The 57671-nt window shown below is 36.8% G+C and carries 54 protein-coding genes (1 of these 54 cut by a window edge); 32 read left to right on the plus strand and 22 right to left on the minus strand.

Annotated features, from left to right (window positions below; genetic code table 11):
• Positions 1 to 172 precede the first annotated feature (172 nt).
• Complete coding sequence (locus ABXH06_RS07525) at positions 173 to 1078, plus strand: TIGR03899 family protein (protein ID WP_311584081.1); 906 nt, start codon at positions 173 to 175, stop codon at positions 1076 to 1078.
• Between the two features lie 77 nt (positions 1079 to 1155).
• On the opposite strand, the gene purD is transcribed toward ABXH06_RS07525, so the two are convergent.
• From purD to prmA, 6 genes are all read right to left on the minus strand, one after another.
• Complete coding sequence (purD, locus tag ABXH06_RS07530; RefSeq protein WP_353517819.1) at positions 1156 to 2442, minus strand: phosphoribosylamine--glycine ligase; 1287 nt, start codon at positions 2440 to 2442, stop codon at positions 1156 to 1158.
• A gap of 116 nt (positions 2443 to 2558) precedes the next feature.
• The gene (locus tag ABXH06_RS07535; RefSeq protein WP_353517820.1) at positions 2559 to 3371 is read right to left on the minus strand and encodes a class I SAM-dependent methyltransferase; all 813 of its coding nucleotides are present in this window, start codon (positions 3369 to 3371) and stop codon (positions 2559 to 2561) included.
• A gap of 287 nt (positions 3372 to 3658) precedes the next feature.
• A complete protein-coding gene (gene purH, locus ABXH06_RS07540) occupies positions 3659 to 5260 on the minus strand; it encodes a bifunctional phosphoribosylaminoimidazolecarboxamide formyltransferase/IMP cyclohydrolase (RefSeq protein ID WP_353517821.1) in 1602 nt (533 codons plus the stop codon).
• A 201-nt stretch (positions 5261 to 5461) separates the two neighbouring features.
• Positions 5462 to 5749 (minus strand): DNA-binding transcriptional regulator Fis, encoded by a 288-nt coding sequence (gene fis / locus ABXH06_RS07545; RefSeq protein WP_303449805.1) that lies wholly within the window; start codon positions 5747 to 5749, stop codon positions 5462 to 5464.
• A gap of 17 nt (positions 5750 to 5766) precedes the next feature.
• Positions 5767 to 6732: a tRNA dihydrouridine synthase DusB gene (dusB, locus tag ABXH06_RS07550; protein WP_311584096.1), complete on the minus strand. Its 966-nt coding sequence runs from the start codon at positions 6730 to 6732 to the stop codon at positions 5767 to 5769.
• Positions 6733 to 6938: 206 nt separating this feature from the next.
• Entirely contained in the window at positions 6939 to 7820 is an 882-nt protein-coding gene (prmA, locus tag ABXH06_RS07555; RefSeq protein ID WP_311584099.1) for a 50S ribosomal protein L11 methyltransferase, read from the minus strand.
• A gap of 125 nt (positions 7821 to 7945) precedes the next feature.
• Between prmA and ABXH06_RS07560 the strand changes: the two genes are divergently transcribed.
• A complete protein-coding gene (locus tag ABXH06_RS07560; RefSeq protein WP_311584101.1) occupies positions 7946 to 8716 on the plus strand; it encodes a substrate-binding periplasmic protein in 771 nt (256 codons plus the stop codon).
• Positions 8717 to 8778: 62 nt separating this feature from the next.
• Positions 8779 to 9744, plus strand: a complete 966-nt coding sequence (locus ABXH06_RS07565; protein WP_311584104.1) for an NAD(P)-dependent oxidoreductase — start codon at positions 8779 to 8781, stop codon at positions 9742 to 9744.
• A gap of 96 nt (positions 9745 to 9840) precedes the next feature.
• Here ABXH06_RS07565 and prsT read toward each other — a convergent pair whose 3' ends face one another.
• Entirely contained in the window at positions 9841 to 12588 is a 2748-nt protein-coding gene (gene prsT, locus ABXH06_RS07570) for an XrtA/PEP-CTERM system TPR-repeat protein PrsT (protein ID WP_353517822.1), read from the minus strand.
• 169 nt (positions 12589 to 12757) lie between these two features.
• Here prsT and ABXH06_RS07575 point away from each other — a divergent pair, with 169 nt between their 5' ends.
• From ABXH06_RS07575 to ABXH06_RS07585, 3 genes are read left to right on the plus strand one after another with little or no spacing between them, the layout of a single operon-like run.
• Positions 12758 to 13429: a response regulator transcription factor gene (locus ABXH06_RS07575; protein ID WP_353517823.1), complete on the plus strand. Its 672-nt coding sequence runs from the start codon at positions 12758 to 12760 to the stop codon at positions 13427 to 13429.
• The gene (locus ABXH06_RS07580; RefSeq protein WP_353517824.1) at positions 13426 to 14664 is read left to right on the plus strand and encodes a sensor histidine kinase; all 1239 of its coding nucleotides are present in this window, start codon (positions 13426 to 13428) and stop codon (positions 14662 to 14664) included. Before ABXH06_RS07575 ends, ABXH06_RS07580 begins: the two co-directional genes overlap by 4 nt.
• Before the next feature lie 58 nt (positions 14665 to 14722).
• The gene (locus ABXH06_RS07585) at positions 14723 to 15811 is read left to right on the plus strand and encodes a type 1 glutamine amidotransferase domain-containing protein (protein ID WP_311584115.1); all 1089 of its coding nucleotides are present in this window, start codon (positions 14723 to 14725) and stop codon (positions 15809 to 15811) included.
• A 1-nt stretch (position 15812) separates the two neighbouring features.
• Here the strand turns inward: ABXH06_RS07585 and ABXH06_RS07590 are convergent, their stop codons facing one another.
• Both ABXH06_RS07590 and ABXH06_RS07595 read right to left on the minus strand, forming a co-directional pair.
• Positions 15813 to 16352, minus strand: a complete 540-nt coding sequence (locus tag ABXH06_RS07590) for a response regulator transcription factor (protein WP_311584117.1) — start codon at positions 16350 to 16352, stop codon at positions 15813 to 15815.
• 23 nt (positions 16353 to 16375) lie between these two features.
• On the minus strand, positions 16376 to 17638 hold the full coding sequence (locus ABXH06_RS07595; protein WP_353517825.1) for a sensor histidine kinase: 1263 nt from the start codon (positions 17636 to 17638) through the stop codon (positions 16376 to 16378).
• Between the two features lie 167 nt (positions 17639 to 17805).
• Between ABXH06_RS07595 and ABXH06_RS07600 the strand changes: the two genes are divergently transcribed.
• From ABXH06_RS07600 to ABXH06_RS07655, 12 genes are all read left to right on the plus strand, one after another.
• Complete coding sequence (locus ABXH06_RS07600; protein ID WP_311584121.1) at positions 17806 to 18216, plus strand: GFA family protein; 411 nt, start codon at positions 17806 to 17808, stop codon at positions 18214 to 18216.
• Positions 18217 to 18539: 323 nt separating this feature from the next.
• Positions 18540 to 19415 (plus strand): kinase, encoded by an 876-nt coding sequence (locus tag ABXH06_RS07605; protein ID WP_311584123.1) that lies wholly within the window; start codon positions 18540 to 18542, stop codon positions 19413 to 19415.
• 2 nt (positions 19416 to 19417) lie between these two features.
• Positions 19418 to 20272 carry an HAD-IIB family hydrolase gene (locus ABXH06_RS07610; protein WP_353517826.1) on the plus strand — a complete coding sequence of 285 codons (855 nt, stop codon included), beginning with the start codon at positions 19418 to 19420 and terminating at the stop codon, positions 20270 to 20272.
• A gap of 3 nt (positions 20273 to 20275) precedes the next feature.
• Positions 20276 to 21508, plus strand: a complete 1233-nt coding sequence (locus tag ABXH06_RS07615; RefSeq protein ID WP_353517827.1) for a glycosyltransferase family protein — start codon at positions 20276 to 20278, stop codon at positions 21506 to 21508.
• A 38-nt stretch (positions 21509 to 21546) separates the two neighbouring features.
• Complete coding sequence (locus ABXH06_RS07620) at positions 21547 to 23292, plus strand: sugar phosphorylase (RefSeq protein WP_353517989.1); 1746 nt, start codon at positions 21547 to 21549, stop codon at positions 23290 to 23292.
• Between the two features lie 272 nt (positions 23293 to 23564).
• The gene (locus ABXH06_RS07625; RefSeq protein ID WP_353517828.1) at positions 23565 to 23879 is read left to right on the plus strand and encodes a hypothetical protein; all 315 of its coding nucleotides are present in this window, start codon (positions 23565 to 23567) and stop codon (positions 23877 to 23879) included.
• Between the two features lie 121 nt (positions 23880 to 24000).
• The gene (locus ABXH06_RS07630; RefSeq protein WP_311584150.1) at positions 24001 to 24342 is read left to right on the plus strand and encodes a hypothetical protein; all 342 of its coding nucleotides are present in this window, start codon (positions 24001 to 24003) and stop codon (positions 24340 to 24342) included.
• Positions 24343 to 24476: 134 nt separating this feature from the next.
• Positions 24477 to 25079, plus strand: a complete 603-nt coding sequence (locus ABXH06_RS07635) for a hypothetical protein (protein WP_311580386.1) — start codon at positions 24477 to 24479, stop codon at positions 25077 to 25079.
• 82 nt (positions 25080 to 25161) lie between these two features.
• On the plus strand, positions 25162 to 25593 hold the full coding sequence (locus ABXH06_RS07640) for a nuclear transport factor 2 family protein (RefSeq protein WP_353517829.1): 432 nt from the start codon (positions 25162 to 25164) through the stop codon (positions 25591 to 25593).
• A gap of 34 nt (positions 25594 to 25627) precedes the next feature.
• The gene (locus tag ABXH06_RS07645) at positions 25628 to 26113 is read left to right on the plus strand and encodes a GNAT family N-acetyltransferase (RefSeq protein WP_311580393.1); all 486 of its coding nucleotides are present in this window, start codon (positions 25628 to 25630) and stop codon (positions 26111 to 26113) included.
• Between the two features lie 206 nt (positions 26114 to 26319).
• On the plus strand, positions 26320 to 27102 hold the full coding sequence (locus ABXH06_RS07650) for a substrate-binding periplasmic protein (RefSeq protein WP_353517830.1): 783 nt from the start codon (positions 26320 to 26322) through the stop codon (positions 27100 to 27102).
• Positions 27103 to 27128: 26 nt separating this feature from the next.
• Positions 27129 to 28763: a methyl-accepting chemotaxis protein gene (locus tag ABXH06_RS07655; RefSeq protein WP_353517831.1), complete on the plus strand. Its 1635-nt coding sequence runs from the start codon at positions 27129 to 27131 to the stop codon at positions 28761 to 28763.
• Between the two features lie 127 nt (positions 28764 to 28890).
• Here ABXH06_RS07655 and ggt read toward each other — a convergent pair whose 3' ends face one another.
• The 4 genes from ggt to ABXH06_RS07675 form a co-directional block, all read right to left on the minus strand.
• Positions 28891 to 30552 carry a gamma-glutamyltransferase gene (gene ggt / locus ABXH06_RS07660; protein WP_311580402.1) on the minus strand — a complete coding sequence of 554 codons (1662 nt, stop codon included), beginning with the start codon at positions 30550 to 30552 and terminating at the stop codon, positions 28891 to 28893.
• 308 nt (positions 30553 to 30860) lie between these two features.
• Complete coding sequence (locus ABXH06_RS07665; RefSeq protein ID WP_349254883.1) at positions 30861 to 30983, minus strand: tyrosine-type recombinase/integrase; 123 nt, start codon at positions 30981 to 30983, stop codon at positions 30861 to 30863.
• Between the two features lie 124 nt (positions 30984 to 31107).
• Positions 31108 to 31401: a type II toxin-antitoxin system RelE/ParE family toxin gene (locus ABXH06_RS07670; protein ID WP_311580404.1), complete on the minus strand. Its 294-nt coding sequence runs from the start codon at positions 31399 to 31401 to the stop codon at positions 31108 to 31110.
• Positions 31401 to 31640 carry a type II toxin-antitoxin system ParD family antitoxin gene (locus tag ABXH06_RS07675; protein WP_311580407.1) on the minus strand — a complete coding sequence of 80 codons (240 nt, stop codon included), beginning with the start codon at positions 31638 to 31640 and terminating at the stop codon, positions 31401 to 31403. The genes ABXH06_RS07670 and ABXH06_RS07675 overlap by 1 nt, the downstream gene beginning before the upstream one ends.
• Before the next feature lie 188 nt (positions 31641 to 31828).
• Here ABXH06_RS07675 and ABXH06_RS07680 point away from each other — a divergent pair, with 188 nt between their 5' ends.
• Both ABXH06_RS07680 and ABXH06_RS07685 read left to right on the plus strand, forming a co-directional pair.
• Positions 31829 to 32986: an acyltransferase family protein gene (locus tag ABXH06_RS07680; RefSeq protein WP_311580410.1), complete on the plus strand. Its 1158-nt coding sequence runs from the start codon at positions 31829 to 31831 to the stop codon at positions 32984 to 32986.
• 67 nt (positions 32987 to 33053) lie between these two features.
• Positions 33054 to 33794 (plus strand): TlpA family protein disulfide reductase, encoded by a 741-nt coding sequence (locus tag ABXH06_RS07685; RefSeq protein ID WP_311580413.1) that lies wholly within the window; start codon positions 33054 to 33056, stop codon positions 33792 to 33794.
• A 178-nt stretch (positions 33795 to 33972) separates the two neighbouring features.
• On the opposite strand, the gene ABXH06_RS07690 is transcribed toward ABXH06_RS07685, so the two are convergent.
• Positions 33973 to 34878, minus strand: coding sequence for a LysR substrate-binding domain-containing protein (locus ABXH06_RS07690; RefSeq protein ID WP_311580416.1), 906 nt, complete (start codon positions 34876 to 34878; stop codon positions 33973 to 33975).
• Between the two features lie 126 nt (positions 34879 to 35004).
• Here ABXH06_RS07690 and ABXH06_RS07695 point away from each other — a divergent pair, with 126 nt between their 5' ends.
• The 4 genes from ABXH06_RS07695 to ABXH06_RS07710 all read left to right on the plus strand — a co-directional run bounded on the left by ABXH06_RS07695 (position 35005) and on the right by ABXH06_RS07710 (position 38474).
• On the plus strand, positions 35005 to 35469 hold the full coding sequence (locus ABXH06_RS07695; protein WP_311580419.1) for a DoxX family protein: 465 nt from the start codon (positions 35005 to 35007) through the stop codon (positions 35467 to 35469).
• Between the two features lie 14 nt (positions 35470 to 35483).
• The gene (locus tag ABXH06_RS07700; protein WP_311580422.1) at positions 35484 to 36188 is read left to right on the plus strand and encodes a pirin family protein; all 705 of its coding nucleotides are present in this window, start codon (positions 35484 to 35486) and stop codon (positions 36186 to 36188) included.
• 285 nt (positions 36189 to 36473) lie between these two features.
• A complete protein-coding gene (gene astB, locus ABXH06_RS07705) occupies positions 36474 to 37811 on the plus strand; it encodes an N-succinylarginine dihydrolase (protein WP_311580425.1) in 1338 nt (445 codons plus the stop codon).
• 150 nt (positions 37812 to 37961) lie between these two features.
• Positions 37962 to 38474: a protein tyrosine phosphatase family protein gene (locus ABXH06_RS07710; protein ID WP_311580427.1), complete on the plus strand. Its 513-nt coding sequence runs from the start codon at positions 37962 to 37964 to the stop codon at positions 38472 to 38474.
• Positions 38475 to 38555: 81 nt separating this feature from the next.
• Here the strand turns inward: ABXH06_RS07710 and ABXH06_RS07715 are convergent, their stop codons facing one another.
• Complete coding sequence (locus ABXH06_RS07715; protein WP_311580430.1) at positions 38556 to 39056, minus strand: lactoylglutathione lyase family protein; 501 nt, start codon at positions 39054 to 39056, stop codon at positions 38556 to 38558.
• Positions 39057 to 39151: 95 nt separating this feature from the next.
• On the opposite strand from ABXH06_RS07715, the gene ABXH06_RS07720 reads away from it, so the two are divergent.
• The 4 genes from ABXH06_RS07720 to ABXH06_RS07735 all read left to right on the plus strand — a co-directional run bounded on the left by ABXH06_RS07720 (position 39152) and on the right by ABXH06_RS07735 (position 42623).
• Positions 39152 to 40024: a LysR family transcriptional regulator gene (locus tag ABXH06_RS07720; RefSeq protein ID WP_353517832.1), complete on the plus strand. Its 873-nt coding sequence runs from the start codon at positions 39152 to 39154 to the stop codon at positions 40022 to 40024.
• A 447-nt stretch (positions 40025 to 40471) separates the two neighbouring features.
• Entirely contained in the window at positions 40472 to 41002 is a 531-nt protein-coding gene (locus ABXH06_RS07725) for a hypothetical protein (protein ID WP_353517833.1), read from the plus strand.
• A 170-nt stretch (positions 41003 to 41172) separates the two neighbouring features.
• Positions 41173 to 42123 carry a YbgA family protein gene (locus ABXH06_RS07730; protein WP_353517834.1) on the plus strand — a complete coding sequence of 317 codons (951 nt, stop codon included), beginning with the start codon at positions 41173 to 41175 and terminating at the stop codon, positions 42121 to 42123.
• 23 nt (positions 42124 to 42146) lie between these two features.
• Complete coding sequence (locus ABXH06_RS07735; RefSeq protein ID WP_353517835.1) at positions 42147 to 42623, plus strand: hypothetical protein; 477 nt, start codon at positions 42147 to 42149, stop codon at positions 42621 to 42623.
• 112 nt (positions 42624 to 42735) lie between these two features.
• Here the strand turns inward: ABXH06_RS07735 and ABXH06_RS07740 are convergent, their stop codons facing one another.
• The gene (locus ABXH06_RS07740; protein ID WP_353517836.1) at positions 42736 to 44772 is read right to left on the minus strand and encodes a S9 family peptidase; all 2037 of its coding nucleotides are present in this window, start codon (positions 44770 to 44772) and stop codon (positions 42736 to 42738) included.
• A 428-nt stretch (positions 44773 to 45200) separates the two neighbouring features.
• Positions 45201 to 47123 carry a winged helix-turn-helix domain-containing protein gene (locus ABXH06_RS07745; protein ID WP_353517837.1) on the minus strand — a complete coding sequence of 641 codons (1923 nt, stop codon included), beginning with the start codon at positions 47121 to 47123 and terminating at the stop codon, positions 45201 to 45203.
• Between the two features lie 127 nt (positions 47124 to 47250).
• Between ABXH06_RS07745 and ABXH06_RS07750 the strand changes: the two genes are divergently transcribed.
• Together ABXH06_RS07750 and ABXH06_RS07755 are read left to right on the plus strand one after the other, a co-directional pair.
• On the plus strand, positions 47251 to 48039 hold the full coding sequence (locus tag ABXH06_RS07750; RefSeq protein WP_353517838.1) for a sterol desaturase family protein: 789 nt from the start codon (positions 47251 to 47253) through the stop codon (positions 48037 to 48039).
• Positions 48040 to 48367: 328 nt separating this feature from the next.
• Positions 48368 to 49129: a hypothetical protein gene (locus ABXH06_RS07755; RefSeq protein WP_353517839.1), complete on the plus strand. Its 762-nt coding sequence runs from the start codon at positions 48368 to 48370 to the stop codon at positions 49127 to 49129.
• A gap of 81 nt (positions 49130 to 49210) precedes the next feature.
• On the opposite strand, the gene ABXH06_RS07760 is transcribed toward ABXH06_RS07755, so the two are convergent.
• The 4 genes from ABXH06_RS07760 to ABXH06_RS07775 form a co-directional block, all read right to left on the minus strand.
• Positions 49211 to 49603, minus strand: coding sequence for an MmcQ/YjbR family DNA-binding protein (locus tag ABXH06_RS07760; RefSeq protein WP_353517840.1), 393 nt, complete (start codon positions 49601 to 49603; stop codon positions 49211 to 49213).
• 140 nt (positions 49604 to 49743) lie between these two features.
• Entirely contained in the window at positions 49744 to 51936 is a 2193-nt protein-coding gene (gene feoB / locus ABXH06_RS07765; protein WP_353517841.1) for a ferrous iron transport protein B, read from the minus strand.
• Positions 51936 to 52160, minus strand: a complete 225-nt coding sequence (locus ABXH06_RS07770) for a FeoA family protein (protein ID WP_353517842.1) — start codon at positions 52158 to 52160, stop codon at positions 51936 to 51938. Before ABXH06_RS07770 ends, feoB begins: the two co-directional genes overlap by 1 nt.
• A 185-nt stretch (positions 52161 to 52345) precedes the next feature.
• On the minus strand, positions 52346 to 54580 hold the full coding sequence (locus tag ABXH06_RS07775; RefSeq protein ID WP_353517843.1) for a TonB-dependent receptor: 2235 nt from the start codon (positions 54578 to 54580) through the stop codon (positions 52346 to 52348).
• 376 nt (positions 54581 to 54956) lie between these two features.
• Between ABXH06_RS07775 and ABXH06_RS07780 the strand changes: the two genes are divergently transcribed.
• Together ABXH06_RS07780 and ABXH06_RS07785 are read left to right on the plus strand one after the other, a co-directional pair.
• Positions 54957 to 56210 carry a S1 family peptidase gene (locus ABXH06_RS07780; protein WP_353517844.1) on the plus strand — a complete coding sequence of 418 codons (1254 nt, stop codon included), beginning with the start codon at positions 54957 to 54959 and terminating at the stop codon, positions 56208 to 56210.
• Entirely contained in the window at positions 56201 to 57163 is a 963-nt protein-coding gene (locus ABXH06_RS07785) for an FHA domain-containing protein (protein WP_311580485.1), read from the plus strand. Before ABXH06_RS07780 ends, ABXH06_RS07785 begins: the two co-directional genes overlap by 10 nt.
• A gap of 152 nt (positions 57164 to 57315) precedes the next feature.
• On the opposite strand, the gene ABXH06_RS07790 is transcribed toward ABXH06_RS07785, so the two are convergent.
• Positions 57316 to 57671: the final stretch of a transporter substrate-binding domain-containing protein gene (locus ABXH06_RS07790; protein WP_311580488.1), read on the minus strand. 574 nt of this gene lie beyond the right edge of the window; 356 of the gene's 930 nt are visible here — the last part of the coding sequence; its start codon lies beyond the right edge, outside the window — the gene reads right to left on this strand; its stop codon occupies positions 57316 to 57318.

Below are 57671 nucleotides of genomic sequence, written 5' to 3' on the forward strand. Positions count from 1 at the left end.
TCAACAAATCATTCATAATTAATGATTAATTTTTCAGTGTTTCACACTAACAAGTAAATATTAGGTGAATTATCGATAATTGCCTATAAAAATTTTTAGTGATAGACAAATTAAATAATCAAAGTGATACTAAAATAATAAATGTACTATTGGCGTACCTTAGGACGTTAGAATGAAAGTCAGCAAAACTTCAACCGCTAGCCCAATCACCCTGTCAGTAGAAAATGAAAAGTCAGTGATAACCGCACCTGAAAAGAACACGAAAAGTCAGACTCAAAGTGCTGCTAACCCTTCTACGCAAATGCAACTGATGGGATTAGCTAAACAATTTGTCATTGATGGCGCTTTACTTCCGCTTGAAAAGCAACCTCCAATAGAAGAAAGATCTAAAAAACGAGAGCGCATCACACATTTAAGAAAACAGCAAAACCTCGAACATATTATTCAACGAGCTATTCAATATTGCTCGGATGAAGAAGTCGCCGACCGAGCCGATCAAGATTGGTTTAATAATTTTATTAATTTGGCCGAAGATGTTAGCAATAAAACTATGCAAGATTTATGGGCAAAAATTTTAGCCGGTGAAATATCATCGCCGGGTAGTTTTTCGCTTAAATCGTTACAAGCATTCAAAACAATGAGTATTAACGAAGCTAAATTGCTCGCTAAAGCGTGTGCGATTGCAATAAAAGATCAATCAAATAAAAGTATGCGTATTATTTCAGGCGCTTCTCAAACGCCTGGATTATTTAATTTTTTTAGTAAAGATAGAGAGCACAGAATAAATTTAAGTCCATTTGGTCTTTCATATGCAGAGCTACTCACTTTGGCAGATAATCACCTTATTTTTATTCAAGAAACAGAAACAGCTCCTATTGCTGCTGGTGAGAATATTTCATTTGTCTTCAACGGCATAAATTTATCGCTAAAAGCAAATAAAAATAATAGCTTACTAACTTTTTATAAGTTTACGCCAATCGGTACTGAATTAGCTCAATTGATTGCTGACAATCCAGAGAAAAAATATCTGCACCTTTTAAAACAAGAAACTTCCAGCTTGTTTCAAGTCAATTATTAAACTGCATAAAAAATCCGATGCATATACATCGGATTTTTAATCAAACTCTTCAACTTAAAGTGATGCTAGTTTAATGGTTAACTTTGCTCACGAGCGATTGCACGGTAAGCAATATCCGTTCTAAATTGCACGTCTTCCCAGCTAATCTCATGCAATAATTCATAAGCAGCTTTTTGTGCTTCAGTGACAGTTTGTCCTAATGCCGTGGCACAAAGTACTCGGCCACCTGCCGTAACTACTTCACCCTTGTCATTTGCGGTACCGGCATGGAAGGTTTTTCTATCTGCTTTTACATTAGTGTCTAAACCACTGATCACTTTACCTTTCGCATAACTACCTGGGTATCCGCCAGCCGCTAATACAACACCAACGGCAGGACGAGGATCAAAATCTATCGTCGCTTTGTCTAATTCGCCTTTACAAGCAGATAAACAAAGTTCAACGATATCGGTTTTCAAACGCATCATAATTGGCTGTGTTTCTGGATCACCAAATCGGCAATTATACTCAATCACTTTTGGTGTGCCGTCAGCATCAATCATCAAACCTGCGTATAAAAAGCCGGTATAAGGAGCCTCTTCTTTTGCCATACCTTCAACGGTCGGATATATCACTTCATTCATAATACGTTGATGAATTTCTGTCGTAACAACAGGCGCTGGAGAATAAGCTCCCATACCGCCAGTATTTGGACCTTCATCATTATTGAAAGCACGTTTATGATCTTGGCTAGTGGCCATCGCAAGGACATTTGTTCCGTCAACCATGACAATAAAGCTTGCTTCTTCACCCGCTAAAAATTCTTCGATAACAACACGATGTCCAGCATCACCAAAAGCGTTGCCCGCTAACATATCTTTAATCGCATCTTCAGCTTCTGTTAAGGTCATGGCGACAATTACACCTTTACCTGCCGCTAAACCATCAGCCTTAATTACAATTGGCGCACCTTTTTCGCGCACATATGCTAACGCAGGTTCTATTTCAGTGAAATTTTGGTACCAACCTGTAGGGATATTATTTCTTGCAAGAAAATCTTTAGTGAATGCCTTAGATCCTTCAAGCTGAGCCGCTTTAGCACTAGGACCAAAAATAGTTAACCCTTGTGCTTGAAACGCATCAACAACACCATCGACTAGCGGTTGTTCTGGACCAACAATTGTTAAGGTAATGTTTTGAGTTTTAGCAAATTCAACTAAGGCAGGTATGTCACCTACTGATATTGCAACATTCTCTAATTTACTCTCAGTTGCAGTACCCGCATTTCCTGGAGCAACAAACACTTTTTCGACTTGAGAAGATTGTGCAGCTTTCCATGCCAATGCATGTTCACGACCACCACTACCAATTACCAAAACATTCATTTAACTATTTTCCTAAAATTGATGTAAAAAACTGGCCCAACATTTTATTCGCTTTAAAATATTGAGCCATTATTTATGAGTGCTAATTATTAGTTGCACTATTATTTTAAAATGAGTTATTTAGCACTTTTAACAAATTTTAATGTCATACGGTCACTTTCACCGATGGCTAAATACTTTTCTTTATCTTTGTCACCTAACGCAAGACTTGGTGGTAAAGTCCACACACCTTTTTCGTAACTGGCTTTATCTTTCGGATTAGCATTAACTTCACTTGAACCTGCAAGATCAAAACCAGCCGCTTTTGCTTGTGCAATAGTAGTTTTTACAGAAACATAACCACGATTCATATCGTTAGCAGCAACGCCTTCTGGTAAACGGTGCTCAACCACACCTAAGATACCACCAGGTTTTAGCGCCTTAAAAGCATCAATAAAAACTTGTTGAACGCCCTCTTCACCCCAGTTATGTAAATTACGGAAAGTTAATACCATATCTGCTGTTCCAGCAGGCGCTAACTCACTGGCTTTTTTCGGAACAAAATTCGACAATTCCACTTCGCTAAACACATCATTACTAGCCAGTTTCTTTTCTAATCGTTTTCGAGAGTTACTGTAATAATTGTCTTCACCTGTATCTGGGTAGTGCGCGCCAATTAATTTGCCAGTACCTTTCAATGCGGGAGCCAAAATTTCAGTATACCAACCACCACCGGGGGTAATTTCAACCACGGTCATAGTTGGCTGAAAGCCTAAGAATTCTAGAGTTTCTTTAGGGTGACGATATTGATCACGTGCTTTGTTTTCTGCAGAGCGATGCTCACCAGCAATAGCGTGGGCTAATTCATCACTGCCCGCTTGAACATAACTAACTGATGCCATTGATAAACTAACAAGTGATGCGGCGATAAAGGTTTTTATTGTTTTCATGTGATCTTCCATAAATGATTAATGTGAATGTAATACTAAACTATTTATAACAGATTATAAGAACTAGCACAGAATGATATTCATTCACTCACCGAGAAAAATAATGTCTTCACCGCAAACAAAGTATGTACTTTTGTTTATTTAGCTTAACCATCTTTGCTGTATTTCTAATTTATTAGCTGTTTAAGTTAATAGAACTAATTTCAAGGCGGAAGCGCGGAGCCTAGTTTACTAGGTGAGCACTTTCAACAATGAAAGTAGTTCTATTTAACGACAACAGCTGAAAATTAGTGACGGAAGTGACGCATTCCGGTGAACACCATTGCTATGTTATGTTCGTCTGCAGCGGCGATTACTTCGTCATCACGCATTGAACCACCTGGTTGAATCACCGCGGTAATACCTGCTTCAGCAGCAGCATCTAGGCCATCACGGAATGGGAAGAAAGCGTCAGACGCCATTACAGAACCAGCCACTTCTAAGTTTTCATCTGCGGCTTTAATGCCCGCAACTTTAGCAGAATAAACACGGCTCATTTGCCCGGCACCTACACCTATTGTCATGCTATTTTTTACATAAACAATCGCGTTCGATTTCACGTATTTAGCAACTTTCCAACAAAATTGTAAGTCGCGCATTTCATCTTCTGTTGGTTGACGTTTAGTCACCACTTTTAAATCGCTTGCGGCTACTTTTCCTTGGTCTCGATCTTGTACTAATAAACCGCCATTTACGCGTTTATAATCTAATCCCGTTGTTTGCGTAGTCCATTGGCCACACTCAAGTAAACGAACATTCGGCTTAGCTGCAACAATTTGAGCCGCCGCTTCAGAAATGCTTGGAGCAATGATCACTTCAACAAATTGACGTGAAACAATAGCTTCGGCAGTATCGGCGTCTAATTCTCGGTTAAAAGCAATAATGCCACCAAATGCTGAAGTAGGATCAGTTTTAAAGGCTTGCTCATAAGCTGCTAAAATATTATCACCAATAGCAACACCACAAGGGTTGGCATGTTTAACAATAACACAGGCCGCTTCATCAAATTCTTTCACACACTCTAATGCTGCATCGGTGTCAGCGATGTTGTTGTAAGAAAGTGCTTTACCTTGTACTTGTTTCGCCGTAGACACAGATGCTTCTTCAGGATTTGCTTCAACATAAAAAGCCGCATCTTGATGCGAGTTTTCACCGTAGCGTAAATCTTGCGTTTTAATAAACTGACTATTGAAGGTACGAGGGAATTTATTTTTTTCTTCGAAATTTACTTCACTCGCTTCTTCGCCATGTGCCGATAACATTTGACCAAAATAGTTAGCAATCATGCCATCGTATGAAGCCGTGTGCTCATAAGCCGCAATCGCTAAATCAAAACGAGTTTTATAGGTTAATGAGTCGTCATTATCGTTCATTTCAGCAATAACACGATCATAATCAGCAGCATTTACTATGATAGTGACATCTTTATGATTTTTTGCTGCTGCTCGAACCATAGTTGGACCACCAATATCAATGTTTTCAACCGCATCTTCTAAAGAACAGTCTGCTTTTGCTACTGTGTTTGCAAATGGGTATAAATTCACTACAACCATATCAATTGCATCAATGTTATTTTCAGCCATCACACCTTCATCTGTGCCACGACGGGCTAAAATGCCACCATGGATTTTTGGATGTAATGTTTTTACACGACCGTCCATAATTTCTGGATGACCTGTGTGCTCTGAAACTTCCGTCACTTTTATGCCGTTATCTGCTAATAGTTTAGCGGTACCACCGGTTGATAAAATATCAACGCCTTTTTGAGCGAGTTGACGTGCGAAATCTACAATACCAGTTTTGTCAGATACACTTAATAGTGCACGTTTGATTGGGCGTGGAGTATCCATTGCTGTTTTCATTAACCTTTATATAAATGTTGGTCTGGCCTTTGACATATGTCCTTGGCATTTATACCTAAAATGGTATTTCGTCCGTGATGATCTTTGTACAGTTTAGTGAAAGTTTTCTTATACGCTAACATCTTCAACTATCAATAAGTAAAAAAGCACCCTAAGGTGCTTTTTCAATGCAGGCTAACCTGCGAGTTTTTAGTTCATACCGTATTTTTTAAGCTTCTTACGTAAAGTACCACGGTTGATACCTAGTAAATTAGCTGCGCGAGTTTGGTTACCGCGAGTATACTTCATCACTTCTTCAAGCATTGGCGCTTCAATTTCTGAAAGTACAAGGTCATACATATCGTCAACATCATTACCATTTAATTGAGATAAGTAGTTGCTAATAGCAATTTTAGCTTGGCTGCGTAAAGGTGATGCCTCTGCTTGAGTTTGCATGTTACCGGTAACGAATGGAGATGAAATATTTTGTTCAAACATAAAGTTCAGACTCTTTCTTAAATTAAATTATCAAAATATCTAGTTAATGCTTCGAGTTGTTCTTGCTCAGACTCTAAGGCATTAAAAATAGAACGAAACTGTTTTTCTGGGTCAAGCGTTTGCATGTACCAAGAAACGTGCTTACGGGCAAATCTTACACCCATAAAGTCACCATAAAACTTGTGTAATCCATTTACATGCTCAATCATGATTGAGCGTATCTCTTCCAATGAGGGTGGATCTAATAGTTGGCCTGTTTCAAAAAAATGATTAATTTCTCTGAAAATCCATGGACGCCCTTGAGCTCCTCGACCAATCATAATGGCATCAGCCCCTGTGTAATCAAGCACTTGTGATGCTTTTATAGCACTGGTGATATCACCATTGGCTACCACAGGAATTGAAACAGCTTTTTTAATTGCTTTAATGGTGTCGTACTCAGCTTCTCCTTTATAAAAGTCGTTGCGAGTACGACCATGAACAGCTAAGGATTGAATACCATTATGTTCAGCAATTTTTGCTATTTCGATACCATTGCGGGTATTGTCACACCATCCGGTGCGAATCTTTAACGTGACTGGCACAGCTACTTCATTCACAACAGCTTTAATAATCTGTTCGACTAAAATAGGCTCTTTCAATAACGCTGAACCCGCTAATTTTTTATTTACCTTTTTTGCTGGACAACCCATATTGATATCAATGATTTGAGCACCATTATCAACATTAACTTGCGCAGCAAAAGCTAACTCTTGTGGATCAGAACCCGCGATTTGCACAGAACAAATGCCAGCTTCATTTCCATGAATTAAACGTCGTTTAGATTTTTCAGTTTTCCAAACTTTAGGGTTAGCAGACACCATTTCTGATACTGCAAGCCCTGCCCCCATTTGACAACATAATTGTCGAAACGGTTGGTCAGTGATTCCTGCCATGGGTGCGAGCATTGTATTACTCGCTAAAGAATATGAACCTATCTTCACGCTGTTGTTTTTTTGAGCTACCTTTCAAAAGGGCGCTAAGTTTACGCGTTTTTTTTCAGATTGCAAAGCATATAAATTGAACAAAAATGACTTTTTTTCATCATTTTAATATTGACATTTTGCAAACCATTGATGTGTGCAGATTTTGTACAAATAGTTAACAAAATCTGCACACGATTTACAAAAAAATTTTGACGGTTTTCGTTTTACTTTCTTCTTCCTGACAGTCTCACCCATTCTTCTTGAACCGCAACAGGATCCATTTCACACCATTGACCATAAATTTGTTGTAATTCTTGAGCCTGTTCTTCTAAAACACCTGAAAGTGCCAACAGTCCTTTATCACCTACAAATTCAATAATTGTTGGGGCTAATTCACGCAACGGCCCCGCTAAAATATTGGCGACAACAACATCTGCTTTAAAATGAGGCTGATCTTCAGGCAAATATAATTCCAGTCTATCTTCAACGTTATTTCGTTTAGCATTTTCTCGACTGGCTTGCAGCGCTTGTGGGTCAATATCAATACCAACCACTTTTTTAGCGCCAAGTTTCAATGCCGCTAAGGATAAAATGCCTGAACCACAACCAAAATCGACGACGGTTTTATCCGTAAGATCAAGGCCATCTAACCATGTTAAACATAAGGCGGTGGTTGGATGCGTACCCGTTCCAAAAGCTAAACCAGGATCTAACATCACATTAATGGCATCAGGCTCAGGCACATCACGCCAACTAGGACAAATCCATAAGCGTTGACCAAATTTCATCGGATGAAAATTATCCATCCATTCACGTTCCCAGTCTTTATCTTCTAACTGCTCAAGTTTATAACGCATGGCTTGTTTGTCAGGATGAATGCTTTGAAGGTAAGCAATGGCTTTATCCATGTCACTACTGGCATCATATAACCCCATTACCACTGTATTTGACCAATAAACGACTTCGTCGCCAGGTAACGGTTCATAAATAGGGGTGTCTTTGGCATCAATAAAAGTGACTGCTTGAGCACCACATGCCATTAACCAATCACTATATTTCTCAGCGGTTTCTTCATCTGCACTTAATCGAAGCTGTATCCAAGGCATTTTTTTACTCTACTCATTAATATTAGCGACAGTTTATCACTTATCGTTATAAAAATTGATTGCTATTTGGCTTATCGCGAGACAATATAAAAGGATTAAATAATGGAGTGAAGGAAAACAATATTGTGTTATTACGTATATTAACAATTATTGTATTGTTAACTATTACTTCCTCTGCTTTCGGCATTTACGCCAATCAAAGAGTTCAGTTTGTTACTGAAGATCTCCCGCCACTTCAAATTGATGGCGGAAAGCAACCGCCAACGGGCGCGCTAATTGAGCTTGTAAAGTTAATCATTGCAGATTCAGGTATCGATGCAAAAATCTCTATTTATCCTTGGGCTAGAAGTTATGAACAGGCGACTAAAAAACCCAATACCTTTATTTTTTCCATGCTTAGAAGTGATGAACGGGAAGAAAAGTTCATCTGGATCGGAAAATTATTTACCATAAAATCGTATTTCGCTGCGTTAAAGGCCAATTCAAATATTCAAGTCAGCAGTATAGAACAAGCCAAACAATATGTTGTTGGAGCAATTAGACACGATTTAGCAGAAAATTACCTTTTAAATAAAGGCTTTACTCATAAAAAAAACCTTTATGTCAGTAATAAATATCCGGCCCTTTGGAGCCAGCTTTATACTGGTAAAACAGATTTAGTATTTACCAACAGTATTATCTGGCGACATGAAATACTGGGAGCCTCTTTTGACCCTGCTAAAGTGGCACTCGTATACGAAATTAATGATTTCGCTTCAGATCTTTATTTAGCCGCTCATTTAGCTACCGACAAAACAGTTATTAATAAAGTAAAAGCCAGTTTTGATGCGATAAAAGCTGATGGTCGTTATCATCAAATAATGACAAAATGGCAGTTAAATTCTCCACAATCATGATGAGGCTTTAATTAAGCTATTTTCGACCCAAACTTAAACTATTTAAAAGTTCACCCCATAGTATGAATTATTTTCCTGTATTTTTAACGTCAGATAAAATCGAAGCAATTATCATTGGTGGAGGAGATGTCGCTGCACGTAAAATAGAATTACTGTTAAAGACTACTTCAAATATCACCATTATGAGTGAACAACTTAGCCCAAGTGTTGACCGTTTAATTAAGACAAATGATCTGCAATGGCTAAACCACAACTATCAACAAGGTTTGCTATCTCGCTTTAATTTAGTGATTGCCGCAACGGATAATACCTCAATTAATCAAGCGATATCTCAAGAAGCCAGTAACCTTAAAATACTTGTCAATGTAGTTGATCAGCCAGAGCTTTGTAGTTATATAACGCCAGCGATAATTGATCGTTCGCCAATCATCATTGCCATGTCGAGCTCAGGAAGTGCGCCAATTTTATTAAGAATGCTACGCGAACAAATAGAAAAAACATTACCGGCTGGCTACGGCAAACTTGCTGATTTTTCCTTGAAATTCAGAGACCACGTAAAAGCGAGAATCAAAGGTATACGAAATCGTCGTTCGTTTTGGGAAGTGACATTACGTGGTGCAATTGGCAATGCCATATTACAAGGTAACGAACAGCAAGCAGAGCAACAGCTTATTCTAAGTTTGAATGAAGAAGTGCCACCGCCACAGGGGGAAATAACCTTTATTCATACCTTAGATGGTGATCCTGATAAACTTACTTTAGCGGCTCATCGAGAAATGCAATTTGCGGATGCCGTTTTTTATGATGAAAAAGTCAATGTCGATTTAATTGAATACATCCGACGAGATGCCGACAAATTTCCACAAAGTGTTCCTTCGACCATGTTGATAAATTATCAACATGCGATAGAGCTTGCGGAGTCAGGCAATAAAGTTATCTATCTTTTAGCAGAACATCATGTCTTACCCCATAATTCTGCCCTAGCGTTAAGTAAAATCAGTACAAAAGAATTAGTCAGTGGCATATAAATAACCCGCTGAAACCAAAAGACCATCGCAAAGATAATTCGATGGTCTTTTTTGCTGGTTTCAAATTAACAACTCATTTCGCAAAGCGAACCTTTGTTAATCAAGCTGATAGTTTTTCTTTAGCTCTGCCACTCGTTTCATTGAGTTTGGCTCTTTAAAGGTTTTTTGGTTTATTTTTCTTTGCGCAAGCACTTTATTATTACTTAACAATAACGCTTCAACATAATTTAAATAAATTTCTTCATTATCCCCATTTTCGGAAACGGCTTTCGTTAAATATTTCACCGCAGGCTCATATTCTTTTTTCGCTAAATGAATACGGCCAACCGTGTCTAACACATCAGCCATATTAGGCTTTAATGCGAGTGCTTTTTCCGCGTGTTGTTGCGCTTTGTCTAACTGATTAGCTTCTAAATAAAAATAAGCTAAATTATTCAAAGCAATAAAATTATCATCGGTGATCGAGAGCACCCGTTCATAACTTTTGATAGCCGCGGCAGTATCTTTAGCAATTTGTAATTGTGCTAAATGCATTAAACTTGCAACATCATTGGTATTGTTTTCAACATGTTGTTGTAAAAAGTTATACCCTTGCTCTTTTTGTCCTGAATTAACTAAACAAAAATAAACTAAATTAACATTGCGAGGAGTTGGTTGAGCTTTATAGGCTGCGTTTAAGTTCTCCAATGCTTGACTATATTGCTTTTGATTTAGTTGTAATTGCCCAAGCAACCCTTTGGTAAATGGTAGTGCTTTCGCTGGTTCCGGAATTAACGCTAATTGGGCATTTGCTGAAGTAAAATCTCCCGAAATTAGCAAGAAATGTATATTGAGTAAGGCTATTTCAGTATCATTTGGAAAATTTTCAACATATTGAGTACTCAAACTTAACGCTTGTTCATATTTACGTTGGTTATCTAACAATAATAAATTACTCAAAATCGCATCACGATCAGAAGGCGCTTTTTCTAGCCAAGCTTGATAGTGATTTTGAACTTTTTTAAAGTCTTTCAACTTAAAGTAGGCTTGACCTAACGTTTGCCAATATATTTTAGGCGCATTTTTTTCATCAAAATCACGTAATAAATCAACGGTCTTTTCAGCCATATTTTCTTGTAAATACACTTTCGCGAGCAACAATTGCACAGCTTTATTCTCAGGAAATTCACGGTTTTGTTGCTCAATAATATTGACCGCTTTACTAGAATCGCCTTGATCAGATTCATACTGATACAGCTTCACTAAAGCAGAAACATTTGACGGCTCTGACGCCAAAACAGTATCTAGTTCACGTTTCGCCGTTGAAAAGTCTTTTTCTCGGGCAGCTAAATCAACCAAAGCGAGCCTGGCACCAGCATGTTTTGGGTTGAATGATAATATTTGCTGATATTCAGCTTTAGCAAGATCAAACTTTTCTTGTTTAAAATAAACACTCGCCGCTAATAAATACGCTTGCTCATCTTGTTTATCGGCAGATTTCCAGCGTTTAGCCAATGTCATTGCTTTATCAAACTGTTGAGTAGTTAAATAGGCGGTTGCTAAAGTATTACGAGTGATTTCTTGGTCTGGTTTTTTATCTAAAGCAGTTTCTAAATTCGTGATCCCTTCCACATCATTTAATGAAAGCTTCAATAACCCTAAACGAGTCAGGTCTTCAGCTGTTTCTGCCCCTAACTCAGTTGATTTGCTCAGAATATTTCTCGCTTGTTTCACTTCACCACTATTTACCAGTGCAAGACCAACACTCGAGACTAACGAGTTATCTTTCTCTGATAACTCTTCTAGAGAGTTAACGGTTTCGCCTGCTTCTTTAGTAAAGCCTAAGTGCAATTGACTGACGGCTAATAACCTTAATGCTTCATGATTAGGGGGTAATTCTTCAGCAATAATTGATAAATGTTGATGAGTGATTTCATAATTTTTTAAACGATAGGCACTATAGGCTGCTAATAACCTTAAAGCGGGGTCCGATGGCATTTTGCTAATTGCTTTTTCTGTATGAAATAATGCTTTTTCATTATCCTTTTCGTTAAATCTTGCGATACCTTTTAATTGATTTAACAAACCGTTATCTTCATTAATTGCTAGCAATTTATCTATTATTGGTTCCGCTTCTTTCGTACGATTCAATTCCACTAACAAGCGAGCATTAATAAACGCTATTTCTAAATCATTAGGGTAATACGTTAAATAAGAGCCATATGTGTCAGCAGCTAATGATTGTTCACCATTTTTCAACGCAATTAATGCCAGTAACTTCAGGGCATCAGCTTGCTTTGGTTCATTCTCGATAATAGTTTCTAATTGCATTTTTGCAGCATCAATTTTCTCATCAATCAATAATGAGTAAACTAAGGCTAACGTTTTAAAAACCGAGTCTGTATCAGTTTTTTGCACTTCATCAATAAGCGCTTGAGCTTTCTCTGATTGGTCTAAGCGAAACATCGCCTGGATTTTATAAAAAGCAATCTCTGCTTGCTCCTCTGGTGTCAGACCATTTTCTTGATGTGAAAGTCCAATTAAAGCGACATCAGAACGTGTTTTTTGGTAAGCTTGCGACAATAAGGGAAGTACTTCGTTTACAGGATAGTTTAATTCCAACGCTTTATTTAATTCTTTTTCCGCGCTTTGATAATCTAGATTTTTTAGATGCATCTTACCCAGTAAAAATCTTGCTTCTGCTAATGTTGGTGAAGCTTTAACGGCATTTTTTAGCTCAATAACCGCTGCTTTATAATCTTCAGATGCGATACTCTTTTTCGCCGCAACCATGTGATCTTCACTTGATTGTTTGCTACAGGAAAATAGCAAGCCAACGATTATTATATAAATTAAATGTTTCATAAGTTCCTTTTTTCATCGCTAAATTTAAATAAGCAAATCGTAATTTAAACATAAGTGCTTTCAACTTTACCATAATTATGGATACATGTAATACTCTGTAAATCTTCACCTTATCTTCACTTTAACTAAGATAAAATTAATTCATTACCTTGATAAGACGCGTAAACATTTGAAAATACTTTTAATCGAAGATAACAATACTATCGCCAAACAGCTCGTTGAGTTTTTAGCACTTCAACACTGGGTAGTTGATCACGCGCATAAAGGTAAATTAGGCGAAAAACTGGCCCTTGAAGATATATATGATGTGATCATATTAGATTTAAATTTACCTGATATTGACGGCTTAACTCTCTGTGAACGCATTAAAAATCAGGCAACTATAACGCCACCGATTTTGATGTTAACGGCGCGAGATACTTTTGAGGATAAATCGTTAGGATTTCATAAAGGCGCCGATGACTACTTAACTAAACCTGTTGATTTACGAGAGTTAGCATTACGTTGCCAAGCGTTATCAAGACGTAATATGTTACACAAACCAAAACAATTACAACTTGGCGAGCTTTTTATTGATTTAACCAGGCAAACAGCGACCCGGAATCATCAAGTGCTAGCACTTACTTCAACCAGTTTTACAATATTATCCGTGCTAGCTCAACAGCACCCAACCCCTGTGTCTCGAAGCGAGTTAATGCATAAAATATGGGGCGATAACCCACCCAATACTGACGCATTAAAATCGCATATTTACAGTTTACGTTCCGTCTTAGATAAGCCCTTTGATAAACCTTTACTGAAAACAATATTAAATATTGGGTTTAAGTTGGACATCACATGATGACAAGTATTAAACATCGGGTATTTTTTTATTTTGGCAGCTTTACGGTTTTGTTAAGTTTAATATTCTTTGGCTTACTTATTTTAATGGCTTACATGGTGGAAGATGAACTGATCGATAAGTTACTGCACACCGAAGCAGAAAATATTCGCCAACATTATCAAGCAAATTCAACCATTATTTCACCGAGTTATCAGTTTATGCGACTTTACTCGAACAACAATCAATTACCCGAAACAGTACAAGCTAGGTTAAAAATATCACCGAAAGCCACTGAAATATTTACGGCCTCTGACAATCATTTCCATTTAACTTACATTTCACTCAATCAAGAAACACCACATATTTTACTTGCCAATGTAACCCCGTTATTAGTAGTCACCAATATGTCAAAAAACTTGAGTGTCGTTTTTACCGGGGTATTTTGTTTATTCTTATTATTAGCCATGTTTTTTGCTTATAAAATCAGTAAACAAACCGTCAAACCTGTGATTGATTTAGCTCATCAACTAAAACTGCAGCAACAAGCAACAGAAACCTATCAATTTCCACACTACCCGTTTGAAATAGGCTATTTATCAAAAACACTTGAAGAGAATTTGAACAAGCTGCAACAAGCACTCAATCGAGAAAAACATTTTACCCGTGATGTCAGTCACGAGTTAAGAACACCTTTAACGGTATTAAAAAATGCCATCGCTTTAGCCGAACAAAGACCATTATCACAACAAGATATTAATCATATAAAAAAAGCAAATCAGGATATTGAAAACACGATTAATGTATTATTTATGTTAGCAAGAACCTCATCAATGAACATGGAACGTTGTGAACTGAACCGAATGATTGAACAGGCTATCTTAGATAATTACCAAACGATTGAAGCGCATAAAATGTCAATCAATGTTGCAATTGATGAGCAGGTATTCATTCAAACAAATCCACATTTATTTAAATTATTAATGAATAATCTGATAAATAATGCGATTGAACATAGCAGTGAAAAACTATTGAATATCGAATTTAAAAACAATGAATTAACCTTCAGTAACGCGTTATTGTCAAATGTAAATGAACCTGAATCTTTATTTAAATCCGGCGTGAAAAATGAAAATAGCGAAGGCATTGGTCAAGGGCTTTTTCTTATTTATCGCATCGTAGAAGTTTTTAACTGGTCGGTGAATATTCAATCACAGCCCCAGTGCTTTTATATTTCTATTAAACTCAAAAATTAACGGTATCTTTACTTCATCTTCACCTGCATTTTATTAATCTGAGAAAAATTCATTTTTAATGGTGTGTAGCAATGTTGAAAAAGCGTTAATATCTTTAGTTGTTTTTATACTTTTCATCGTCGGTAGTAGTATTTGGTTCTTCAATTTATTACCTCAAACTCCTGATGCAGCTCAATTGAAACAAAGTGTCGCCAACGACATTCCTTACTTACAAAAGCGCTTACCGCAAGTACGTGGAAAAATTCTCGCGGTAGTCACCAGTACCGATACCATGGGAAATTCAGGGAAAAAAACAGGATATGAGCTGACCGAACTCTCCCGTGCTTACTGGATGTTTACTGTCAATGGTTTTGAGGTAGACATTGCTAGTGTAAAAGGCGGAGAGCCACCGGTCGTTATTGATAATGATGATATGAAAGCAATAGATTATGCATTTTTAAATGATAGTATCGCCCAACACAAAGTTAAACATTCAAAGAGTGTTGATGAAATTGACCCAGATGATTACCTTGCGGTTTATTTTGTTGGTGGTAAAGGCGCAATGTTTGACTTTCCTGACAACCCAGCGATTCAAAACATTGTTAAACAACTTTATCAAAACAATAAAGTGGTTGCCGCTATTTGTCATGGGCCAGCAGCTTTCGCTAACGTTCAACTTGATTCTGGTGAATATTTAGTCGCCAATAAGACAATTACCAGCTTTACCAATGATGAAGAGTTATTCTTGATCCCTAATGCTGATGAAGTATTCCCGTTTCTTTTAGAAGATAAATTAATTGCTCGAGGTGCAAAGTTTGATGGCGGTTTTACTTATTTAAATCAAACACATCAAGATAATAATTTGATCACAGGCCAGAACCCTTGGTCGATTTGGAGTACCGCAGAAAATATTATTCAAGCATTAGGTTATACGCCTTTGCCTCGACAAAAATCTCCTGAAGAATTTGGTGTAGAATTATTAGAAATATATGCGCAATATGGCTACGATGCCGCCATTGCGGAAATAGAAAAATCTCCAAAAAAACCATTTGGCAGAATGATTGTCGCTATGCACAGTTTAGTAGCCGCAATGAAGTTTAACTTTATTGAAGCACTCGAACTCGTTCGTTTAACGAGCGCCTTAAAAGAACAGGCAACCTCGTCATAGCCTAACTCACTACGGGCTTTCTTTGTAGTTTTCGCTGTAAGGTTCGTCGATGCATGCCCAATTGACGAGCCGTTTCAGAGACATTCCCGTTATTACTGCTTAAGACTTGGTTAATGTGTTCCCACTCCAAGCGCTCAGGCGACATTGGTTTATTTTCAATTTTTGAAGAATCAAGGGTATTTGCTTCACTTGCTCCTTTACCCTTTAATGCTTTTAATAGCATTTTAGTGTCTACAGGTTTTGCTAAATAATCATCAGCGCCCATTTGTATCGCTTCTACAGCCGTGGCGATGCTAGCAAATCCAGTTAATAAAACGATACGAATATTAGGCAATAATGCCCGAATTGGCTTAATCAATAATAATCCGTTTTCTTTAGCAAGCTTCATATCTAAAATTAAATACTCGGGACGAAATAAATGACAAACATGTAACGCTTCATCTGCTTGATGAGTCATTTGACACTCAAAGCCTTGTTTCGTTAATCGCCTTAATAGCGTTGCAGCAAACGCTTCATCATCTTCTATAATTAATAATTTCATTGATTATCTTCATTTTATGACCGTTAATTTTCTGGCAAAACTAACGCTAACTTCACATGAGCAACACAGCCTTTTACTGGGTGGTTGGCTAATTTCAAGCTGCCTTTTAAACGGTTAATTGTCGTATTAGATAATAATACTGCCATGCCTAAACCATGACTACTTTCTACCAACTTTTCACCTAATAAATCTTTTTGATCATTATTGAGATTTGCTTCAATTCCAGCTCCAAAATCTCTGATCTCTATATTCAACGTGTTTTCACTGGTATAAATCGTTACGGTTATTTTGCTTTCATTGTGTTCTTTATTCGCACGAATAGCATTTTGAATTAAATTCAATAAAGCAGCGATCAACATATCATCAGATTGGACAGATGCATTTATCTCTTCAGTTTGAATAATATCAACCATTTGCTCAGGAAAATGTAAGTGTAAACTATCATTTAATTGACGAAGTAATTCAACAACACTAATTATTTCGGTACTCTCTTCGCGAATCGAGGCGGCAAGGCTTCGAAAATACCCTAATTGCTCACGGCACTGCTCCAAAGGATGATGCATCGATTGTACAGCAAGATGTTCTGGGTGATCTTCTAATAACTCATCATACAATAACTGAATATTAGCTAATGGCGTTGCTAATTGGTGAGTGACTTGAGCTGATGCAACACCTAACGAAAGTAATTGCTCACTTTTTAGTTGTTCTTCCCTTTGTTTAGCGATGGCTTTCTCTCTATTAGTAATAATTCGAGCCATAGTTCCCACGACAATAGTCACAACGACAACAGATAATAAAAAGTTAGCCCACATCGCAAAAAAATGATTACTCATGTCCATTTGATGCATGGCGTGCTCAGGCATTCTGAATAATAAAAGACTGTATGAGCTGATGGCAGAAAGTGAAATAATAGACAAATAACGAGAAGGCAAACTGACCGCAGCGATAATAATTGGCAATAATAATAATGAGACAAATGCATTAGTTGCCCCACCGCTCAAGGAAAGCAAAATACTAAGAAAAAAAATATCCGCCAATAATTGACAAACAATTGCCCAATTACCCGCCGGCCGATTTCTAAAAACATAGATACTAATTAAATGAAAAAGGCTTTCAATACCAATAACACCCAATAATGATATCAGTGATATTTGCAATGACATCACATAATAAACAATCAGCACGGTTGTTACTTGAATAATAATCGCTAAGCTGCGCAGTAAAAACAGCCGTTGAATAACCGCCATCGATTTGAAGTTAAATAAGTTCATAAGGGTTAGAATCATAAATATTGCTAAATATCATACCGATATTTGAATATCTTGCTACAGGTTCTTTGTCAGAGTTTACAAGGCACTTTTGAAATTTAAATAGATTGACGTGACAAGTGATATCAACTTATATAGAACTATCATTAAAAACATTTTATTTGTATTAGCCAAAAGGTATCAAAATGAGTAATAAAATTTCAGGTAGCTGTTTATGCGGTAAAGTTAAAAGTACAGTTGAAGGCCCTTTTCAAAAATTCTATCAATGCTATTGTGATCGCTGCCAAAAGAAAACAGGCTCGGCCTTTGCGTCACTAATCTTTACTGCACCTGATAAAATTGAATGGCATCAAGGTCAAGCCTTGATCAAACGATTCGATCTCCCCAATGCCATTCGGTTTAGTAACAGTTTTTGTACCGAATGTGGCTCACAAGTACCTTATTTAAGTCGAGACGGTAGTATGTTGGTGATCCCTGCGGGCTATTTAGAAGGTGATCCTAAAATCACCCCTCAAGCAAATATCTTTTGTGAAGAAAAACCCGTTTGGTTTGAATCGGGCCAAGCGGCGGCACAATTTGATCAATATCCGACCTAAGGCTTTAGCAACGAATCAACCGTTTAACTTTCAACGATTAGCCATAACTTTAAATGACACTTTGCGGTTATGGCAATCTTGCTCATCAGCCTTAAGCTTGATTGAGTTTTGATGAGGCACCCTAGCTAACTGGTACGCACCAAATTAGTGCAACAATAAATAAATCGTGCAAACGTTATTAAAACAACAAGCATCACACTTCCAACCATAAATATATTTTATATCAATGAATACAACAAGATAAAGCTTAAATCTAGCTAATGGTCAAAATGGCACAATAGTTGAAATCATCTAACTAAATCATACTTGTTGATGTGAGAATTATGCTAAAGACTTTTATAAAGCAACACCGTTTACCCGTAGAATTTGAACAAACGGTTGAAGAATATTACCAACCACTCGCGGATCGTGTTTTTAAGCAATTTAAAGCAAATGAAGGGGCTTTTTTTGTTGGTATTAATGGCTGCCAAGGTAGTGGCAAATCAACGTTTACCGATTATATTGCAGAATACTTAACAAGCACCTATCAACTAAATGTTATTGTGATGTCGTTAGATGACTTTTATTTAACTCGTCAAGAGCGCAAAGACCTTGCAGACAAAGTTCATCCTTTATTAGAAACACGCGGCGTACCCGCAACTCATGATATTACGGCATTAAAGCAAGTATTAAGTCACTTAAGTGAGAAAAAAACGGGCTTTAAAATTCCTCGATTTAATAAAGCAACAGACGAACCTTATCCAGAAGAAAATTGGCAACGTGTCGACAAACCCGTTGATATTATTTTGCTAGAAGGTTGGTGTTGGGGCGTAGAACCTCAAACCGATGAACAATTAAAATCGCCAATCAATGAACTTGAATTACAACATGATACTCATGGCATTTGGCGAACTTATGTCAATCAACAACTCAAAACCACCTATGAACCTTTGTATGAAAAAATGGATTTTTGGGTATCTTTACAAGCACCTTCATTTGACTGCGTATACAAATGGCGATTAGAACAAGAAGAAAAACTAAAAGCGAGAAATGAAAATTTAACCGATTCAAAAATCATGTCTCCCGCAGAGATATTAAATTTTACTCAATATTTTCAAAGGCTAAGTGTACAAGCGTGCAATACAATATCTAAATCAGCCGATGCCATTTTTTACCTAGAGAACAACCGACACATTCGTCAATTGAGTCTTAAGGAGTAACAATGCGCACTGAGAAAGTATTGATATTTAGCGATTTAGACGGCACTTTGCTTGACCACTACACGTATCAAGCAAATGATGCCTACGACACTATCTTCAAACTAAAAAAAGCGGATATCCCTATTATTCTAAACACGAGTAAAACGAGAGCTGAATTAGCCAATATACAAGCTGAATTAGCGCTAGATACACCGTTTATTATAGAAAATGGCGCGGCTGTTTTTATCCCTAAAACAACTTTTTCGACACAACCTGCTGACACCTCAAGCGTTGACAATTACTGGGTTAAGTCTTTTGCTTCATCAAGAAAGTATTGGTTAGAGTTACTTGACACCGTTTGTGCCGATTTTAAACACTTATATCAAGGCTTTTCAACGTTAACAATTGAGCAATTAACAAAGTTAACAGGGCTTTCAGCAGACAAAGCCGCGCAAGCAAAACAACGTCAATATGGCGAACCCATTCATTGGTTAGGTGACGAAAAAAGTAAACAACTATTTATTGAACAGTTAGTCGATTATGGCGCCAACGTCGTTCAAGGTGGCCGATTTTTACATTTAAGTGGCTATTGCGATAAGGGACAAGCACTGATTTGGTTAACCGAACAATATCGTGAACATTATAATCAAGAAAATATTTATACCATTGCCTTAGGAGATGGTGAAAATGATATTGCGATGTTAGAGGCAGCAGAAGTCGCGGTTCAAATTCGATCTCCGGTACATGATTTTCCAACCTTGTATCGCCAAAATAGGCATACCATTCAAACAGAGTTGTGTGGGCCATCAGGCTGGGCCGAAGCAATACAAGCACTGTTATTTTCATCTTCAAATTCTCAACTTCCCAAAAAGGGGTAAACCATGGCTGATTTCTATCAAAACGGTACGGTAACCACATTACATAACTTAGCACAACGCGAACCGGCAGACATGGCCGAGGAATTATTAACCTTTTCCAAAACGCGTTCTTTAGGGCTAATTTTACCTTCGTTATTTTCTGAATTAGAAGGTAAAGCCTTACCGGACATTATTAATAAAATAAAAGAAGTCAAATACTTATCTGAAATCGTAATAGGTTTAGACCGAGCAGATCTTGCCCAATACAAACACGCATTATCCTTTTTTGGTCAATTACCACAACATCATAGTGTTTTATGGAATGATGGCCCTAGACTTCAAGCGATTGATAAAAAATTACAAGCCTTGGGCTTAGCACCTAAAGAGTTAGGAAAAGGCAGAAACGTCTGGTACTGCATGGGGTATATTTTAGCTTCAGGCAAAGCAGAATCTATCGCCTTACATGATTGTGATATTTTAACGTATGAACGAGAGTTGCTTGATAGATTGTTATATCCTGTTGCTAACCCTATGTTTAATTATGAGTTTTCAAAAGGGTTTTATGCCCGTGTCGCCGGCGGAAAAATTAATGGCCGTGTTTCACGATTACTAGTGACTCCGTTAATTAAAGCACTTAAGAAAACGGTTGGCCATTGTGACTACCTTGAATACATGGACAGCTTTTTATACCCACTAGCAGGCGAATTTTCATTTAGACGTGATGTATTAAGCGATATTCGTATCCCTAGTGATTGGGGATTAGAGATCGGTGTATTATCTGAGATGTATCGTAATTACTCGCCAAACAGGTTATGCCAAGTAGACATAGCTTCAACGTACGATCATAAACATCAAGATCTATCATTAGATAATACCGCAGGTGGTTTATCAAAAATGTCGATTGATATCAGTAAAGCATTCATTCGTAAACTTGCCACACAAGGCGAAACATTTACCCCGGAAAAATTTAGAACATTAAAAGCGACCTACTTCCGTATTGCCTTAGATTATGTAGAAACCTATCGTAACGATGCCATGATGAATGGGCTGAATCTCGACATTCATACCGAAGAAAAAGCGGTAGAAATGTTTGCTGAAAATATACTTACAGCAGGAAACACTTTCCTAGAACAGCCAATGGAAACACCTTTTATTCCATCATGGAACCGCGTAGTAAGTGCAATACCGGATATCTTATCGCAACTTAAAGAAGCGGTTGAGTTAGACAATCAAGAATTTGGCCAAACAACTCTTTAACCATGAAAAATGTATGAAGTAAAAGGAAAATATTGATGATGCAAGAGCCGGTTAATTCTCTTGAACAAAAATTAAGTCAGCAGCTTAGTTTTATTTATAAAGATATAACACTAGAGCAATCGTTTGATGATATTGCACGTTCATTAATCGCCATAATGCGGTTAAAAAGTGATTTTACGATTGCTGAACCCTTTACTAATCACTGGTCAGAAAAAGACGTCATTTTAATTACTTACGGTGATAGTGTTATTGAAAAAAACACAGCACCGTTAAAAACATTGAAAACGTTTTTAGATGACACTATTAGTAAAACGATAAACAGCGTGCACATTTTGCCTTTTTTTCCTTATAGTTCTGATGATGGTTTTGCGGTTATCGATTATTCTTCAGTCAACGAATCACTTGGCTCATGGCAAGATATTCAAGCCATTAGTAAAGACTATCATTTGATGTCTGATTTAGTGATCAATCACTGTTCTAGTCGCAGCGTGTGGTTTGATAACTTTATCAAAGGTGAAGGGATTGGCCACGACTTTTTCTTTACCGCCTTGCCCGATGAAGATTTATCTGCGGTAGTTCGTCCTCGCACCTCGCCATTACTGAAAGAAGTAGAAACTGGCAAAGGAAAGAAATTTGTTTGGTGTACTTTTAGTCACGATCAAGTCGATTTTGATTTTCGTAACCCTGAGGTTTTAATCGCTTTTACCACGATTATCCGACAATACTTAGATATGGGTGTGAAAATATTCCGTTTTGATGCTATTGCTTTCTTATGGAAAATAAGTGGCACGCCGAGCATTAATTTGCCACAAACCCATGAAATAGTGCGATTATTACGCAGTTTAATAGAATCTGCAGAACCGAATGCCATTATTATTACCGAAACCAATATTCCTAACACTCAAAATTTAACTTATTTTGGTAATGCCAACGAAGCACACGGCATTTATAATTTTTCACTGCCACCGTTATTATTAAACACTCTACTCACAGGGAGTTGTTTATATTTAAAACGTTGGTTAATGAGCATGCCGCCCTCACAAGACGGTACTATGTATTTTAACTTTATTGCTTCTCACGATGGCATAGGTTTAAGGCCCGCAGAAGGTTTACTGAGCGAAGAAGAGATAGGCGCACTGGTTCAAACTATCGAAGGTTTCGGCGGAAAAATATCGTGGCGAACGTCTGATAATGGCGAGCAAAAAGCCTACGAAATGAATATTTCACTTTATGATGCTATGCAAGGAACAACAACCGGTAAAGATCAGTGGAATTTTGAACGTTTTGTTTGTGCACACGCCATTATGTTCGCACTTGAAGGCATTCCCGGTGTTTATATTCATAGTATGCTAGGCACGCAAAACGATTATAAAAAACTTGAGCATACCCACCATAATCGCTCGATCAATCGTCGCAGGTGGGATAAAGAGTTACTAAGCCAAGCACTGGAAGATAATAACTTACATCACAAAAAAGTATTGTCATCACTCAGTTCATTATTAGAGATCAGAATTAATCAACCTGCTTTTCACCCCAACGCTACGCAGTTTACTTTACATTTGGGTTTACAATTATTTGGTTTTTGGCGACAAAGTCTAAACAGAAAACAAAGTATATTTTGCATCAGCAACATATCAAATAAGCCTTTAGCATTACCGCTCAGCGAACTTAATTTAGTGATCACAGAATCTTGGACAGAGTTAATTAGTGGAGCTGAAATTACAGACTTAACCGAAGAGCTACTTCTTGAGCCTTATCAAACTGTATGGATTTCAAATAAGTAGAGCTAACATTGATTTTCATCTTACGATGAATTCTTAATAGCCCTGTTAAGTCATTAAACTATCGACTCACTGTTTTATTGATGCTAATAGCTTATCACCCTTTGGATATTACTGAGAACGCTCAGTAATATCCAAGCCCACGCATAGCTCGTATATATTTTCACGTTTAATAAATTGAATTTTATTACTTTTCTGGTAATTTAAGTGTAAGTAAGTAGACGGACATTACTGAGACGTCTACATAATAAGCTGTTAGCAGTAAAGGAGTGTATATGCAGTATGTCGAGATCGAATTGACCCAAGGGAATATAAACAACGATCATTTATACCTTTCATCAATTACCGAGTTTTTCCCAAGCGATTCTTTCGGCGGTTCAAATTCTCAGGATATTGCTCCGGTATTACTTGAGGTTAATTGCGGCATTAACGAACCTGTAATTACAGACATCGCTGGTGACAAAAATATCTTCCGTAAACGCTCATGGGTTAAGGAATTCTTTAAAACTCATAAGATGGCTGCCGGTGATAAAGTAATTATCGAACATACAGGTAGGCATCGTTATCATGTTTACCCTAAACGTAGCTAATTTACTGCTAACAAGCTGTTTAACAAGAACAAAATACAGTTGGCTTTTGCTCCTGCGTCGCTATTTTAGCCAACAATTATTTGCCTCTGAATGAGGCGTTATATACAAAAAGGAACTTTGTGTGAAATCTAAAATTATTTTCTCATTGTTTATTATTTTTATTTTTTTATCAGGTCTTACTGCCGGTTTCTTGGGTGGCATTTTAAATGCAGCATCTCCTGTTATTGGTCAGGTATGGGCTGGAGCTAAAGAAATGCAAGCAGCTATTTCGTTAATAGACAAAAATGAATTAAGTAGAGCAAGAGACTTATTGTGTAACTCTATTCAAACGAGACTTGTTATTATGGACCAACTTCAGCCCGTTAAAAGCGAAACCACATCCAATATTCATAAAGTACTAGAAGGTTACCTTTATGAAGATATTAAAAAAGATAAACCAGAGTTTCGTGCAACTTGTATATAACAAGGCAATAAAGCGGGAAAATTTACAGTTGGCTGTTTTCGTTCCTCAACATTTTAGCAAACAATTTTTTGCCTGTTATTAGGGCATTAGCTGTTTATAGATATTAGTATTAATTTAAACTTAAAGGGAAAAAAATGAAAAAAATAATTTTATGTATTTTACTGACAGTACCTGCATTAGCTCAGGCTGGAATTCTTAGTTTTCTAGGTGACGTGTCAAGTATTTCTTCGGCAATGAATTCTGGTCAACAATCATATAGCCAAAGTGACTTGAAGGAAATAAATAGTTATTTATGGTGGTATGTTGAAAGAAATAAAAAATTAGATGGATATGAGTTTTTAGCTGAAGCTTTAGAGAAATCAAACGACGCAGGTTACTTGGATACTGCGGCGCAGGCATACTACATACATGGTCAAAAAGAAAAAGCTCTAGAGATATATGAAACTAGGGTTTTACCTACAGCTAGGGCTACTTGTCGTGGTTGCGAGAAATTTTATAAAAAAATGGTAGGTCTTAGTAGTAATCAAAAAGTTCCATACTCTAAAATATACAAAAAACAGCAAAAAGAGTTAGAAGCCTTACAAAAGCAAAAAGAACTTGAGGCTGTCAAAAATGCTGAAGTCAAATCTGAAGAATTCCCTATTAATCTTGCTATTTGGGGAATTTTAGCCACATTATTATTAAATCTGACTGTAAATACTATTGCACTTTTCAAATCAAAACAGCTAACAAGTTAATCAAACGTCAAAATGAAATCCCCCCGTTTTAGTCGACACCTCCTCATCACATTGAGGAGGCTAAAATACCAGAGGATAATGCATGAATAAATTTAGCGCTTTCGTATCAGTACTTTTACTGATATTAACTCTCGATGGTCAAGCCAACGAACAAATGCCTGATAACGTAAAAACCGTTGAGCTGTTCGTTGCTTTTTTTAATGCACAAGATAGTGGCGCTATGGCAAGTTTGGTTGTTGATGATATTGAGTGGTTAAGTTTCGTAGGCAAAGAGGTTATCGTCGAAGCTAAAGGTAAGAATAATTTAATAGAGAGCATGAACGATTATTTTAAGTCTTGTTCAACATGTAAGTCTGAGCTTTCTGACATTGTATCTACCAAAAGCAGAGTAAGTGCGGTTGAGATTGCTAGTTGGCAAGGAAAAAACGGTCAAAGATCACAACGTGCTATCTCTGTATATGAATTTTCTGCTGGGCTGATAGCTCGCGTTTATTATTTTCCTGCAGAAAAATAAAAAAGAGATAACAGCCCACTCAATACGGCCTAATATGCACACCTATAAAGCAGCAACAATTGACGAGTCTGATTTACTCACCGCTTTAATGAGAAGAGCCAAAGCCCATTGGGGTTATCCACAAGAATGGCTGGATGAATGGAAAAAGGAATTAACCCTCTCTCCAAGTTACATAGCTGCAAACATCGTTGTAATTCTAGAAGCTGAGAAAAAGGCGATTGGCTTTTTTGGCCTTGAACTCAAAGACAACTTTGCCTACCTAAGCCATTTGTGGGTAGAGCCGCTTCATATAGGCAATGGGTTCGGTAAACTATTATTAGTAGAGTCCTGCAAAGCAGCCCTTAACCGCGGCTACTCAACAATAGAGCTGGTCGCAGACCCAAATGCAGAGAATTTTTATAAACTTTGTGGCGCAAAAAACATTGGCGAAGTTCACAGCGAAATTTTCGGTACACCAAGAGTATTACCTAAAATGCGGTTAACTTTAAACAGCATGAACAAATTGCTCAACAACACGTAAAACCACATGTCATAGCAGCTAAGCTTTAGCGACGTATAAGTTTGAAATGATTCCCCTTTATAGCTTTACTTTCAACTTTTTTAACTGAGCGGAAATTTCGCGAATCTCCTTACCTTAGACTACTCTATTGACTATAGATTAAATTTTTTCACCCATATCAAATTGTACAAAATATGAATTGAATATTTATATTTTAGGAGAACGTCATGACGCGATGGATATGCTTATTCTGTTTCTGTTTTTACTCACCAATAAATTTTGCAAAAGACGTTAGAATTTTATCGGTTGATGAACCTCCCGCCAATTACCTGAATGAAAACAATAAACCAGAAGGTTATGCCGTTGATATCATTAACGCATTAAAAAAGCAGGTTGGTTCAAACAGTGAAATAGAATTTACCCCAGAAGCCAGAGCGATTAACTTGGCCAGAACTCAAGCAAATATTTTACTGTTCAGCATTTCAAGGACCGATTTTAGAGAGAGTGATTACCGTTGGATAGGGCCCATTTTCACAAAGAAGTGGGAAGTGTATGCATTAAAAAAATCAAATCTCATCATAAACAACTTTGATGATCTCAAAACACTTCCCATCATTGGTTTAGTCAGAGGTGATGTTAGAGAAGAATGGTTAATAAATAAAAAACTAACGAATTTACATTCAGTCACTCATCACCAACAAAATATTCAACGACTATTAATCGGTAGAGTTTCAGCCATTGTCTATGAAAAATCAGGAATGAGCCAATTATTCAAAGCATTGCAACTTGATGAGACGGAAGTGGAGTCAATTTTCACGATCAAGGAAGCCCCTGTATACATAGCCATCTCTAAAAAAACACCTTTAAAGACATTTAACATCTGGCAGCGAGCGTTTAACAAAATAAAGCAAAATGGTCAGCTAAAACAAATATCAATGGATTGGCAAAAAAAACTAAAGGATGATTTTAAGATAAAAAGCAAAATATCAAATCAACTGCTAACCTTTTAAATAATAATACGTAGAGGAATATATTGATGAATATGCATACTATTCGATTCCGATATACTGCATTATTTTGCAGTTTGGGCATTTGTTTAACTATTTTAGTTCTAATGAATAACAGCTTAGTTTCGACAACTGAAGACAGTCTCGTGCGCTTTGGTAGTAATTTTAATCCTGCTATTTCTGCCGTGATCAATGCTGATAGAGATTTATACCAAGCCAAAGTCGCTGAATTAAAAGTGTTAGATGAAGGTATTTCCTCAGGAAATATTGAGCAAAATTATGCCGATTATCAAGAAAATGCGAAACAAGCGTTGGATCGTTTTAACAAATATAAGCAATTAATGTCTGATTATCCGGATGTGAACATTCAGCTAAAAGGCTTCGATGCAAGTTATAATCTTTGGCTTAAAGAATCGAATCAAGTCTTTAGCTTAGTGAAAAACAATCAACTTTCGGCAGCCAAAGCACACGCAAATACAACTTCACAGAAAACCTTTGATGAATTACGTGAGTTCTATAATTTAGCGGGTGAGTTAGCCGATAAAAAAAGTACTTCAGTCAGCAAAGAAACTATTTCAACAGTGGATAGCAGCATTGTTATTTTATCCGTGATTAGCGGTATTATCATCATTTTAACCTTCGTGATCGGCATTGCCGCACCTAAAGCGATGGCTGATGCTTTACACGATTTATCAGAAAAATTAAAAGCGATTAATACTGGCGATGGGGACTTAACAAAACGTATTTGTTCGAAAAGAAAAGATGAAATAGGCCAAGTGGCCAATAATTTGGATGAATTTATCGACAGTTTAGCTAACTTAATTAAATCTATCGTTGACCAATCCTCTCAAGTGATCTCAGGGGTCAGTGAATTAGATGCTGGTGCAACAGAAATAAAAGAAACGAGTGAGCAGCAATTATTATCGGTCGAAATGATCGTCACCGCGGTAAACGAAATGTCATACGCCATTGCTGAAGTCGCTAAAAATGCTCAGTTAACCTCAACAGAAATCATGATGGTGAATAACTTAGCTCATGAAGGTACAGACATCACCTCTGAAGCGGTTAGTGAAATTCAAGGTCTATCAGTTACCGTTGAGGAAGCAACAGCGGTCATTGTAAAATTATCGGAAAATTCACAAAATATTGCTTCAGTATTAGATGTAATTAGGGGAATCGCTGAACAAACCAATTTGTTAGCACTCAATGCGGCTATTGAAGCGGCAAGAGCCGGAGAACAAGGCCGAGGATTTGCCGTTGTAGCCGATGAAGTGCGTACGCTAGCGAGTAGAACACAGCAATCAACAGAAGATATTCAAGTGATGATTGAAGCGTTAAAAACAGGAGTTGATAATGCGGTCACCGCAATTGGTAAAGGTAATGCAGCGACAAAAACCAGTGTAGAATTATCACAAAAAACCTTGGAAGCGTTAGAAAAAATATCAGAGGCTTCAAATAGAGTTTCTGATGTCGCGGCACAAACAGCTACCGCAACTGAAGAACAAAGCCAAGTTTCTGATGATGTCAGTAAAAACTTAACGGTGATGTCTGATCAAACCAAAGTGAACCATGAGGTTGCGGGTAAAAACAGTTACGCTTCAGAAACAACCATGCAGCTGGCAACAGCATTAAGTAACTCTGTTACTCGTTTTAAGCTTGAATAAAATCTTCAACATTGGCCCATAATGATTGCGTCAGCCCCTTCGTCAATAGTCCGATGATTAAAATTGCTGCAATAACTGCAATTAGCGTAAAAACTAACTGCAGTTATATTATTAACTTAATCAATAATTATTGACTATCGAACGTAAGTGAAACGCCTCTGCTGAATTCACCTTTTTCTGAAGCTGCACTAAGCTGCCCCTTTTTCTTGATGATCATTTGCACATCACCAAACACATCTTCTTTGGTTATATAGCCCATGTTTTGCAATGACTTTAATACATTATTTTCAATGCCGGGGTAGTACCAAATCTCATTTTTAGGCAGCAATTGATGATGAAATCTCGGCGCATTTACAGCCTCTTCTGCAGACATATCATATTCAACCACATTTAATATTGATTGATAAACCGACGATATTATCGTGGTGCCACCTGGCGATCCCGTGACTAATTCAACTCCGTTATTTTTCAGTAAAATGGTAGGAGACATAGAAGATAGCATGCGCTTATTTGGTTGAATCTCATTAGCCACACCACCAACAGCTCCAAAAATATTTGCCGCTCCGGGTTTCGCACTAAAGTCATCCATTTCATCGTTTAAAATAAAACCCGCGCCTTCAACCACCACACCACTGCCAAAGGTATAATTAATGGTGGTTGTGTTAGAAATCGCATTGCCCCATTGGTCAACAATAGAAAAATGCGTGGTATCTCGGCTTTCAATCAAGCCTGGTGCTATATCTTCAGTCGTCGATATGCTGTTCATAGAAATATCGCTTGTACGACTCTTTATATAATCACTTGCTAATAGTTGCTGAACAGGTACTTGATAAAAATCAGGATCGCCTAAATATTCTGCTCTATCTGCAAAAACACGTTTGCCAATTTCAGAAAGCAAATGCATGTAATTTTTAGAGTTATGTTCAATCTGTTTTTCTGCGCTGAGCAAATCGAACATACTTAACCATTGTAAAATAGCGATCCCGCCGGAACTTGGAGGTGGAGCCGTTATAACATCGTAGTCACGCCATTTCATTTGTAGTGGTTCTCGCCACTTTGATTGATAACTCGCTAAATCTTTTTCAGTAATAATACCGCCATTTTTTGCCATAAAATCACTGATAATTTTTGCGGTTTTTCCAAGGTAAAAGCCATCTCTCCCTGCTTTTGCAATTCTTTTCAGAGTTTGTGCCAGCTCAGGTTGCTTGAAGGTATCTCCGGCTTTTAAACCACCAAAATATGACGAAAAATTCACTTCAATATTTTTGTTTTTAAAACTCTTCACTCGCCAATCAATTGCTTTTGCTAAAGTAGAATGAACAATAAAACCATTTGAAGCTAAGTTAATTGCTGGCGCCAACAATGCTTGCCATGGTTTAGAGCCGTATTTTTTATGCGCCTGCCACATGCCTTCTACCGTGCCAGGAACTCCTGATGACAAAATGCTAAAAGTAGAGAGATGAGGAATAACGTTTTTATCGCTATCTAGATACATATCTCGATGAGCAGCCTTAGGTGCAACTTCTCGATAATCTAAAAAATCAGTTTTACCGTCTTTAAAAATCGTCATAAAGCCACCGCCACCAACATTACCCGCTTCCGGTAAAGTAACAGCCAAAACAAACTGCGCGGCAATAGCGGCATCGATAGCATTACCACCACTTATTAAAACGTCTTTAGCCACTTGAGCACTATAACTATCAGGCATGGCAACGGCGGATTGAGCGTGAACTTTATTGACATAAAAAAAGCAGAGCAGTAGAAAAATAAGTGTGGTTATTTTCTGCATAGTAATTCCCTGTATATGATTTCTGTTTATTGAATCTATCATGCGAACAAAAGAAAACCAGTTATTTATCTTAATGTGTAGTAACTCGTAATTTATTTGATACTTTAAATTTTGGATTTGATCTAATCGAATAAAAATTTAGGTCAACGAAGACACGAAATATGATGTAAGAACGTTAGGAGTTAAAGGCGTTAAAAATTAACTTTCTATCTCACCTTGAGGCAAAAAGCGCCATAGACTTTTGAGCAATGCGTTAAGATAAATGTCATTAGTCGGGCGTTCTCAAAGGTTAAGAAATTCAATTTTTATCAATTGGGCTCATTGTTCCTGATGAATACTGCACTATGACGTGTGTATATTTGAGTTATTCTTAAATCATTATGCCCCAATAACTCTTGTACTGTTCTTATATCAGCACCATTTAATAGCAACTGGGTCGCAAAACTGTGACGGATAACAAGTCACTTCAGCAAGACAAAAAACAACTGGTTTTAGCTCGTGCCTCGCTAATTTTAACCAACTATTTTATTGCCTCTGAATGAGGCGTAATTTTTCCTAGAGTGCGGAGTTAACATCCATACTTTTATGTAATATTCTCACGATAAATATTTGACTGTTTTTATACTCTTTGTAATAGATTACATGGCTAACTTGTGGGTATTTTCTGTAACCTTCTCTTATATAATCACAGTTAATACCTAACTCGGGATCATCAGCTAATAAATGGAAGGTGTTATCTAATACTTTTAAGTAATCATTCCGTTGAAGAACTCCCCAAGTAATTTGGGTATATCTAGCTATTTTAATTAAATCTGTTTTGGCTTTCGACGATAATACAAACCTATTCATTAATGGTTATCTTTATCTAATTCCGTCAATAAGCTTTCATAGCTATACTCAGCAACACCGCTTTGTTCGCCTTGGATTAACATATTACGTAAATTTAAAAGCTTAGCTTCTTGATCTTCTAAGGCTCTTAATCCTGCTCTAATGATTTCACTTGCTGAGCCATAACGACCAGTGTTAAGTTGTTGGTTTATAAACTGATCAAAATGATCGCCTAGTGTAACGCTTGTATTTTTAGCCATGATGTAAAACCTCAAAAGTACCTATATGTAAGATATTATGGTACAAAAAAGATAACAAGTCATTCAAAAGGACAAAAGACAGCTGGCTGTTTTCACTGCGTTCAACATTTTAGTCAACAATTTTTTGCTCTGTATTAGGGCGATATAAACCACACAGATTGTGGTATCTATTAAATTAAGGTTGTCAAATGGAATTGAAAAGCACTGTAAGATTTTCCGAGTTAGATTGGTTACGAGTGATATTGATTTTTGCCGTATTTCTTCATCATGTGTGCATGCCTTTTAATGGAGATAATTGGCATATTATGAATAACGATTCGAGCAAGGTGCTCGATGATATTATGGTGTATTTTGAACAATTTAGATTGCCAATCTTATTTTTCATTTCAGGTGTTGGCTCTGTTATCTTGCTATCAAAGGTAACGGTAGTGAAATTTTTCAAAGATAAATTTCTAAGGTTATTTATTCCTCTTTTGATCGGCTCTGTGCTAGTGATTCCTCCGCAAATTTACATGGAAAATATTGCTGAAATGCAATCATATTGGCGAGAGTATCCGGCTCTGGCATTAAAATTCGAAACGAATCACCTTTGGTTCATAGAGTATCTCTTGGTGTTTTTCTTACTTGCTATCCCGTTAAATAAATTATTTAACTCATCTTTAGGTACATCAATAATTAACTTTGTACAAAAATTGTCAAAACACAAAATTGGTCTGTATCTACTTGTTATATTATTAATAATAATAAAAATATACTTTTCGTTAACGTTTCCAAGTGACGATAAGAAGATAGAAAATCTATCTTCTTCAGCTTTCTATTTTTTCTTTTTTATTACAGGTATGCTTTTTGTTCGCAGCAAGGTTATCTGGCAAGCAATATATGAGCAACGATTTTATAATTTACTGTTGTTAGTATTGAGTACGACACTTTTTTATTCATATTACTATTCCCCTGACTTGAGCGAATACTTATCACTGGATATGCGTTGGTCTATTTGGTGGTTGGTTTGTTGTTTAGTGGCATGGTCTGCATTTTTAACTATTCTAGGTTATGCGCAATTCTATTTTACAAAAACACCAAAATGGGTAAGCCTTAGTAACGAGTTAATTTATCCTTTTTACATTTTTCATCAAACTGTAATTGTGGTGATAGGCTACTATGTCATTGCATGGCAAGGACCAATATTGTTAAAAATTATTTTTCTTTTCGTTTCATCATTTTTAGTTACTAGCGCAATTTGTTGGTTTATTATTAAACCATCTAATTTTTTAAGGTTTTTGTTTGGTTTAAAGCCTAAAAATAATATTGTGTCAGTGGCTTATAACAAGTCAATTAATCAGGACTAGAAACAGTTGGCTGATTTTGTTCCTCAACATTTTAGCCAACAATTTTTTGCCCATATTAGGGCGTTATATGGAAATAGGAAGATCAATGAAGTTCATTACTCAATTAATACTCGTGGTAATTTTTTATTCGAGTTCCACGTTTGCTGAGAACAATCCTGAGTTAGAGAGTTTAAAAAGTCTCGCTGATATGATTGGGGTTGATGTTAAATCACTCCAATTTCAAGATGATGCAAAAAATGAAATTACAGCCAAAGAGTTCAATTTATTAGTAGGTAACAATCGTAGTTTTGACATAGTTAAAATTTCTGGCGAGATAACTTTGGTCATTAACCCGATGAAATCTAATGAGCCTACACCGAAAAATGAACAAGAAGAAAATGTGGCGGTTTCAACTAAAAGCTTTCCTGACTTCAACTTAGCTTCAACATCAGGAAAAAAACTAACACTTAAAAACTTTCAAGGTAAACCAACATTTTTAAGCTTTTATTACTCAACATGTATACCTTGTATTCAAGAAGTCCCAGTATTAAACAAACTTAAACGTGCTTTGAGTAAACAGGTTAACTTTATAGCCGTAACCTATGAAGATTTGGATGTGGTATTAGATTTTTCAAAAAAATATAATTTCGAATGGGATTCGATGATTGAGGCTGAAAAGCTTGTTAATAAAATTGGTATACCTGCATATCCTGCTTTCGTTTTACTAAATAAAAATGGAACACCAATTAATGTTCTTATCGGCAATGTAAATCATAATACTGTTGATGCACTAACAAAGTGGATTAAAGAAAGTGGCGTTTCCATATAACAAATCACTCAAAAGGACAACTTTAGGGTCTGTGAACTAACGTTTATAATTAAAAGCTAGTTTTGGCTTATGGCTGTTAATAGAACTAAAGACAAACCGGTAGTTAACGTCAGTCGATAGCATTAAGTTGTTGGTTTAAGTGAAGCACTCGCTTTGAATTTGCAAAGTCAGGTTTAAACTAATTCACTTTATGCGACAAAAAATCGATTAGCTTTTTTAGCCCTTTGCCTTTATTGGTGATTTTCCACGCCATAAATAAATCTTGTTTAGCGGTTTTTTCTAGCGTCTCAATAACAATCAGCTGTCCTTTATCAAGGTATTGCTGAACCAAATTTTTTGGTAAATAACCAATGCCAATGCCAGCAATAATCGCTGCAATTTTTTGCGCAACCGTGCTCACATAGAAATGCTGACTGCCTTCGATCATATTAATTGACCAAGGTATTTCATGTTGTGATGAATCATGTACAACCACATTGCGAAAGTTCATCAGTTCACTTTGTGGCATTGCTTGGTGTTCACTGAGTATTTTTTCAGCCACTTCATGGTTAGCGCTCGCCACTAATACGTTGGATATTTCCGCCATTTTTATTGCTCTGATGCCTTTTTGATTAGGAACAGGTGAAGGCGCCCCAATCACTAAATCAACCCTGTCATCAACAAGTGCTTCCCATGTTCCATTCATGACTTCTTCTTGTACATCAATTTCAATATTCTGATATTCAACTAGAAACCTTTGAATGCCATTAAAAATAGCTTTGATATCAATGATTGAATCGCACGCTATGCGTATTTTGGGCTCCCAACCATTAGCGATTGTTTGTGTTTGCTCTGATAAGCTATTCATTGCATATAACATTTTTCGGCCTTCCGTTAATAAATGTTTACCTGCTGGCGTGAGCACCGCACGCCTTCCTTGTCGTTGAAATACAGTTACATTTAACTGTTCTTCTAATTTTTGGACAATATATGACAATGCCGACGGAACCTTACCTAACTGCTCAGCAGCAGCGGCATAACTCCCTCGGTGCTCTATCGCATCTAATACTAATAACGCTTCAATGGTGATCGCAGGTGAATTCATCGTTGGTTGCCGCCTAAATGTTCAATATTTTTGAATAAACTAAACAAATTTTAGTACTTATTCATTGCTTAATCAAAATATAGAATAGCTCCATCTTAAACATTTAAATAAATTAAGGAATTAAACATGACAATTTCAACGACTTTTAAAAACATCACAAAAACTGAACAAACTTTAGCAGCATTACCTTTACGATTAATAGCGGGAATTGTTTTTACGGCACATGGTGCACAAAAATTATTTGCTTGGTTTGGAGGTTATGGCTTAGATGGTACAGGACAATGGATGGAATCTATTGGTCTAACTCCTGGTTACTTAATGGCGTTAATGGCTGGCGGTGTAGAATTTTTTGGAGGCTTACTACTCATTATTGGTTTACTCACCCGACCTACAAGCTTAGCGCTCGCATTCACTATGATTGTTGCTATTTTTAGCGTTCATTTTAGTAATGGTTTATTTATGAGCAATAATGGTTACGAATTTGGCTTAACACTACTTGCAATATCATTGGCTTTATTGATTCAAGGTGGCGGTAAATATTCATTGGATAATCAGTTATTCAATCAAGAATCGGCCAAAACAACAAGCTAAGGTAAGGAAAAATTATGATCAAACATTATCCCTATAGCCAATTAGGTAGTGCTAACCATGGTTGGCTTAAATCTAAGTTTCATTTTAGTTTTGCTAATTATTATAACCCTGCTCGTATGGGGTTCGGAAAATTGCGTGTTATTAATGACGATTGGATTGCGCCAAAAACTGGGTTTCCTTTACACCCGCATAAAAACATGGAAATTATCAGCATTCTTAGAACGGGTGCAATTACCCATCAAGATAATGTTGGCAATAAAGGTGTCACGAAAGCTGGAGAGGTTCAAGTGATGAGCGCAGGTTCAGGTATTTCACATTCTGAATATAACTTGACCAAACAGCCATTAACCTTATTTCAGATTTGGATTGAAACCAATACGTTAGATGTTAAACCACGTTGGGAAACTAAAAAGTTTCCATCGCAACCGGCTACAGAACTAACGTTATTGGCATCGGGTTATCAAGAAGATAAAAACGATGCGCTTTTCATCAATCAACACGCACGTATTTACGGCGGAAAATTAGCAAAAGGTGCGATAATTGAGCATGACATACAACATCAAGCTTATATTCTAGCGTCTGAAGGTATGTTTAAGGTGGAAGACAATACAAGTAACTTAACGATGAATAAAGGTGATGGCGCCGAGATAACTCAGGAAAGCTCAGTAAGGCTTCGCGCATTAACTGACTGTGAAATCATCATTATTGATTGTATTTAATACATCATCACATCATGAGGTTCGAAAATTAGTTTTTATAAACAAATAATCATGCTCTCAAGTCATTTTCTGAGGTAAGAGCATGATTATTTCTCTGCAGAGGTTATGTATTCATGAGTTCATCACTGTTTATTATTACTAACGATTCGATTTATTGAACCAAAATGGTGCACTCTATTTCATTTTTACGTATATGGTTATAGTTAACTAGCTGTTATTAATATAGTTTTTAAGTGGTTCGCATCTTGCTTAGTGTCAACTACCGCGTATTTTATGAGAAAAAGAATGAAAAGTGTTGAAGTAAATTTTGATGGTTTAGTTGGGCCAACCCATAATTATGCGGGTTTATCTGAAGGAAATGTTGCTTCATTATCCAATGCCAATGAGAGCTCAAATCCTAAAAGCGCAGCACTGCAAGGCTTGAAAAAAATGAAAGCTTTGCATGATATGGGATTAACTCAAGGGATATTTGCTCCGCAAGAACGACCTGATATTTACACATTGAAACGCTTAGGCTTTCAAGGCTCTGACGCTCAAATATTAGCTGCCGCTTATAAAACGTCACCTACTTTACTCGCATCTTGTTGTTCTGCTTCAACAATGTGGACAGCCAATGCAGCAACCGTTTCACCATCAGCCGATACTCAAAATCAAAAAGTACACTTTACTGCGGCAAATTTAGCGAATAAATTTCATCGCTCTTTAGAGCCTGAAACGACAAGCAACATCCTAAGCGCAATTTTCAATAACGACGATTACTTTCAACATCATCAGCATTTAAATGATAACGAACATTTTGGCGATGAAGGTGCCGCCAATCATACTCGCTTGTGCGAAAGCTATGGCGACAAAGGGCTCGAAATATTTACTTATGGTCGAGTCGCTTTTAACCGAAATACACCAAAACCTGTAAAATATCCGGCTCGACAAACTTTAGAAGCCAGTCAAGCAATAGCAAGATTACACGGGGTATCTGCTGAAAACGCTGTGTTTGTACAGCAAAACCCCGATGTGATCGATCAAGGCGTTTTTCATAACGATGTCATTGCTGTCGGCAATCAAAATGTCTTGTTCTACCATGAGCAAGCTTACTTAAACACTGATTCGTTCAAAGCTGAAGTCAGTCAAAAGTTCTCAGGAAACAATTTACATTTTATCGAAGTGTCATCAGAGCAAGTATCTATTGAAGATGCGGTAAATACTTATTTATTTAATACTCAAATTATTACGCTTGCCGATAATTCTATGGCGATAATTGCGCCCATGCATTGTCGTGAAAATACTCAGGTATTTGATTATTTACAATCATTAATTGCTGCCAATAATCCAATCAATCACGTTGAGTTTTTTGATGTGAATGAAAGTATGAAAAATGGCGGTGGTCCCGCATGTTTACGATTAAGAGTTGCATTAACTGAGCAAGAACTAACTGCTGTTAACCCTAATTGTTTATTAACCGATTCGTTATATTTGAAGTTAGTTACATGGGTAAATAAGCATTATCGCGATACTTTAACCCTCAAAGATTTAAGCGACCCGCAATTATTAATTGAATCACGAACAGCCTTAGATGAATTAACGCAACTTTTATCTTTAGGCTCAGTTTATCGTTTTCAAAATTAGATTACGCAAGATTACCATCTTGCATCATTGAAGAATTTATTTGCCGTAATACATGCATATTTTGTTTCTAATAAGCATTTGTAATCCTATTAAAAGCGTTGATTTTTCGTTAATGTATTCGCGTGTATTTTAATTGGCAATCAAATAATTATGAAATTGGCTCACTTTGTTTTTCTCATCTCTACAGTTTGGACAAACTTTGTTTCTGCGAATGAGGCTTCATTAGTAGATTTAAAAAATTATCAAGTAAATACCCCCAAAATGATTAGCTCAGGTTTACCAACAACCAAGCACTTTGAAACATTAAAAGAAATGGGTGTAGCGCACGTCATTGACTTAATACCTGGCGATAGAAGTGACGAAGCTAACCTAACGAAAGCGCTGGCATTAAATTATCATAATATTCAAGTGGCATGGAAAAATCCCACCGTTGAAAATTTCAATGAATATGCTGCAAAAATGAATGAATTTAGTCAAGCAGAAGGAAAAATACTAACACATTGCCGGTTAAACTGGCGTGGCGCAGTTTTTACCTACTTGTATCGTGTAACTCACTTAAAAGAAGAGGAAGCCCTTGCAAAAGCAGATATGTTAGAAATTTGGCAACCGGATGAAACTTGGCAAACCTTTATTAATCAAGTCAAAACACAAGCAAAAAAGTAACGCAATAAGCTGATAACATTCACTTTGCAAAGTTAACACTAAGGTCATCCCGTTATATGACCTTAGCTTAAAACCACTCCCTTAATATGCGCCTGCCGAGTATGTGAGTTCATAACTGTGACTGTATATCTCAAGAATATTACCAAATGGGTCTTCCATATAAATCATTCGAAACGGCTTTTCGCCTGGGTAATAATATCTCGGAGCGGCCATACGCTTTTTACCACCTGCGGCAACAATTTTTTCTACCAGCTCTTCTAAGTTAGGGTCTTGAACACAGAAATGAAATACGCCGGTTTTCCAATATTCAAAGTTATTTTCTGGGTTTTCTTGATTGTTGAATTCAAATAATTCAACGCCAATACGATCGCCTGTCGACATATGTGCGATTTTGAATTTTTCCCAATTAGCACCGAATACATCTGTGCACATTTCGCCTATCGGACTTTCATCTTCAACGATTTCTGTTGGCTCCATGATCAAATACCAACCTAACACTTCAGTATAAAATTTTACGGCTTTTTCTACATTGGGTACTGATATACCGATATGAGAGAATGTTCTTGGATAAGCTTTACTCATTGTTGATCCCTTAGTCAATTTCAATGGGCAAAGTATAAGCCTCATGATAAAGTATAAAAAATTATCATTTATTATAAATATAAGTACATTTTGTAATGATTAATCCTATTTGGCTGAAAACTTTTTGTACCCTTGCTGATATTGGCCATTTTACCCAAACCGCACAAGCATTGTTTATGACGCAATCAGGCGTTAGCCAGCAAATAAAAAAGCTTGAACAACAACTTGATACGCCTTTATTAATAAGAGAAGGAAAGTCATTTTCATTAACAGATGCGGGGATTAAACTTCATCAACAAGGGAAAGTATTACTCGATAACGTGGTTGAATTAGCCGACTCTATTAAACAAGATGAAACTTTTTCAGGTCGTCTAAAAATAGCATCTCCAGGCAGTGTTGGACTTAAGTTATATCCACATTTGCTAACGATTCAACAGCACAATCCAAATTTAGTATTCGATTATAGTTTTGCTCCCAATGGTGACATTGCCGAAAAAGTATCGAAAAGAGAAATTGATATTGGGTTAGTAACCTCTCCTAGTAAATTGAAAAATATCGCTTATCAACAGATTGCGACCGAATCATTGGTCTTAATAACGTCAAATAAATTTACATCAGTTAATTGGCAATCATTACAGGAACTAGGGTTTATTAGTCACCCTGACGCTGAGCATCATGCACAACAATTACTCAGTCAAAATTTTCACGAATTTGAACATATTGAGCAATTTAAACATAAAGGATTTTCTAACCAAATTAGTCATATTTTAGAGCCTGTTAGTCGAGGATTAGGCTTTAGCGTTTTACCTTTACATGCAGTGAACGCATTTCATCAACAAAAAAATATACACGTTCATGCGTTGCCTACTCCAGTCAGTGAAACCTTATATTTTTGTAGTAATAGGTACTCATTACCTACTAAACGTAGCACTTTTATTAAGTCTGAGATCATCAACTTTTTACGTTAGCCAACAAGAGTAAAATCTAGGGAGTTCCTCGTGAATTTAATCGACTTTACGACGCCATTGACTTGCCAATATTTTAGCATTATGATCCTCTGCAGGTTGCAGAGACGCCTTTTCCGCCAAAGATGAATTCACTCTGATCTCAAAAAATCAATCAGTTCAATACGAACTAAGTAGGCTAAGCGGAGTGCCAATTAAACTTAGAGGAATTGAATTGTGATGATTCTTAAAAACCGCATAAAAAACCCAAGGCTCGTAAACACAAACGCAACGGTTAACGCCGCCAAAATTAATAAACTTTCGTACTTCAAACGATTACTCATCTTGGCTTGTATATTAATATTATTGAATAATATTTTCTCATTCTCGCCTAACATAAAAGCACATTATCGATTGTCACTTGGTAGTAATATGAACTTTCAAGCTACCCTTGAAATGAAGTAGGGTGAAATGATGGAATTGGCAATCAACGAAGTAAAAACCCAAGCGAAAAAATTGTTAAAAGCGTTAAATGAAAATCCGGACTTAGTTAATTTAATGAACCAACCATTAAAACGAAGTTCTGCTTCTTCAATTTCGCAACTCAAGCTAAAGCACTGTTTATTTATCGTATCGCAACAGCTTGGTTTTGATAATTGGCAACACGCTCACGAAGTGCTTTCAGGTAACAAAATATCTACCCCTTTTAAAATGGGCAGTTTTTTTTACCCTAAAAGTTGTTATGCATTTATTAATGAATGGTTTACTAATTACCAGCAAGCGAAAAGTATATTGATGGAAAATGAACAATCGAAATGGTTGCTTCCCTATAAAAACCAATATCTTATAGTTAAAAGTGATTACATTAAGATGTTTAAACTTGATGAGGTAACCTCTTCACTTTGGCTGGAAACATCCCATGATATGGTACAAAGCTATAACACCATTGCTTGGGATAAAATCACGAGTGAAATCATTAAACATAGAGTGAAAAACTTTTAAATCTATTGAAACGTTACCAAGACTGATTATTAACTGTCTTGGTAACTTTCCTCGCTATAAATAAAATGACTTAGAGTTTGTTTATAAATAATTAGCAATATAAAAATAGTTGTTTAGTATTATTGATTGTAATCACTCAAAAGAGACTAGCCTAGGCTATTATAAAAACCATGAATGACGAACTTATCAAAATAAAAATTGGGGTTAGTAGTTGCTTATTAGGAGAAAATGTTCGCTTTGACTCCGGACATAAAAAAAATAATTATTTAGTAAATGTGTTGAGTCATTATTTTGAATTTTCACCTTTTTGCCCAGAAGTTGCCATAGGTTTAGGCATTCCAAGAGAGCCTATTCGACTGGTCAATGACAACGATGTGATCAAGTGTGTTGGTACCAAAAATGCCGAGATTGATGTAACCGAACAATTGGTCAATGTCGCTAACGAACAACAAAATTGGCAACATGAGTTATCGGGATATATCTTAAAAAAAGACTCCCCTAGTTGCGGTATGGAAAGAGTAAAAGTGTATAAGTCTTCGATGCCTGAAAGAAACGGTATCGGTATTTATGCACGGCAACTAATGACTAACTTTCCTCATTTACCGGTTGAAGAAGAAGGTCGCTTAAATGATTTAATTATCAGAGAGAACTTTATTCAACGGGTCTATATTTATCATCGCTGGCAGCAATTAACTGCATCCACCTTTAGCATGTCTGATATTCAAAAGTTTCATGCACAACACAAATACATTTATATGAGCCATGATCAGCTGGGCCTAAAAGCATTAGGTAGATTACTGGCCGAGCCAGCTAGTGATATTAAATTATTAGCCGAGGAATACCTCACTCAAGTTATGCAGCTATTAAAAAATAAAGCCACTAAACAAAGTCATTCTAATACTTTGCAACACATTCAGGGCTACTTGAAAAACTATATTAGCGCTGATGATAAACAAGAGCTCAATGAAACCATTGGCCAATATCGCAAAGGATTTCTTCCTCTTATTGTGCCGATTACCTTATTACGCCACCATTTTAGAAAGTACCCGAATGAATATATTGGGGATTCATTCTACTTAAGCCCACATCCGGGCGAACTTATGTTACTAAATAGCTTATGACCCTTATTCATGTAAACGATACAATGCAGCAAAATTATTCGTATGAGCTAGCAGAAAATCAAGGTGAAAATTTTCATCCTTTGTTTGTGCCACAACTCACACCGAAAGAAATGCTAAGCCTAGGTATTTTTGGCGGAAAATACTTAACTGATTGCCAAGAGGAGTTTCCTGCCGATTGGTTTATTGACGCAAAATTAAGCCCGTTTAAAAAAGACATCAGTTTAAATTATTTTTCTGTTGATGCGTCACAAAGTTTGTCGCAATGGCAAGCAAATGGCTGGATACACCCTCAAGATCCTCGCGGTTGGTTTCAATGGTATTGTCGATATTATTTAGGTCGCAGAACCGATGAAGAAGATCTTAGACAAATTAAACGATGGCGGGCTTTTAAAAGACACTATAGTGCAGTAGCTAAATTTTGTGAACGTTATGACTTTAGTTGCCGAAAAAAGCAACGACAAGCTTTATTGCACTGGAGTTATGACTCAAGAAATATATAACTTTAGCCCAATTAAATTTACGCTAACTTACTAATAATTGATAAAATTTTTGTCTTAAAAAAATAAGCCATATTCGCAGAATATGGCTTATTTACGTTAAAGCGTGATAATTTTACTCTTCACTTGTTCGATATTTTTCAAACCACGCCAATGTGTGCTCTATTTTAGTGATCATCCGTGATGGCCTTGCTGCAATACCATGATAAGACTCAGGCACTTTAACTAAAACAGTATCAATTTTTCTTAACTTTAACGCTTGATAAAATTGTTCTGTTTGCGCCATTGGCGTACGCAGATCTTTTTCACCTGTAATTAACATGGTAGGTGTTGTTACATTTCCTACTAATGACATAGGTGAACGTTTCCAATAATGCTCTACGTGATCCCAAGGCATACCAGGAAATTGAGTGGGTATTTGCCCTAAACCGCTATCTGCGGTTAAGACTTTACTTAGCCAATTAATTACCGGTTTAGCAACAACTGCCGCGGAGAATCGATCCGTTAAGCCAATGGCATAAGCGGTGGCTATTCCGCCAGCAGAGCCACCGGCGATAAATAAATTGTTTTCATCAATAAAACCTAAATCAATCATCGCATTCACACCAGAATCATGATCGGCAAAGTCTTCTGTCGAGCTGTATTTATATTTTAATAGCATTGCAAAACGTTCACCGTAAGAACTACTACCACGATGGTTATTATAAAAGACGACATATCCTTGCGCAGCAAAACGCTGTAATTCTGCGGTAAAGTTAGGGCCATACGCTAAATGTGGACCACCATGAATTTCTAGAATTAGTGGATACTTTTTCTTTGGGTCAAAGTTTGGTGGTGTAATGTACCAACCTTGAATGCTTTCACCATCAAATGATGATTTATAGTTTATTTCATGTACTTGACCTAAGGTTTTGTGTGCGAGTAGATCAGCATTTAATGACGTTAAAACGGATGATTTTTTTGACGTTGTGATCACAGCAACATCGGCAGGGCTGGTGGTGTTTCCGTAGGTATAGGCCATTTTCCCACTTGTCGAAGCAGTAAAACTACCGCTAATGTATGGACGCCCCATTGTCGTACCAGAAAGCGTGTCAGTTAAATCTTCAATTTTACCTTTGAGATTAATAGTCGCTAGCTTACGTTTACCAAAATCATCATAACTAAAGGCTAAACGAGAATTAGACAACCACTGTTGATCACGTACTGAGCGGTCAAAATCTTGAGTGATGGCAGAAACCTTTTTCGACTTCCAATCCATAATTTTCAGTTTGGCATTACGATAAGGATTTAACGCATTTGAACCATATAAAAACGCTAATTTTTTACCATTTTCAGAAAAAACAGGGTTGTACTCTTTGCCTGGAGACGAAGTAAGTTCAACTAACTCGCCACTAGCTACGTCTACTTGATATAAGTTCCCTTCTAATCGTTTATATTCCCAGTCTGCCAATCTATTCGCCGAAAAAACAATAGAACGATTATCTTTACTCCACGTTAATGTGCCTCGATGATTAAAACTATCATGAGTAATTTGACGTGGTGTTCCTCCTTCACTTGGAAGAACAAAAATTTGCTGATAACCTGGCTTAATTAAGCCACTACCATCGGCTTGATAATATGCTTTATCAATCACGACAACAGGTTTATTCCACTTTGCACCCTTAGGTTTTTTCGGCATTTTAGCGATAACTGTAGGCGCTGCTTTTACTTTCTGAGTAAATGCTAACCATTGACCATTTGGCGACCACGTCAAATTTGAAACTTTTGTTTGTAATTGGCTCACCAAAGCGGTTTTATTTTCTTCTAGATAATGAACATGGATCTGGTAACTACCTGTTCTATTGCTGATAAAAGCAATTTTTTTTCCATCAGCAGACCAACGTGGTTGTGAGTATTTTTTATCATCAGAAAACAGCGGGATCTGCTGTTGTGATTTCACATCAATTAACCATAAGTTGGTATTTTTACCGTCGGTCATGATGTCATTAGAGTTTCGAATATAGACAATTTGAGTACCATCTGGTGATATTTGTGGATCACTTGCATACTCCAATGAAAAGATATCTTCAGCTGTAAATAGCTCATTTGCGTAAACCGCAATCGATGAGCTTAATAAAGCGATAAGCAATATAAAACGGGATAAAAAATACATAGTAAACCTTTAAAAAGTGAATTTGAGTTATCTCACACTCAAATAATGAATATCAATAATTGTATACAAGACAAGCGAAGAAGACACCTCTGTAGCAGTATTTCTATCTTGAAAATATGTGGTTTAATCGAAAAAATTAATCATAATCATATACTTTGCTTAAGGCTTAACCTTAAAAGCTTCACTGTGAATAACTGACAAATGACCTGTTCTCGTTTGCGGATATGTTAGTTTGAATACCGACCATTAAATGAATCGTTTTTTAATGATACTTGCAATGGAATTGTTTCAACTTCACCGAGTATCATATCGCCTGATAAGCTAAGCCATTAAAACGCTTTCATTTATTATGTAAATCTAAACCTTAGTGATTAGGTTACGCGTCAAAATTTAATCGCTTTTAGGCTAGCCTGTATTGCTAAATCATTTTATCGAGAATATTCAGCCATTGCCTCATCATCTAATCCAATTTTTTTCAGTATCTCGGTAAATCTGATATCCCTACGTATCAAATGCAGTCTTGGATCATTTTTACTAAAAATCAAACAATTAGATTGATAATCAATGGCCTTTTCTAACAATGGAAATATATCGTCAGTATCATCAAGTAATATATTGGTAATTGCCGTTTCGTAGGGACAGACATATTGTGCTTTTGTTTGAGCTTCTGTCATTAATGCTCTCGCCTTATTTTTTTGACCTGCCCGTGCATAAGACTGAGCTAACAAGATAAGTGGAAACGCCTCTCTTTGACTCAACGCAACACCTTGTTCGGCTAAATTTATACTTTCGGTAAAATTGCCTTTTATGTATTTAGCGACAGACAAACTTAATAATGGGTATGGGTTGTTTGGATGTTGTTGCTGTTTCTCTTCTCCCCATTTTATTGCTGCATCGATTTCATTATTCATCATTAATGCCCACATCCCCCATTCCGCTATTTCTTGATTAAGTGGATCTAAGTTACTGGCCTTATTCAATGAACGCTTAACCCCTGCTACATTGCCCATCGCCGCGTAATATAAAGTAAAGCCAAGTTCAGTCAGGGCAATAGAAGGATCTCTATTTTTTGCCATTGACAACATTTGCCAGGCTTTTTCCCATTGCCACGAATGAACATAAGCTATGCCAAGATGAGACATCACCTGAGCAGAGTCTGGGTTTATTGCTAAAACGTCAAGCGCTGCTGAAATAACCTTAGGGAGAATGTTTTTGGGCTTATCAAACAAAACCATAATCACTCTATACGCATCTGATTTAGCGATATATGCCGCTTCAAATTTAGCGTCAAGCTCAATCGCTTGGTTGAATAGTTTTATCGCGTGTAATACCGAGTCATGTGTCATCAAGGATAATTGATATTGTCCTTGAACATATGAATCATACGCTTTTAAATTTGAGGTGGGCGCTTTAGTCAGCACAAATTTTTCTTTATCAAGCATGATCACTTTGAGTGATTCTGATACAGAAGAAGCAATATTATTTTGAATATCAAATAAATTATGATTGTTCTTTTGGATATCAAAATCGCCATCCCATAGCAATTCGCCTGACTTGATGTTTTCTAACTCTAAAGTAAGTCTTAACTCACCACTTTTACTTTCACTTAATACGCCATCTAAAACATAGTCAACATTAGGAAGTTGCGTTTTAATATGCGATCTAACTTTATTGGACTTAAAGGTAAAAGATGAGGGTGGAGGAACAACATTTAATTCAGATATTTTACGTAAATTCTGTATGATTTCTCGGGTCATTTGATCTGAAAGTGCTCGCCAGTTTTCTGAATGATTACTCGCGATAGAAAATGGTACAACTAATAAATATCCTTTTTCACCCTTTTCTTCATTTGAAGTATTTGTCCATTTATAGGTTACAAATAATAAAAAAATAAAGACGACGAAAAAAAATGCTTTACCTCGGCCTTGAATAGGTTGCCCAAGCGTATTTTCTTGTGAGCTATCTAATGGTTGTGAATGAAGATTGTGATCACCATCACTGAGATTTTTTTCGGAGTGTTCTAAAAATTTTTCATTTGACGTCACACACTGAACTTCAGCAATGAATTGATAGCCGCGCGACCTGACTGTTTTAATGACACACTGCAATTCACCATTATCACCTAACACCTTACGCGCACTTTTTATATGATTACTGAGTGATGTGTCTGATACTGTTCTCCCTTCCCATACTTGCTCAAATAATTCTGCACGTGAAATAACACGGTCACGATGGTTTATAAAGTACACGATTAGATCAAATACTTTGGGTTCAACCGCTACCACCTTCTCGTCATATCTGATCTGGTAGAGATCAATATCAACTTCTCTGTTATTTATTTGGTAGAGCACTATTAATTCCTTGTTTTTGTACATTAATAATGAACAAAGCACTTTATTAGTCAATAAATATTACTGATTCGTTAGCTAATCGTTACCTAGTTATCATGTTGCAAACATAAACGCTTGGCATACTTTAATGACTGATTTAAACCTGATTAAGGAAATTGATATGCCAACGCCACTTGAAATTTTATTGGATCCCATATCGCTTATTTTATTAGCAATTTACGCTACATTTATTGTTATTGAATTTATTCAGCCGAGTACTCCCCTTAAAAAAATAGAAGGTTGGTTTATTAAATGCACCTTTTTCTTTATCGTCTATTTTTATCTATCGAGCTATTTACCATTAATGTGGGACAAATATTTACTCCCTTATCAATTAGTTGACTTAACAACGGTAAACTCAATAGTCAGTACTTTTGTAGCATTAATAGTGTTTGAATTACTCATTTATTGTTGGCACCGAACAATGCATCGTAACAACTTTTTATGGCGAACCTTTCATCAAATGCACCACAGTGCCGAAAGATTAGATACCTTTGGGACTTTCTACTTTAGTCCTTTAGACATGATAGGTTTTACTTTTATTGGTAGTTTAACACTCAGTGTTTTTGTCGGCTTATCACCTGAAGCAGTCACTTGGTTTTTATATATAAATATGTTTTTAGTCATTTTTCAACATTCAAATATTAAAACACCTCAATGGCTTGGTTACATAATTCAGCGCCCAGAAAGTCATTCTATACACCATAAAAAAGGCGTGCATGCTTTCAATTATTCAGATTTACCTATATTCGATATAATTTTTGGTACGTTTAAAAATCCAAAAGATTTTGAATACGAATTAGGATTTTATGAAGGGAGTTCATATAAAACGATAGATATTTTACTGGGTAAAGATATGTCTAAGCAACAAAGTTAAGCCATAGTGCTGAATACATAAAACTCACTAAGCTAGATTTATATCAGTCTGATTATTTTACTGACCACTAAATTAAATGAGGTATTGACCGCTCGCTCAATATCTCTTTAACAGAATGTGCCAAAAGAAATTAAACCCTCGAAATGATCGTGTTTATTGTGCTGTATTTAATTAAGCCTATGAAGCACTTAACTTTTCCTTTGCAGTTAAGTAGTGATCAACTATATTTGTTAGACTGAACTCATGCAGGTGGAAAGTTAACTCCATTGCGATTGCACCTGCCATTTTACTAGTCCTCACACATCGATTCTCTAAGGAGGGAGTTACCTTGTTATTCAGACGCGTTCTTACGCACGTTAAAGATCAAAACTGGTTTGCCGTTGGCATCGATTTTTGTATTGTTGTCGTGGGTGTAGTGATTGGTATTCAGGTAAGTAACTGGAATACTGTTAGAAACGATACCGTCTATTATCAAGAAACTATGCATCGACTCGCGGAAGAGAGTCGTGAGATGATTCGAATCTCTGAAGAACAAGCAGTTGAGGTACATCAGCGTTTATCTACTGTACAAGCGGCAATATCTATACTTGAAACTTGCAGTACAGATGAAAATGCGAAAGCTAAACTTGAACTAGGCTTAAACGCAATAAGATCAGCATATGCAATTACCCCCATATCAACAGCGTTGAAATCACTGGTTTCAGATGAGCGACTATTGGCGCGTCAAACATCAATGCAAAGATCAATAATACGTGAATATGCGGTAACGATAGAAAATATTACAGAAACATCGAGCTTTATTCTCTCGAAAACAGGTATCCTTGATGTAGACAAACATCCGCTTGTTGGATTCTATTGGCTCAATGACCCCGCAAAATCACTCAATGGTGTTGATGTCCGTAACGCTATAGTCGTTGCTCCGCTTGCAGAGGTCTGTAAAGATTTGTCATTTAAAAAGCTCTTTTATCAATGGGAACGAACCCATAATTTTTTAATCCATCTGCAAAACACATTACTCGAAGTAGTCAGTGAGAATAGCAAGACGCTGGGCTTACCCTTAGCAATAGTCGAACCTTCGCCCAGCACATAAACTAAAAGCTATTTTCAACAAAATAGCTTTTAGTTAAATACTTTTCGTAAATGTTAAGTTGTATTTACGGCCTATGAAAATTTACAAATGTACCAAAATTGACTGCTGATCTTTCTTGGTCATTTTACTGACCACCAACATATATGAATTATCAATCATCCGTTCTATTTCACCTTGAGGAATAGAACCATCTAGAATCACGGTATTCCATTGTGCTTTATTCATATGATAACCGGGGATAACCGAAGGAAAAATATCACGGAGCATTTCGGCTTCCTCAGGATCGCATTTTAAGTTAATACAAAAATGCCCTGCCATTTTGCCATCAGTATCTTTTTCCGTTCCTTTTCCAAGTGCTAATGTCGCAAACATCTTAGTTTTTACACGAAATACTTTTACGTCATCACCAAAAGGGTAATAGAGCGATGTTTCAGGTTTAGATAATAAATATTTTTCTGCTAGTTGCTCTTCCATAAACACTCCACATAAATAAATTTTTTACTATCGCTAAAATAATGATTATTTATCGTGCACACAAGTAAAAATTCAACTACAAAAAAGCAGGAATATATCCTGCTTAATGTCGGTAAAAATTAAATACGCTTTATCTATCGTTAGTAATATGACACTTGTGTCGGTATCGTTAAAATATTTTTTCCGAAGCGTTTTAGCCATAGATAAATCGCAACAAAGACACTGATAACGATAAGTAATATAATACCTGCAGCAAAAGGAGATTCAGTAAAAGTAGCTAGCTGATACACAAAAGTCGCCACTAAATAAGCTAAGGTGAAACTCCATAATGCAGCAAAACTAGCCCAGCGGGTGCCCACTTCACTTTTGATCGCGCCCATCGCCGCGGCACATGGCGTATAAAGAAGAATAAACAGCAAGTAACTAAACGCACCAATTTTGCCAACAAATGCTGCTTGCATGACAGTAAAAGTCGTTTCATCTACACCCTGTTCTTCTGCGGCTATTTCAATCGTTGAAACATCGCCAATATCGGTACCTAGTGGATCATCAGCTTCAATTCCTAACAAGTTTTCTTTGATGGAATCTATCGCTTCTGTCCATAAGTCTTTAAATGAAGCAACAGCTTCCTCTTCCTGTGACGGAACTGCATATAAACTATTAAATGTTGCTACCAACGCCTCTTTTGCAAAAATGCCGGTGATTATACCCACACTCGCTTGCCAGTTGTCTTCTTTAATCCCCATCGGAGCTAAAAGTGGCGTCACAACTTGCGCACTTTGACTTAGCAAGGAGTCTTGAGAATCATGATGACCAAATTCTCCATCGGTGCCCAACGAGTTAAAAAAGTTTAAAACACAAACAACAATGACGATTGTTTTACCCGCGCCAAGGATAAAAGAACGTGTACGTTGTGTTACTCGTTGAATTAAATAAGAAAGCTTAGGCATTTCATATAAAGGTAGTTCCATAATATTTACGGAATTGGCCCCCATTAATACCGTATGTTTTAATAAAAGTCCGGTAAATAAAGCCGCTGCAATGCCAATTAAATAAAGTAGAAAGACTAAGTTTTGGCCAGAGTCAGGAAAAAAAGCGGCGGCAAAAAGCGCATATACTGGCAGCCTTGCACCACATGACATAAAAGGAGACATCATAATGGTAGTAATGCGTTCTCGTTCGCTATCGAGAATACGCGCCGACATAACCGCAGGCACTGTACAACCAAACCCGACAATCAATGGTACAAACGCTTTACCAGGCAAACCTATACGTTGCATGGCAGAATCAACAACAAACGCAGCACGCGCTAAATAGCCACTACTCTCTAATATCGATAAGCCAATAAATAAACAGGCAATAACGGGAATAAAAGTAGCCACAGTTTGCAAGCCTAATCCTGCGCCTTCAATAAGCGTAAGTAACCACTGCGGAGTACCAAGTCCCGTTAAAAATTGTTGTGGATAATCAACAAATATTGCGCCGGCTAAAATATCAAAAAAGTCGATAAAGGCACTACCGACATTAATGGCAAACATAAACAGTAAGTACATCATGCCAAGAAATACGGGCACACCTAGCCAAGGGTGCAAAATAATATGATCGAGTTTATCGCTTAGTTGTGTTTTATTTATCTCATCGATTTGTACGTGTGATAACAGCTGTTGAATAAATTCATAACGTGCTTGCATAATGGCGATCGCGTTATCATTTTTTGCCTTACAGCCTTCAGAATTACAATCACCTTGTTCTAACTGGTGTAAATGAACATCGTCTGCTTTTTGAGAAGAAATAACGTTTTCGGGTAAGTTTAGTGCCTGTATTTGCGTGGTTTTAGTCGGCATAGATTGCAAAGCGTCGGCAACTTTTTCAGTCATGTTACGTTTTAAGCTATTACCAATAATCACCGGACAACCAAGCTCTTTTGACATTAACTTTGTATCAACATTCACCGCTTCTTTTCTATCGGTTTTATTTAGCACCACTAAAACAGGTAAACCTAACTCCAACAATTGAGTTGTCAGGTACAACTGTCGCTTCAATTGCGTCGCATCAACAATATTAATTAAACAGTCAATTTTTTCTGCTTTGAGAAAATCTTGCGTGATAGATAAATCTTTTCCTTGATGAGTACGTGCTGATAAGGAACTAATACCCGGTAAATCAGTTAACAAGGTTGCTTGATTATTAAATAAAAAGGTCTGTTTTTTGATAGCAACGGTTACTCCCGACCAATTGCCTGTTTTTTGTTTTGCACCACTTAAGGCATTAAAAAACGTACTTTTACCAGAATTCGCAAAGCCGACTAACGCAATATGTAAATGATCAGACATTAGACGATTTCGATTCCTATTTGTTGTGCAACACTAGGGGCAATACAAATTTTGGTACCGTGAAGGTTGAAGGCAATTGGGCCATTAAAAGGAGCTTTATGAGCAAGTGTCACTTCCGTTTTAAGCGCAAAGCCTTGTTCAATCAACTTAGTCGTTAAGTCGAAATTTTCAGGAAGTTTACGAATGACAGCACGTTGAGCCCGCGCTAACTGTGAAAGTGTCATGACAGCCTAATATGTTAATAACAATGATTATCATTAATGTTACTCTAATATGAAATTTTGAGCAATAAAAGATGGTATTTACCTTGATGTATATCAGGGTTGTTAGTGAATCATTTCAAAAGTAGAAATAAAAAAATGCTTGTAACAGCTAAGCTACAAGCATTAAAACACAAAGAGTGGAGTGTTTAAAAGTTATAGCTTACTTCAGCCCAAGCACTCATGCCTTCGGCAGGTAAACGATTCATTACAGTAATATCACTACCTTTGACACGGTTGTATCCGCCTAAATGGTTTCGATATTCATTATCAAAAATATTATCGACACCTGCGCGCAAGGTCACTTGATTGTTTAGATAATATTGAAAATCAACATTGATCACGCCATAGCCTGCGCTCTCTTGTTCATTATTAGTCACAGCAACCTTATCAGTGGAAGCTGCAAATACAATGGCAAGATTCGTTGACCATTCATCACTTGAATAACTCGCATTAACTTGGCCATTTAACGGCGCAATGCGATATAAGTTATCATGAATATCACGGCGCTCGCCTCTGACAAAGCTAACAATAGTCGATAAACGCAAATGTTCATTCACTTGAACGTATCCGTCTAGATCTACACCGTATAATTTCGCATCGACATTATTAAACTGTAATGGGTTTTCATCACCTGACATCATGTTCGCCATCATACTTGCCGACATTTCATCCATCCCTAAGGGCGTACCTTGAATATAATCATCAATTTTTTGATAGAAAATATGCGGGGCAAAGCGAACATTATTTGATTGATAGGTTAACCCTAAATCTAATTGTTGCGCTGTTTCCGATTTAAGGTTGATATTACCAATATAGGTATTTCCATCGGCTAATCCGCCCGTCGCTTCCATGGGTGTCCATAAGTATCGTTCTTGATAAGAAGGTGCCCTATTTTTTAACCCTAAGCCAATGTACATCGACAACAGCTCATTTAATTGGGTATCGATGCTTAAAGCAATGTCGAAATTATTGTCAGTAACACTCCTATCGGCCTGATTAAATCCATCGCGTAAATCAATCGCAAGTTCTGACATTGTCGGCATTGGCATAGTGTCATCCATATCCATGGAGCTATTCATGTCCATGTTTTCATCCATGCCCATATCCATGTCGCTTGGCATCTGCATCATTGCCATAGACGTTGATACTTTGTCAGCATTTGCTTGTGCTCGTTTATAACGTAAGCCTAATTGAACTTGTGTATTATCAAACTGTTGTTGCCATTCAATAAAAGCGCCAAAACGATTGTCTTCAACACCGTTAAAGTTAACCACTTCAAACATCATATTATTTGGGTTAGTGATCACAGAATCATGCTCAGCTAAGTATCCATCTACACCGATACGTAAATCACCATAAGAAAACGATTGCTCCAGCGATAATTTAAAATCGGTTGTTGTGGCACTGGCGTTATTACGTCGATATTTTGTGGGGTCATCATTGGTTCGCATCAAAAAGTTTGTCATACCATGATCCGCATCTAGGTACCCTAATAACCAGTTCGCTTGCCAATTACCTAGCATAAAGTGACCATCGAAATTAACGCGATGACTAAAAATATATTCAATATCCATAGGCAATGCCGGCGTGCCAGAATCTTGCGTATCGGTATAGTGATAACTAAAACCCGTTTCACTTGCGTGACCAAAATAACGAAGATCTGTACCAAATTGACGCTTTTCAAAATCGCTAGGTGAAATTGTATCTCCACCTCCACTTTCCATACTATCGCCCGCTTGCCAATTTCCATAAAACAAACCAGCTAAATCTCCTTTAGCGAGATTGACGACAGACGATAAAGTACCCGCGTTATTATTACTTCGAATACCGGATTGAATATCACCAGTTGATTGCCAATCGTCACTATTATTACTTTCTGCTTTGCGCATTTTAATGTCGATTGCACCACCTAATGTATTGATCCCCGCGGAAACCGGTGCGATCCCGCGATAGATTGTCATAGCATCGACAATTAATGGCGTTGAATAACTTAAGGGAGTATCCATGGCATTTGGACCTGCACCAATTATCGTATGACCATTTAAAGTGGCGGATAATCTATCTCCATAAAGCCCTCGATATTGAGCAATTCCCGTAACCGGTCCATTGGTATTTACATTGGCTCCCGGTACAGATGTTAACCAATTCGCTAAATCAGGCTCTGTGGTTTTACCTTGAGCATAACTTTCATTATTCTCTAACCCAATATGATGACGTTGATTGGTAATGGTGATCACTTCGATATTTTTTAGCTTTTCTTTTTCGATAACATTAGGCGCATCAGCCCAAGCTTGGCTAGAAATAATTGTTGAGGAAAGCAATACCGCTTTGACTGCACATACGCTTGCTTTAATACGGAAAAATTGTCTGGGATATTTCATCGATAAATCACTTAGCTGTTTTAATTGGGGCTATTTTGTAAGTAAATAAATCTGAAAACAAAGGGAACATGAGAAAGTGCGACATTATGTCGCAGAAAATCAACGCTAAACTTGACGCACATCAAACTCGCTGATTTTTAAGCGATTAATCACCATTAGAACGCTTCATTTAAAAAGAATAAAAGTTAAAATTTACTCGATAAAATCAGTAAGCAACTAACCACACTGACCAACAAGCAAAAACTTTTAAATAGTAATCATTTTTGTACTAATGTACTTTGTTATACTATTTCATCAGCCAATTATGTGCCGATAATTAATGACAATTACTGCAACGATGGCACAATAGTCTTGTGGAAAACAAAAAGGATAGTAAATGAAGGGCTTAATAGGTTTGTTTCTAATATTGATCAGTCAGGTCAGTATTGCTGTTGAACAAGCAGAAACCATTTTCAAACAACTTGCACCATCGCTTTATCAAATTAGATTGATCGACAAAGCCAGTGGAGAAAAATCATCCATTGGCTCAGGTTTTCAAATCAGTAGTGATGGATTAATTGCAACGAATTATCATGTCATTTCGAGTTTTGCTCGCCACCCTGAAAAGTACCGAATTGAATATTTAGATAACAAAGGGAATAAAGCGTTATTAACCTTAAAAAGTATCGATGTAATTAATGATTTGGCTTTAGTTAAACGAGAAACTGATGCCGAAATGCCATTTTTTGAGATTTCTCAAAATATTCCAACGAAAGGCGAAGAGCTTTATTCGTTAGGGAATCCGCATGATCTTGGCATGATAGTCGTACCCGGTACCTATAACGGACTTAAAAAAGAATCATTTAACGACCGTATTCATTTTACTGGCTCAGTCAATTCAGGGATGAGTGGCGGCCCTGTCGTTAACAAAGAGACACAAGTAGTGGGCATAAATGTCGCCACTTCTGGCAATCAAATTGGCTTTCTTGTTCCTCACGATAAATTATTAGCATTGATCTCCCAATACCAAAAAGGCGCCTTGCTCACCATCGAAGAACAAATGGAAAATCAACTGCAAGCCAATCAAAAAAAATTAGTAGCGACTTTGTTAAGCAGTGATTGGCAATTAAAAAAACTTGGTGAAGGATTAATACCAACAATTGATGTGCCTTTTATCCGCTGTTGGGGGGAGTCAAATGCGGATAAAGACGACGCGCTCATTATGCTTGCCGTTGCTAATTGTTCTTTAGATGAAAATACCTACATAGCAGGCAATTTTTTCACAGGTTCATTAGAAATGGAATACCGTTTCATGCAAGCGAAAAAGTTATCTGATACAAAATTTTATCAATTATTCCAACGTCAGATAGCTCGAGTCATGCCAGGAAATAAAGCCGGTAAAGACGATGTGTCTGAGTTTGAATGCCAGCACGACATTATTATGCCTGAGCACCAAAATATTAATAATAAAGCCGTTTTCTGTACAAGAGCTTATAAAGATTTTGCTGATTTGTACGATGTATTGTATCTGGGCGTATCAATAGACAGACATGATCAAGCGTTACTTAGTCATTTTACTTTTGCCGGTGTTTCACAAAAAAGTGCCCAAGCGTTTACTAAGAAATTTATGGAGTCTGTCTCATGGAAATAATTGTCGAAGAGATCAGTCGAGGGCAAAAATTGCTCGGCCGTCATAAATTCAATAAAAATAGCATTAGTATTGGTCGTGGTTATCATAGTGATATTATTTTATCTGACCCACATGTCTGTGCTGAACACTTATCGATAGAATTCGATGGTGATAATTGGCGAGTGGTTGATTTAGATAGTATAAATGGCTGTTTTTTGGGAGAAGGTAAAAAACCTGCAAACGGTCATATTATTCACTCTGGCGATGTTATCACCATAGGTAAAAGCCAGATCCGTATTGTATTTCCACATCACCCAGTCGTTGACAGTATCACTCTGAGTCCATTTGAAAATTTGATCAACTTAACTAAGCAACCACTGGTATTAACCATTAATGTCGTTGTTTTTGCTCTTTTAACCGGTTGGATGTTCTTTTTAAATAACCCGAAAGAAGTAAACTTTACTCAATTATTTGTGCCTGCGGTCGGTATAACCTTAATGTTTGCCATTTGGCCAGCTGCCGTTGCTTTAGTGTCACACTTAACCAAACATGACGCGCGAATTTTTACACAATTAGGTATTTGTTTTGTTTTTTACAATTTAAGTTGGGTAATAGACTTTCTTGAAGCATTGGTAAATTTCAACACGTCAAGCCAATCACTTCTTCCACATATGATCATTGTCTTGCCAATAGCCTTAGCGTTTTGTTTATTTTGGCTAAATTGCCATATAGGTTTCCATATGGGTAAAGTAAGAAGAATAGTTGTTGCGGCTTCTTTAACAACGTTATTATTTGGCGGTACTTTCCTGATCCAGCTTAGTAAAAAGCCTGATTTTAGTGTGAGACCGCAATTTAACTCTACGTTGCTCACACCAAACTTTATGTTAGCGCCAAGTAACAATGTTGACGAATTTATTGAAAACAGTAATGAACTATTTAAAAACGTGCAAACTTCAAAAAATAAAGATGATTAACATGTCTTTATAAGTTATACCGCCGTAAAAAAGCTCAAGTATCTTATAGATATTTGAGCTTTTTTCTTTCAGCGTATAACCCAAACAGTGAGTAACCAGTAACGCTTTAATCAATGAGCTAACGTGATTTTATTTACAGCGACGCTCTACGCTTAATTTACTTGTTTATTTAAAAAAGACTTATCAACAAATTTTTCTTTGAGGTATTGCTGTAATTTAAGTAAATCTTTCTCAGGAAACCATTTTTTATGCGCTAAATAGTAATCTTTACTGTGATACATAGTGGCTAAAATATCATTAATTGCTTTAATCGCCTTTGCGCCTTCTTCACTTTTTGAACAACTAATGTGAGCAATCAAATAAGGAGGAGCACCCGCGATAGCATGTTGTTCTAATAAAGCTTTTTGAGCTGGATTAGGATTAATATCAATGGGTAGTGCTAATAAATAGTCTACTCTATTTGCGTAAAGCATAGCTTCAAGCGCGGTGACTCTATTTACGCCGCCTC

Origin of the sequence: Thalassotalea sp. SU-HH00458, assembly GCF_040362795.1 — a bacterium.
Lineage (GTDB): Bacteria > Pseudomonadota > Gammaproteobacteria > Enterobacterales > Alteromonadaceae > Thalassotalea_H > Thalassotalea_H castellviae.

Coding starts and splice junctions, on each gene's coding strand:
- ABXH06_RS07615 (WP_353517827.1), top strand. CDS start 20,276: ATGGCTGATTTCTATCAAAACGGTACGGTAACCACATTACATAACTTA.
- ABXH06_RS07780 (WP_353517844.1), top strand. CDS start 54,957: ATGAAGGGCTTAATAGGTTTGTTTCTAATATTGATCAGTCAGGTCAGT.
- ABXH06_RS07650 (WP_353517830.1), top strand. CDS start 26,320: ATGACGCGATGGATATGCTTATTCTGTTTCTGTTTTTACTCACCAATA.
- feoB (WP_353517841.1), bottom strand. CDS start 51,936: ATGTCTGATCATTTACATATTGCGTTAGTCGGCTTTGCGAATTCTGGT.
- ABXH06_RS07720 (WP_353517832.1), top strand. CDS start 39,152: ATGATTAATCCTATTTGGCTGAAAACTTTTTGTACCCTTGCTGATATT.
- ABXH06_RS07725 (WP_353517833.1), top strand. CDS start 40,472: ATGATGGAATTGGCAATCAACGAAGTAAAAACCCAAGCGAAAAAATTG.
- ABXH06_RS07750 (WP_353517838.1), top strand. CDS start 47,251: ATGACTGATTTAAACCTGATTAAGGAAATTGATATGCCAACGCCACTT.
- purD (WP_353517819.1), bottom strand. CDS start 2,442: ATGAATGTTTTGGTAATTGGTAGTGGTGGTCGTGAACATGCATTGGCA.
- ABXH06_RS07700 (WP_311580422.1), top strand. CDS start 35,484: ATGATCAAACATTATCCCTATAGCCAATTAGGTAGTGCTAACCATGGT.
- ABXH06_RS07675 (WP_311580407.1), bottom strand. CDS start 31,640: ATGGCTAAAAATACAAGCGTTACACTAGGCGATCATTTTGATCAGTTT.
- ABXH06_RS07600 (WP_311584121.1), top strand. CDS start 17,806: ATGAGTAATAAAATTTCAGGTAGCTGTTTATGCGGTAAAGTTAAAAGT.
- ABXH06_RS07595 (WP_353517825.1), bottom strand. CDS start 17,638: ATGATTCTAACCCTTATGAACTTATTTAACTTCAAATCGATGGCGGTT.
- ABXH06_RS07605 (WP_311584123.1), top strand. CDS start 18,540: ATGCTAAAGACTTTTATAAAGCAACACCGTTTACCCGTAGAATTTGAA.
- ABXH06_RS07640 (WP_353517829.1), top strand. CDS start 25,162: ATGAATAAATTTAGCGCTTTCGTATCAGTACTTTTACTGATATTAACT.
- ABXH06_RS07565 (WP_311584104.1), top strand. CDS start 8,779: ATGAATTATTTTCCTGTATTTTTAACGTCAGATAAAATCGAAGCAATT.
- ABXH06_RS07625 (WP_353517828.1), top strand. CDS start 23,565: ATGCAGTATGTCGAGATCGAATTGACCCAAGGGAATATAAACAACGAT.
- ABXH06_RS07620 (WP_353517989.1), top strand. CDS start 21,547: ATGCAAGAGCCGGTTAATTCTCTTGAACAAAAATTAAGTCAGCAGCTT.
- ABXH06_RS07645 (WP_311580393.1), top strand. CDS start 25,628: ATGCACACCTATAAAGCAGCAACAATTGACGAGTCTGATTTACTCACC.
- ABXH06_RS07775 (WP_353517843.1), bottom strand. CDS start 54,580: ATGAAATATCCCAGACAATTTTTCCGTATTAAAGCAAGCGTATGTGCA.
- prmA (WP_311584099.1), bottom strand. CDS start 7,820: ATGCCTTGGATACAGCTTCGATTAAGTGCAGATGAAGAAACCGCTGAG.
- purH (WP_353517821.1), bottom strand. CDS start 5,260: ATGGATACTCCACGCCCAATCAAACGTGCACTATTAAGTGTATCTGAC.
- ABXH06_RS07785 (WP_311580485.1), top strand. CDS start 56,201: ATGGAAATAATTGTCGAAGAGATCAGTCGAGGGCAAAAATTGCTCGGC.
- ABXH06_RS07730 (WP_353517834.1), top strand. CDS start 41,173: ATGAATGACGAACTTATCAAAATAAAAATTGGGGTTAGTAGTTGCTTA.
- ABXH06_RS07710 (WP_311580427.1), top strand. CDS start 37,962: ATGAAATTGGCTCACTTTGTTTTTCTCATCTCTACAGTTTGGACAAAC.
- ABXH06_RS07585 (WP_311584115.1), top strand. CDS start 14,723: ATGGTGTGTAGCAATGTTGAAAAAGCGTTAATATCTTTAGTTGTTTTT.
- ABXH06_RS07690 (WP_311580416.1), bottom strand. CDS start 34,878: ATGAATTCACCTGCGATCACCATTGAAGCGTTATTAGTATTAGATGCG.
- ABXH06_RS07610 (WP_353517826.1), top strand. CDS start 19,418: ATGCGCACTGAGAAAGTATTGATATTTAGCGATTTAGACGGCACTTTG.
- ABXH06_RS07580 (WP_353517824.1), top strand. CDS start 13,426: ATGATGACAAGTATTAAACATCGGGTATTTTTTTATTTTGGCAGCTTT.
- ABXH06_RS07525 (WP_311584081.1), top strand. CDS start 173: ATGAAAGTCAGCAAAACTTCAACCGCTAGCCCAATCACCCTGTCAGTA.
- ABXH06_RS07770 (WP_353517842.1), bottom strand. CDS start 52,160: ATGACACTTTCACAGTTAGCGCGGGCTCAACGTGCTGTCATTCGTAAA.
- ABXH06_RS07735 (WP_353517835.1), top strand. CDS start 42,147: ATGCAGCAAAATTATTCGTATGAGCTAGCAGAAAATCAAGGTGAAAAT.
- astB (WP_311580425.1), top strand. CDS start 36,474: ATGAAAAGTGTTGAAGTAAATTTTGATGGTTTAGTTGGGCCAACCCAT.
- ABXH06_RS07635 (WP_311580386.1), top strand. CDS start 24,477: ATGAAAAAAATAATTTTATGTATTTTACTGACAGTACCTGCATTAGCT.
- ABXH06_RS07760 (WP_353517840.1), bottom strand. CDS start 49,603: ATGGAAGAGCAACTAGCAGAAAAATATTTATTATCTAAACCTGAAACA.
- ABXH06_RS07655 (WP_353517831.1), top strand. CDS start 27,129: ATGAATATGCATACTATTCGATTCCGATATACTGCATTATTTTGCAGT.
- ABXH06_RS07685 (WP_311580413.1), top strand. CDS start 33,054: ATGGAAATAGGAAGATCAATGAAGTTCATTACTCAATTAATACTCGTG.
- ABXH06_RS07740 (WP_353517836.1), bottom strand. CDS start 44,772: ATGTATTTTTTATCCCGTTTTATATTGCTTATCGCTTTATTAAGCTCA.
- fis (WP_303449805.1), bottom strand. CDS start 5,749: ATGTTTGAACAAAATATTTCATCTCCATTCGTTACCGGTAACATGCAA.
- ABXH06_RS07695 (WP_311580419.1), top strand. CDS start 35,005: ATGACAATTTCAACGACTTTTAAAAACATCACAAAAACTGAACAAACT.
- ABXH06_RS07670 (WP_311580404.1), bottom strand. CDS start 31,401: ATGAATAGGTTTGTATTATCGTCGAAAGCCAAAACAGATTTAATTAAA.
- ABXH06_RS07590 (WP_311584117.1), bottom strand. CDS start 16,352: ATGAAATTATTAATTATAGAAGATGATGAAGCGTTTGCTGCAACGCTA.
- ggt (WP_311580402.1), bottom strand. CDS start 30,552: ATGCAGAAAATAACCACACTTATTTTTCTACTGCTCTGCTTTTTTTAT.
- ABXH06_RS07680 (WP_311580410.1), top strand. CDS start 31,829: ATGGAATTGAAAAGCACTGTAAGATTTTCCGAGTTAGATTGGTTACGA.
- ABXH06_RS07535 (WP_353517820.1), bottom strand. CDS start 3,371: ATGAAAACAATAAAAACCTTTATCGCCGCATCACTTGTTAGTTTATCA.
- ABXH06_RS07715 (WP_311580430.1), bottom strand. CDS start 39,056: ATGAGTAAAGCTTATCCAAGAACATTCTCTCATATCGGTATATCAGTA.
- prsT (WP_353517822.1), bottom strand. CDS start 12,588: ATGAAACATTTAATTTATATAATAATCGTTGGCTTGCTATTTTCCTGT.